Source organism: Microcoleus harperi Pol14_C6 (assembly GCF_036701295.1).
GTDB lineage: Bacteria > Cyanobacteriota > Cyanobacteriia > Cyanobacteriales > Microcoleaceae > Microcoleus.
The window spans coordinates 115343-173013 of the sequence record NZ_JAUBQN010000002.1; the positions used below are offsets into that span (position 1 = coordinate 115343).

At 46.4% G+C, this 57671-nt stretch carries 57 protein-coding genes (2 of these 57 running past the window's edge); 33 read left to right on the plus strand and 24 right to left on the minus strand.

From position 1 onward, the window contains the following. Both QUA27_RS02140 and QUA27_RS02145 read left to right on the plus strand, forming a co-directional pair. Positions 1-308: the 3' portion of a hypothetical protein gene (locus tag QUA27_RS02140; protein WP_333066059.1), read on the plus strand. 142 nt of this gene lie to the left of the window's left edge; the window shows 308 of its 450 coding nt (coding positions 143-450); its start codon lies off the left edge, out of view; its stop codon occupies positions 306-308. 35 nt (positions 309-343) lie between these two features. Continuing rightward, positions 344-634: a P-loop NTPase family protein gene (locus QUA27_RS02145; RefSeq protein ID WP_333066060.1), complete on the plus strand. Its 291-nt coding sequence runs from the start codon at positions 344-346 to the stop codon at positions 632-634. Here QUA27_RS02145 and QUA27_RS02150 read toward each other — a convergent pair whose 3' ends face one another. Beyond that, a complete protein-coding gene (locus QUA27_RS02150) occupies positions 635-1279 on the minus strand; it encodes a peptidase M15 (RefSeq protein ID WP_333066061.1) in 645 nt (214 codons plus the stop codon). 276 nt (positions 1280-1555) lie between these two features. Between QUA27_RS02150 and QUA27_RS02155 the strand changes: the two genes are divergently transcribed. The 6 genes from QUA27_RS02155 to QUA27_RS02180 all read left to right on the plus strand — a co-directional run bounded on the left by QUA27_RS02155 (position 1556) and on the right by QUA27_RS02180 (position 5943). Further along, complete coding sequence (locus tag QUA27_RS02155) at positions 1556-1987, plus strand: hypothetical protein (RefSeq protein WP_333066062.1); 432 nt, start codon at positions 1556-1558, stop codon at positions 1985-1987. Between the two features lie 219 nt (positions 1988-2206). Beyond that, on the plus strand, positions 2207-2491 hold the full coding sequence (locus QUA27_RS02160) for a peptidase (protein ID WP_333066063.1): 285 nt from the start codon (positions 2207-2209) through the stop codon (positions 2489-2491). Positions 2492-2707: 216 nt separating this feature from the next. Further along, the gene (locus QUA27_RS02165) at positions 2708-3025 is read left to right on the plus strand and encodes a hypothetical protein (protein ID WP_333066065.1); all 318 of its coding nucleotides are present in this window, start codon (positions 2708-2710) and stop codon (positions 3023-3025) included. Positions 3026-3100: 75 nt separating this feature from the next. Then, a complete protein-coding gene (locus QUA27_RS02170; protein WP_333066066.1) occupies positions 3101-3232 on the plus strand; it encodes a hypothetical protein in 132 nt (43 codons plus the stop codon). A gap of 281 nt (positions 3233-3513) precedes the next feature. Beyond that, positions 3514-4659 (plus strand): iron-containing alcohol dehydrogenase family protein, encoded by a 1146-nt coding sequence (locus tag QUA27_RS02175; protein ID WP_333066067.1) that lies wholly within the window; start codon positions 3514-3516, stop codon positions 4657-4659. A 99-nt stretch (positions 4660-4758) separates the two neighbouring features. Further along, entirely contained in the window at positions 4759-5943 is a 1185-nt protein-coding gene (locus QUA27_RS02180; RefSeq protein ID WP_333066069.1) for an aspartate aminotransferase, read from the plus strand. 212 nt (positions 5944-6155) lie between these two features. Here the strand turns inward: QUA27_RS02180 and QUA27_RS02185 are convergent, their stop codons facing one another. Both QUA27_RS02185 and dapF read right to left on the minus strand, forming a co-directional pair. Continuing rightward, positions 6156-7298 (minus strand): hypothetical protein, encoded by a 1143-nt coding sequence (locus QUA27_RS02185; RefSeq protein ID WP_333066070.1) that lies wholly within the window; start codon positions 7296-7298, stop codon positions 6156-6158. A 222-nt stretch (positions 7299-7520) separates the two neighbouring features. Further along, positions 7521-8363: a diaminopimelate epimerase gene (dapF, locus tag QUA27_RS02190; RefSeq protein WP_333066071.1), complete on the minus strand. Its 843-nt coding sequence runs from the start codon at positions 8361-8363 to the stop codon at positions 7521-7523. Between the two features lie 312 nt (positions 8364-8675). Here dapF and QUA27_RS02195 point away from each other — a divergent pair, with 312 nt between their 5' ends. Beyond that, positions 8676-8888, plus strand: coding sequence for an Hfq-related RNA-binding protein (locus QUA27_RS02195; protein ID WP_333057289.1), 213 nt, complete (start codon positions 8676-8678; stop codon positions 8886-8888). Between the two features lie 145 nt (positions 8889-9033). Here the strand turns inward: QUA27_RS02195 and QUA27_RS02200 are convergent, their stop codons facing one another. Beyond that, positions 9034-11349, minus strand: coding sequence for a cation:proton antiporter domain-containing protein (locus QUA27_RS02200; RefSeq protein ID WP_333066072.1), 2316 nt, complete (start codon positions 11347-11349; stop codon positions 9034-9036). Between the two features lie 118 nt (positions 11350-11467). On the opposite strand from QUA27_RS02200, the gene QUA27_RS02205 reads away from it, so the two are divergent. The 9 genes from QUA27_RS02205 to QUA27_RS02245 all read left to right on the plus strand — a co-directional run bounded on the left by QUA27_RS02205 (position 11468) and on the right by QUA27_RS02245 (position 19972). Next, positions 11468-12562 (plus strand): acyltransferase family protein, encoded by a 1095-nt coding sequence (locus tag QUA27_RS02205; protein WP_333066073.1) that lies wholly within the window; start codon positions 11468-11470, stop codon positions 12560-12562. Positions 12563-12852: 290 nt separating this feature from the next. Continuing rightward, positions 12853-13089 carry a glutathione S-transferase family protein gene (locus QUA27_RS02210; RefSeq protein WP_333066075.1) on the plus strand — a complete coding sequence of 79 codons (237 nt, stop codon included), beginning with the start codon at positions 12853-12855 and terminating at the stop codon, positions 13087-13089. A 36-nt stretch (positions 13090-13125) separates the two neighbouring features. Continuing rightward, positions 13126-14187, plus strand: coding sequence for an NADH:flavin oxidoreductase/NADH oxidase (locus tag QUA27_RS02215; RefSeq protein WP_333066076.1), 1062 nt, complete (start codon positions 13126-13128; stop codon positions 14185-14187). Positions 14188-14356: 169 nt separating this feature from the next. Next, positions 14357-14572 carry a hypothetical protein gene (locus tag QUA27_RS02220; RefSeq protein ID WP_333066077.1) on the plus strand — a complete coding sequence of 72 codons (216 nt, stop codon included), beginning with the start codon at positions 14357-14359 and terminating at the stop codon, positions 14570-14572. 106 nt (positions 14573-14678) lie between these two features. Then, positions 14679-15584: a D-hexose-6-phosphate mutarotase gene (locus tag QUA27_RS02225; RefSeq protein WP_333066078.1), complete on the plus strand. Its 906-nt coding sequence runs from the start codon at positions 14679-14681 to the stop codon at positions 15582-15584. 331 nt (positions 15585-15915) lie between these two features. After that, a complete protein-coding gene (locus tag QUA27_RS02230) occupies positions 15916-17442 on the plus strand; it encodes a phosphomannomutase/phosphoglucomutase (protein WP_333066080.1) in 1527 nt (508 codons plus the stop codon). Positions 17443-17494: 52 nt separating this feature from the next. Beyond that, positions 17495-17722, plus strand: a complete 228-nt coding sequence (locus QUA27_RS02235; RefSeq protein ID WP_333066081.1) for a hypothetical protein — start codon at positions 17495-17497, stop codon at positions 17720-17722. Positions 17723-18284: 562 nt separating this feature from the next. Continuing rightward, positions 18285-19226: a M23 family metallopeptidase gene (locus QUA27_RS02240; protein WP_333066082.1), complete on the plus strand. Its 942-nt coding sequence runs from the start codon at positions 18285-18287 to the stop codon at positions 19224-19226. 209 nt (positions 19227-19435) lie between these two features. Beyond that, on the plus strand, positions 19436-19972 hold the full coding sequence (locus QUA27_RS02245) for a late competence development ComFB family protein (protein WP_006631395.1): 537 nt from the start codon (positions 19436-19438) through the stop codon (positions 19970-19972). A gap of 233 nt (positions 19973-20205) precedes the next feature. Here QUA27_RS02245 and psb29 read toward each other — a convergent pair whose 3' ends face one another. Further along, positions 20206-20919: a photosystem II biogenesis protein Psp29 gene (psb29, locus tag QUA27_RS02250; protein WP_333066083.1), complete on the minus strand. Its 714-nt coding sequence runs from the start codon at positions 20917-20919 to the stop codon at positions 20206-20208. A gap of 341 nt (positions 20920-21260) precedes the next feature. Here psb29 and QUA27_RS02255 point away from each other — a divergent pair, with 341 nt between their 5' ends. Then, positions 21261-21881: a chromophore lyase CpcT/CpeT gene (locus QUA27_RS02255; protein ID WP_333066084.1), complete on the plus strand. Its 621-nt coding sequence runs from the start codon at positions 21261-21263 to the stop codon at positions 21879-21881. A gap of 245 nt (positions 21882-22126) precedes the next feature. Here the strand turns inward: QUA27_RS02255 and QUA27_RS02260 are convergent, their stop codons facing one another. After that, complete coding sequence (locus tag QUA27_RS02260) at positions 22127-22489, minus strand: STAS domain-containing protein (protein WP_006631392.1); 363 nt, start codon at positions 22487-22489, stop codon at positions 22127-22129. 57 nt (positions 22490-22546) lie between these two features. Continuing rightward, complete coding sequence (gene hemF, locus QUA27_RS02265; RefSeq protein WP_333066085.1) at positions 22547-23590, minus strand: oxygen-dependent coproporphyrinogen oxidase; 1044 nt, start codon at positions 23588-23590, stop codon at positions 22547-22549. A 190-nt stretch (positions 23591-23780) separates the two neighbouring features. On the opposite strand from hemF, the gene QUA27_RS02270 reads away from it, so the two are divergent. The 4 genes from QUA27_RS02270 to QUA27_RS02285 all read left to right on the plus strand — a co-directional run bounded on the left by QUA27_RS02270 (position 23781) and on the right by QUA27_RS02285 (position 26548). Beyond that, positions 23781-24851, plus strand: coding sequence for an Mrp/NBP35 family ATP-binding protein (locus QUA27_RS02270; protein ID WP_333066086.1), 1071 nt, complete (start codon positions 23781-23783; stop codon positions 24849-24851). 251 nt (positions 24852-25102) lie between these two features. Continuing rightward, entirely contained in the window at positions 25103-25294 is a 192-nt protein-coding gene (locus QUA27_RS02275; RefSeq protein ID WP_293145052.1) for an NAD(P)H dehydrogenase subunit NdhS, read from the plus strand. 139 nt (positions 25295-25433) lie between these two features. Continuing rightward, entirely contained in the window at positions 25434-26102 is a 669-nt protein-coding gene (locus tag QUA27_RS02280; RefSeq protein ID WP_333066088.1) for an HAS-barrel domain-containing protein, read from the plus strand. Positions 26103-26245: 143 nt separating this feature from the next. Next, positions 26246-26548 (plus strand): Rieske (2Fe-2S) protein, encoded by a 303-nt coding sequence (locus tag QUA27_RS02285; protein ID WP_333066090.1) that lies wholly within the window; start codon positions 26246-26248, stop codon positions 26546-26548. A gap of 205 nt (positions 26549-26753) precedes the next feature. Here QUA27_RS02285 and QUA27_RS02290 read toward each other — a convergent pair whose 3' ends face one another. Further along, entirely contained in the window at positions 26754-29654 is a 2901-nt protein-coding gene (locus tag QUA27_RS02290) for a TIGR02921 family PEP-CTERM protein (protein WP_333066091.1), read from the minus strand. After that, on the minus strand, positions 29632-31218 hold the full coding sequence (gene xrtO, locus QUA27_RS02295; protein ID WP_333066092.1) for an exosortase O: 1587 nt from the start codon (positions 31216-31218) through the stop codon (positions 29632-29634). The genes QUA27_RS02290 and xrtO overlap by 23 nt, the downstream gene beginning before the upstream one ends. 127 nt (positions 31219-31345) lie before the next feature. Here xrtO and smpB point away from each other — a divergent pair, with 127 nt between their 5' ends. From smpB to QUA27_RS02310, 3 genes are all read left to right on the plus strand, one after another. Then, positions 31346-31813, plus strand: a complete 468-nt coding sequence (gene smpB / locus QUA27_RS02300; protein WP_006631384.1) for an SsrA-binding protein SmpB — start codon at positions 31346-31348, stop codon at positions 31811-31813. 709 nt (positions 31814-32522) lie between these two features. Then, positions 32523-33248: a tetratricopeptide repeat protein gene (locus QUA27_RS02305; RefSeq protein ID WP_333066093.1), complete on the plus strand. Its 726-nt coding sequence runs from the start codon at positions 32523-32525 to the stop codon at positions 33246-33248. Beyond that, the gene (locus QUA27_RS02310; protein ID WP_333066095.1) at positions 33245-33475 is read left to right on the plus strand and encodes an Osc7112_2153 family protein; all 231 of its coding nucleotides are present in this window, start codon (positions 33245-33247) and stop codon (positions 33473-33475) included. Before QUA27_RS02305 ends, QUA27_RS02310 begins: the two co-directional genes overlap by 4 nt. Positions 33476-33754: 279 nt before the next feature. Here the strand turns inward: QUA27_RS02310 and QUA27_RS02315 are convergent, their stop codons facing one another. The 9 genes from QUA27_RS02315 to QUA27_RS02355 all read right to left on the minus strand — a co-directional run bounded on the left by QUA27_RS02315 (position 33755) and on the right by QUA27_RS02355 (position 42236). Further along, the gene (locus QUA27_RS02315) at positions 33755-35203 is read right to left on the minus strand and encodes an IctB family putative bicarbonate transporter (protein WP_333066096.1); all 1449 of its coding nucleotides are present in this window, start codon (positions 35201-35203) and stop codon (positions 33755-33757) included. Between the two features lie 289 nt (positions 35204-35492). Continuing rightward, entirely contained in the window at positions 35493-36380 is an 888-nt protein-coding gene (locus QUA27_RS02320; RefSeq protein WP_333066097.1) for a sensor histidine kinase, read from the minus strand. Positions 36381-36537: 157 nt separating this feature from the next. Then, positions 36538-37980: a 1-acyl-sn-glycerol-3-phosphate acyltransferase gene (locus tag QUA27_RS02325; RefSeq protein WP_333066098.1), complete on the minus strand. Its 1443-nt coding sequence runs from the start codon at positions 37978-37980 to the stop codon at positions 36538-36540. 439 nt (positions 37981-38419) lie between these two features. After that, on the minus strand, positions 38420-40426 hold the full coding sequence (locus QUA27_RS02330) for a ribonuclease catalytic domain-containing protein (RefSeq protein ID WP_333066100.1): 2007 nt from the start codon (positions 40424-40426) through the stop codon (positions 38420-38422). A 118-nt stretch (positions 40427-40544) separates the two neighbouring features. Beyond that, positions 40545-40733, minus strand: coding sequence for a hypothetical protein (locus QUA27_RS02335; protein WP_333066101.1), 189 nt, complete (start codon positions 40731-40733; stop codon positions 40545-40547). 6 nt (positions 40734-40739) lie between these two features. Continuing rightward, the gene (gene rpsR / locus QUA27_RS02340; protein WP_006631377.1) at positions 40740-40955 is read right to left on the minus strand and encodes a 30S ribosomal protein S18; all 216 of its coding nucleotides are present in this window, start codon (positions 40953-40955) and stop codon (positions 40740-40742) included. 168 nt (positions 40956-41123) lie between these two features. Continuing rightward, positions 41124-41312, minus strand: coding sequence for a 50S ribosomal protein L33 (gene rpmG, locus QUA27_RS02345; protein ID WP_190658616.1), 189 nt, complete (start codon positions 41310-41312; stop codon positions 41124-41126). Between the two features lie 38 nt (positions 41313-41350). Next, entirely contained in the window at positions 41351-41884 is a 534-nt protein-coding gene (locus QUA27_RS02350) for an RDD family protein (protein WP_333066102.1), read from the minus strand. A gap of 109 nt (positions 41885-41993) precedes the next feature. Then, positions 41994-42236: a DUF7219 family protein gene (locus QUA27_RS02355; protein WP_333061297.1), complete on the minus strand. Its 243-nt coding sequence runs from the start codon at positions 42234-42236 to the stop codon at positions 41994-41996. 534 nt (positions 42237-42770) lie between these two features. Between QUA27_RS02355 and QUA27_RS02360 the strand changes: the two genes are divergently transcribed. Then, a complete protein-coding gene (locus QUA27_RS02360) occupies positions 42771-43274 on the plus strand; it encodes an anthrone oxygenase family protein (protein WP_333066103.1) in 504 nt (167 codons plus the stop codon). A 149-nt stretch (positions 43275-43423) separates the two neighbouring features. On the opposite strand, the gene QUA27_RS02365 is transcribed toward QUA27_RS02360, so the two are convergent. From QUA27_RS02365 to QUA27_RS02375, 3 genes are all read right to left on the minus strand, one after another. Continuing rightward, positions 43424-43918 (minus strand): hypothetical protein, encoded by a 495-nt coding sequence (locus QUA27_RS02365; RefSeq protein WP_333066105.1) that lies wholly within the window; start codon positions 43916-43918, stop codon positions 43424-43426. A gap of 145 nt (positions 43919-44063) precedes the next feature. Continuing rightward, positions 44064-44408 (minus strand): DUF4087 domain-containing protein, encoded by a 345-nt coding sequence (locus QUA27_RS02370; protein WP_333066106.1) that lies wholly within the window; start codon positions 44406-44408, stop codon positions 44064-44066. Positions 44409-44442: 34 nt separating this feature from the next. Further along, on the minus strand, positions 44443-44862 hold the full coding sequence (locus tag QUA27_RS02375) for a hypothetical protein (protein WP_333066107.1): 420 nt from the start codon (positions 44860-44862) through the stop codon (positions 44443-44445). 284 nt (positions 44863-45146) lie between these two features. On the opposite strand from QUA27_RS02375, the gene QUA27_RS02380 reads away from it, so the two are divergent. Both QUA27_RS02380 and QUA27_RS02385 read left to right on the plus strand, forming a co-directional pair. Then, positions 45147-45854, plus strand: a complete 708-nt coding sequence (locus QUA27_RS02380) for a hypothetical protein (protein WP_333066108.1) — start codon at positions 45147-45149, stop codon at positions 45852-45854. A gap of 222 nt (positions 45855-46076) precedes the next feature. Further along, positions 46077-46955: an SGNH/GDSL hydrolase family protein gene (locus QUA27_RS02385; RefSeq protein WP_333066109.1), complete on the plus strand. Its 879-nt coding sequence runs from the start codon at positions 46077-46079 to the stop codon at positions 46953-46955. A gap of 105 nt (positions 46956-47060) precedes the next feature. On the opposite strand, the gene QUA27_RS02390 is transcribed toward QUA27_RS02385, so the two are convergent. The 3 genes from QUA27_RS02390 to QUA27_RS02400 all read right to left on the minus strand — a co-directional run bounded on the left by QUA27_RS02390 (position 47061) and on the right by QUA27_RS02400 (position 51261). Then, complete coding sequence (locus tag QUA27_RS02390; RefSeq protein WP_333066110.1) at positions 47061-47957, minus strand: DUF8686 domain-containing protein; 897 nt, start codon at positions 47955-47957, stop codon at positions 47061-47063. 232 nt (positions 47958-48189) lie between these two features. Continuing rightward, on the minus strand, positions 48190-49686 hold the full coding sequence (locus QUA27_RS02395; protein ID WP_333066111.1) for a carotenoid oxygenase family protein: 1497 nt from the start codon (positions 49684-49686) through the stop codon (positions 48190-48192). A 120-nt stretch (positions 49687-49806) separates the two neighbouring features. Further along, on the minus strand, positions 49807-51261 hold the full coding sequence (locus QUA27_RS02400) for a folate/biopterin family MFS transporter (RefSeq protein ID WP_333066112.1): 1455 nt from the start codon (positions 51259-51261) through the stop codon (positions 49807-49809). A 234-nt stretch (positions 51262-51495) separates the two neighbouring features. Here QUA27_RS02400 and QUA27_RS02405 point away from each other — a divergent pair, with 234 nt between their 5' ends. From QUA27_RS02405 to QUA27_RS02420, 4 genes are all read left to right on the plus strand, one after another. Beyond that, positions 51496-51957: a cupin domain-containing protein gene (locus QUA27_RS02405; RefSeq protein WP_333066113.1), complete on the plus strand. Its 462-nt coding sequence runs from the start codon at positions 51496-51498 to the stop codon at positions 51955-51957. Between the two features lie 6 nt (positions 51958-51963). After that, the gene (locus tag QUA27_RS02410; protein ID WP_333066114.1) at positions 51964-52629 is read left to right on the plus strand and encodes a class I SAM-dependent methyltransferase; all 666 of its coding nucleotides are present in this window, start codon (positions 51964-51966) and stop codon (positions 52627-52629) included. Between the two features lie 361 nt (positions 52630-52990). Continuing rightward, positions 52991-56350 (plus strand): Calx-beta domain-containing protein, encoded by a 3360-nt coding sequence (locus QUA27_RS02415; protein WP_333066116.1) that lies wholly within the window; start codon positions 52991-52993, stop codon positions 56348-56350. Between the two features lie 517 nt (positions 56351-56867). After that, positions 56868-57671, plus strand: partial view of a choice-of-anchor Q domain-containing protein gene (locus QUA27_RS02420; protein ID WP_333066118.1) — the beginning only. Its footprint extends 2184 nt past the window's final position; 804 of the gene's 2988 nt are visible here — the first part of the coding sequence; the start codon lies at positions 56868-56870; its stop codon lies beyond the right edge, outside the window.

Below are 57671 nucleotides of genomic sequence, written 5' to 3' on the forward strand. Positions count from 1 at the left end.
TAATGAGTCAGCGCCAGCAGGAGATTCAGTTTAAGCGGGGTGCTAGTTCAGCGGAAGTAAAAGGAGGAGTAGCGCGCGGCGAAGTCATGATTTATCTGATTAACGCCAAAGAAGGTCAAACCATGAATGTTGAGATCCAATCAGTTGAGGGAAATGCTGTTTTTAAGGTAATCGATCCCAATACAAACGCCGTAGCTGAAGGACAAAAAAGCTGGTCTGGAGAATTGCCCCAGACGGGTAAATATCAGATAGTTGTCGGTACGGAACGAGGAGGAGCCAGTTACACTCTGTCAGTTTCGATCGACTAATTGTATGGTGCGTCGCCACGAGATATTGAAGCTGCTTGGAGATTGTTGGTAGCGACGCACTCTACGTTCTGTCTCGCGCGGGCAATTTTGCCGTCGATTTACCCGATGCCGATGTGTTGATTCAAGTATCGGGAAAGTATGGTTCTCGCCAAGAAGAAGCGCAGCGCCTCGGACGAATTCTCCGCCCCAAATCCGACGGACATACTGTGAGTTTTTATACATTAGTATCGCTACAAATTTGCGAGGAAGATTTTGCCCGACACCGCCAAGTCTTCCTCACCGAACAGGGCTACAACTATCGCATAGAAGTTCAAAAAGATGTTTAGTTAGCGAGCGATAAATTCTTGGTAAAACTGCTCATGCAAACCTAAGAAATTATCCATACCCTCCTTTGTCAGATACCCGCTATTCTTACCAGTGTGCGGGTTTCTTACGTAGCTAGAAATGGTTTTTGAAACATTAGGATTCTCGCTCCACCTAATGTTGAATGCTGCATAGTTTGGAAAAAAGGTCATTTCTGCATAAGCATCAATGTGGTCATGTATCCACCATGCCAATGCTGTCCAATCTTGAGTGCGTTCATAGTAAGGGATGAATGATGTAACCACAATACATACTGTTGCTCCCATATACCCCTCTGAATCTTTTACGTCCCAGATATGTTGTGCATAGTTAGACTCATTACTGGCACAGTTGTACTGATTTTTATTCTCTGCTCCTTTAGCGTTCACCGCACAAGAACGATACGCTGAGCGGATACTAATCCGACCAAGCGCATCTTGAATTGGTTCAAGCACCCTCTCACACAAATTCTTTCCTGCTTCGATCGCCAAGTCAGGATCGCTAGGAATGTTAGGGATACCTTCAATTTGAGAGATTTCTGAATAAAGAAACTCACGCATGAAAAAACTTTTAGAGAGTTGAACCCGTCCTAGCTCTTCCAAAGCTTTAACAGTTTGTGGCTTTCTCATAGACTGAACTACAACAATTAGAGGTGAATAGCTTAATGTTAAACACTGACAGATAATTTAGTCAATAGGTTGGGTTGCAATGTATTCAGATCAACAGTGGCAAACCATTATCTAGTGGCGTTTCCTCCCTCTACCCAAACCTACCAAACCTACCAAACTATCAGCCGACTTCCAGCTTCAAAATTTACTATCCCGCAGGATGTTGATTTATTCCCACAGATCCGATTTTTTTTATGACACAATAGATTCTAGTATCGATCTATGTGAGGATTGTTCATGGCTCGTTTTAATCAAATCCTTGTCCTTAGCGCCATCAGCCTTCTAGCTTTGGCTGGTTGCGACAGCGCTAAAGAAGCTTCCACTCCCCCAACTTCACCCGCCCCGGTTCCTGCTGCTACTGCTGTAAAAACTGAGAAAGCAGCATCCCAGGGAAACTATGCAGAATTGAGTGGTGTGGTTTCCAGTACCAAAGCAGCAGTTCAGGCTGGAAACTTTGCCAAAGCCAAAACCGAATTTGACAAATTTGAGAATGCCTGGAAGAAAGTAGAAGACGGTATCAAAGCTAAATCTCCTAAAAGCTACGATGCAGTTGAGGATACCACTGAAAAAGTGATGACTGAGCTCAAAAAATCTCAGCCAAGTAAAGACCAAGTGCTGACTCAATTGCAGTCGCTGGAAAAGACGATCGGTAGTATTCCTAAGTCCTAAATTTCAGTGGTGAGTGCTTGATTCTAGAGTCTGAGACGCAGAAACCGAGTTTTTTAACTCCGGTAATTGGTTCAAACCTTGAATAAAAGTTAAAAAATCCGGTTTCTGTGCGTCGGAGTGCGTAAGTCCTGTGAGAGTTATGCGATCGCACTTACTCAGAAACAAGCACTCAACGCTCGCTCCTTATATAACCTCAGTATTCCCAAACTTTCAACCACTATGAAGAGAGCATTTCGCAAATACCACCGCATTCTAGGCCTTATTGTTGCTTTGCCGATCGCGCTGACTGTCTTGACTGGAATGGTGATCACAATTGTCCGAGAGTGGCCGCTGGGTATAGAAATTTCATCGAGATTCTTGTTGAAAATTCATACAGGCGAAATCTTTCACCTGCAAGCCATTTATCCGATTTTGAACGGATTGGGAATGATAGGCTTGTTAGTGACTGGTTTAAGTATGTCTGGTTTGTTTGGCCGGAAAAAGCAGCCCACCTCCAACGATTAAAACCAAAGAGGTGAGGAACTTCGAGCGGTTATATTTTTGAACTGGCTAGAATCAGGAAAGCTCTCACCTTTGAGAGTCTTTATAAAATAGGTAGGTAATGCAGGAATATAACAAAGATGAACGGAAAAAATCTATGAAAAAAGCCCTAAGTATCGAAAAAAAATACAAAACTTGCGACTTCTTCCGCCCAAAAAACAACAAAAAATTCTCAATTTTGTGGACTTTTTATTACAGCGCTCACAACAAGTAAAGCTGTTACAAAATGCTTTTTTTGATGCTAGTTTTTCGCCAGCCGAAGCTATACCTCCCAAGCGAGGGTTGAGAGATTTTTTGACGAGAATATTAGAAGCTCCTAAAATATTAGAACTGTTTAGGGAGAGCGCCACCCAACAAGATTTAACCGCTGCCCAATTAACCGAGTTTTTTGGACTAGACGGCGAAGACTATTTAATTGACCCAGCTACTACTCGCAGCCACGACGATTTTTTGAAAGGTTACGCACCCGAAGACGAAGGACTTTATGACGACTATTGAACCAGGTGATTTTTTGGTGGCAAATATTCCCTTTACAAATGGCACAGACTATAAAAAACGCCCCATACTTTTGCTGTGGTTGGATGGCAGGATGTGGTAGCAGTCGCCGTCACCTCTGCAAGACCCCGCAGCCAAACTGATGTATTTCTTAATGATTGGTCTGTCAGCGGTTTGCTCGTTGCTTCAACAGTACGCTTGTCTAGATGAGATTGTCTGGAAAAGTCTTTGTTCCTACCGAAAATCGGGCAAATTTCTCAACCGGATGCAGCAGAAGTGAAACGAGTCTGGGATTTGTACGTTAAGCCTCAATTGTAATGATAGTTCGATCGCCCGCCCCTCAACTCCCCCCTCCCATCCCCCAACCCGGCACAATACTTAATAAAAACTTTACAAAACTTACCCGATCGCCCAACATGGGTTAGAGTTATCCTATAAAATCCAGCAATCCTGCAAAGCGTCAACCTTCTCGTCACTTATCCAGTGGTTCGATGACTCAAACCCAAAGCACTAAAACCGCCACCCCAACAGCAATTTATTCCTTGACAATTGCTCCCGCCTGTGTATTGCGAGGTCGATCGGCCATCGCACAAGCCGGAGATGCGATCGCCCGTTTCGGAAAGCGGCCGCTAATCGTCGGCGGCAGCCACTCCCTCGCCGCCGCCGAACCCTACCTGCAACCAATCCTCGAACAGCAGCAGTTACAATCTGCCGAAACAGCATACGGCAAGGATTGCAGCGAAACCAGCCTCGAAACCCTCCGCGCAGCAGCCCAAACCCATGAAGCCGATTTCATCATCGGTGTCGGCGGCGGCAAAGCCTTAGACGCAGCCAAACTCGTCGCTTATCAGTGCAAACTCCCGATCGTCACCATACCCACATCAGCAGCCACCTGTGCCGCTTGGACAGCCCTTTCTAACATTTATTCAGAACAAGGTGCATTCCAATACGATGTCACCTTAGCCAGATGTCCCGACTTATTAATACTCGACTACGGCTTAATTCAAACCGCACCGCAGCGGACATTAGTAGCAGGAATTGGAGATGCGATCGCCAAATGGTACGAAGCATCAGTAAGCAGCGGACACTCCGAACAAACCCTGATTATTTCGGCCGTTCAACAAGCTAGAATACTGCGCGATATATTATTCCAAAAATCAGCCGCCGCCCTTAAAGAACCCGGTAGCGAAACCTGGCAAGAAGTCACAGATGCAGCCGTATTGCTAGCAGGAGTAATCGGCGGAATTGGCGGCGCCCAATGTCGCACCGTCGCCGCACACGCCGTCCACAACGGCCTAACTCATCTATTAGCAAGTCACGGCACATTGCACGGCGAAAAAGTTGCCTACGGCATTTTAGTACAACTGCGACTAGAAGAAATGCTGCAAAACAATCAACTTGCCGCTAGCGCCAGACAGCAACTGCTAAAATTCTACGTCGAGATTGGATTACCCCAAACTTTAGACAACCTCGGACTCGGAGACATTACCATAGCAGAATTGCAGCGCGCCGCCGATATCGCCTGCAATCCTAATTCCGACATCCACAGACTGCCTTTTAAAGTCGTTCCCCAACAATTAATGGCAGCGATGGTTTCTACCACCGCACCTGTGGGAGAATTAAAGATTAAGAATTAAAACAGTTTGTAGTAAGGACTAAAGTCCTGAAAAGGCTGTGCTAGCAAGGACAAAAGTCCTTACTACAAACCAGGAAAACTGACAACTGACAAAAAATAAATGACCTTGGATTGGATTAGCCCTGCTGACAGGTTGCAAAAACTACCGCCCTACGTATTTGCCCGTCTCGACGAACTCAAAGCCCGCGCCCGCGAACAAGGACTCGATTTAATAGACTTAGGAATGGGAAACCCCGACGGTGCCACTCCTCAACCAGTAGTAGAAGCCGCCGTCGCAGCCATCCAAAATACTGCCAATCACGGCTATCCACCCTTTGAAGGAACTGCCAGTTTTCGCCGTACTATTACTAAATGGTACAGCCGCCGCTACAATGTTGAACTCGATCCAGAAAGCGAAGCATTGCCTTTGTTGGGTTCTAAAGAAGGTTTAGCACATTTTGCGATCGCCTATATCAATCCAGGGGACTTAATATTAGTACCCAGTCCTGCTTATCCCGTATTATTTCGCGGGCCAATCATCGCGGGTGCAAAAGTTCACAACATCATCCTCAAACCAGAAAATGACTGGGTAATTGACTTAGCCGACATTCCCGACAGCGTAGCCGAACAAGCCAAAATACTTTATTTCAATTATCCCAGCAATCCGACTGGAGCAACTGCACCCCGCGAATTTTACAAAGATATTGTGGCTTTTGCACACAAACATCAAATTTTGCTGGTTCACGACTTGTGTTATGCGGAATTAGCCTTTGACGGCTATCAACCGACAAGTTTATTAGAAATTCCCGGCGGTAAAGAAATCGGCGTCGAATTTCACACCATGTCCAAAACCTACAATATGGCTGGCTGGCGCGTCGGTTTTGTAGTAGGAAATAGCAAAATTATCCAAGGTTTGCGGACCTTAAAAACTAACCTAGATTACGGTATATTTTCCGCTTTGCAAACAGCAGCAGAAACAGCACTGCAATTGCCCGATAGTTACTTGGACGAAGTGCAAAATCGTTACAGGACTCGCCGGGATTTCATGGTGGAAGGATTGGCAGAATTAGGGTGGAATATTCCTAAACCTCTGGCTGCAATGTATCTTTGGGTTCCCTGCACTCCGGGCATGAGTTCGACGGATTTTGCCCTGAATGTTTTGCAGCAAACCGGTGTTGTGGTGACTCCTGGCAATGCTTTTGGGCCGGGCGGCGAAGGATATGTGAGAATTAGTTTGATTGCAGATTGCGATCGACTGGGAGAAGCATTGCGGCGTTTGAAACAAGCAAACATTCGCTATCAATAGTCATGATTATTAGTCATTAGTCATTGGTCATTAGTTAGTAGTTAACAACTAATAACTAATAACTATGTAATCAAGATTGAGGACAAATGAAATCAGCTAATAAGGGTAAAGTGCTAAAACCAGGGGCTTCCCGATCGTTCTTCGGTGATATTCGGCGCACCCTAAAAATAGGGGTAAGTTGCGCCAAATATCACCCTACAAATGACTGATAACTATAACGTTTTAATTTGCTCAATCACCCAATCAAAAGTTTGCATAACTTGCTTGAGGGCAGATTCGTCTTGCAAAGTAAACAAAGCCAGACTCGGCGACCTTCTCTCACCAGGTTCTATAGGCAGCGACAGACCTATCGAACTCAGCTTACTTCTCAATTCCAGCCAATTTTGTTCCGCATTAAAAGGCGGCTGGGAACCATAATTATCAGCAGAAATCTCCATTCTGCCAGCAATATCTACAGTGAATAACTGATAGGGTTTTCTTCCCTTTTGAGGCAATTGAGCGCCGAAACCGCCGTAGGCATCCCCCGTTCCCCAGTGGATTTGAACATCGGGTTCTTGACTTTTTGCCCACAAGTAAATTGCTTTTGCCATTTGCGCCTCGTCTGCGCCTCGTCTAGCTTTGATTTCTGCAAAAAATGAAGATTCATCCCAGCGCCTTCTTTCGCGCGTTGCGCTGGATTTTTTCTGCTGTGCTTCCGCTGTCTGACCGATCACTCTGGGAACCAGCGTTTTTAAACCGTCTTCACTTACATACTGCTTAATTTCCAGGGCCAAAACTTCAACCGGGTCCATTTGTTCGTTGAGAAATTCCACCACTCGACGCATTTCAGCGGAAATCTCGTCAGCTACAAACACTAAGCGAACTTTACCCGCTTGCAAATTAGTTTTAACCTTCTGCCAAAATAGGTCTTCATTAGCATCCGCACCGAGAAACTCTTCAAAAATATGTTCGGGATCGCGACCCCGATCGCGACAATTAGCTTCAAACAGAGCAATAATTGAATCGATGGGCCAGTAAAACAACGCATTAGCAGCATAGTCGATCGACTGACCCAAAACTTTTTGCCGCAGTTCGGCATTCGGAGTTCGCCGCACATCCACCAAAGTAGGAACGGCATTTTGGTCGAGAAACAAATGATCCAGCGACCACTGTACGGCTGTTTCCTCATCGCTGGGTGCAGCTTCCCGCGAAATTAACAGCCACCTGCGCGCCGTAGCCCGATCGATTTGGTCTCCCGCGATCAAATTGGGATAAGTTACTAGCAAGTCTTGTAACTGGTCTTCCGAGTCGTAGGGCTGTTCCATCATTTCTACCAGCCTGTCGTCGTCCTGAATCAGATAAATACCTCCAGCCATGCAAGCCCACCTACTTAATTTTAGATTTTAGATTTTAGATTTTAGATTTTAGATTTCAGGCTTAGTTATTAATCATCAGTCTTCAGTCTGCAGTCAATAATTTGTGAAGGCCGAAGGCATTGGTCAGAATTCAATAAAAATTTTGAGTTCAATAATTTTTATTGTTTGTGAATTCCACCAAAAAAACCTTCTGACTGATGACTGATGACTGATGACTAATCACTAATCACTCATAGAACCAGTAAATACTCGCTGTGCCGGCCCGGTCATGTAAATCCGCCCAGAAACTTCTGCCCATTCGATTTCCAAAACGCCGCCGGGGAGTTCAACCGCAGTTACCCGATCGCACTTCCCTACCAACACCCCAGCTACCACAGCAGCACAAGCACCAGTCCCACAAGCTAGAGTAACACCCGCGCCTCTTTCCCACACCCGCATTTTTACGTAGTCTGAACGTATCACTTGAATAAACTCCGTATTGGTACGCTGCGGGAATGCTTTGTTGTGCTCGAATTGAGGCCCGACAGTTTCTAAAGCAACAGTCGCAACATCCTCTACAAAAGTAATGCAGTGAGGATTACCCATGCTGACACACGTAACAGACCAAGATTTATCAGCAACTTCGAGCGGCACATCTATAGCTTTGGCATCCGCTGCAGCCAAAGTTGTTGGAATTTCCGCAGCCAGCAGTCGGGGAATCCCCATATCCACCTTCACCTGACCGTCCGATCGCAATTCCGGGGTAATCACACCAGCCAGAGTGTGGATGCGGTACTGAGTTTTCGCCTCTGACCCTTCCAAATCGGCGATAAACTTAGCCAAACAGCGAATCCCGTTGCCACACATTTCCGGTTCCGAACCGTCGGAGTTAAAAATCCGCATCGTATAGTCAGTGTCGTTTTGACCCGGAAGAGCAAATATCACGCCGTCTGCGCCAATCCCGAAATGTCGATCGCACAAATCCACAGCTTGTTCTGGCGCGATCACCGGTTCTGACGACTGGCGGTTGTCAATCAGAATAAAATCATTTCCCAGCCCGTGATACTTCGCAAACTCGATCGGCATAAAAACAAACCTCTTTTGGTTAAAACTGATTAGATAATTTGATGACCAAATTACCCATTTCCCAGTATTATAAAACTTTATGCAATTTATAGTTCTTTCTAGTCAAATATCAACAAATATAATTTTTATAAGTCCATAGGGATATCTAATTAATGCTGATGTCAATGGCTCAATGAATATCGGTCGAAAAGCAACCGCCAAGGAGTTTCTCTCTCATCGGGTACAGGCACTTGTAATTGTGGCAATAAGGGTTAAACGGTATAAACAGAAGAATATGGTTTAAGGTAATATTTGACTATATTTTTCTGAACTATGTCTGAATTTGAAACCGGATTGCCCAGCGTTCGCTTAATACAAAGCTACATCAAAGACAAACAACAGGTGGAGATCAAACTCCTGACCGGCGACTTAGTAGCTGGCAGAATTTTTTGGCAGGATAATAGCTGCATTTGCCTCCTCGATCCCTCAGAAACACAAATTCTGATCTCGCGGCCAGCAATTGCTTATCTCAAACCCAACGGCTGAGGAGACGGGGAGAGTGGGAGAGTGGGAGAGTGGGAGAGTGGGAAAGTGGGGGAGGGGGAGAGAGGGAGAGGGAGAGGGAGACAGTGGAACAAATATTTCCTCTTCCCTCTTCCCTCTTCCTTCTTCCCTCTTCCTTCTTCCTTCCCTAATCGCTAAACAGCTTTTCGATGACTTGGGCCTTGACCAAAGGCAGCTTTAAAGCAGGTTGTGGCACCCGCGGTGAGGCCGTCCGCTGCATCAAGCCGAGTTCGTAGAAGCCGCCGCACAGCAGCAAACGATCGCCTTCTTGCAAATTGCTAGTTCCGTCCGGCCAGCGAGTAAATTTCCCTTCCCGGCGGATCGCCCGCACCTGCACCCCGTACTGGGTCAGCAAATCTACCTCTGACAGTTTTTTGCCCACCCAAGGGCTGTTTGCTGGCAACCTCAGCCACTGGCAAGAACTGTCGCCCTGCGGCACAGCAACTTCGCCCTTCGCCAGCAACTCAAAACTGATGAGTTCTTCCGGTTCTCCCACCACAAAAAGTCGATCGCCCGACTGCAAAGCTGTCTTCCCGTTGGGATAATCAATTTCCTCGCCATTTTCGCGGACGATCGCCATCACGCTGACGCCTGTCAACTGGCGCAAGTTAGTTTCTTCCAGAGTCATGCTGGCAATGGGAGAACCCGACGGCAAGCTGTACCACTCGCTGTTCATATCTCGAACCGCCACTTTCAAATCCCGCGAAATCGCCAACGGTTCGCGCGGTGGCCGCAATTCCAGATAGCGGCTGCTGCGAATTTGCTGCACTTCCCGCCCGATCGCCATTGCCGAGATCCCAATACTAGCCAACAAGTGGGCAGACAGTTCTAAACTCGCCTCAAACTCCGGCTGCACGACTTCCCAGGCCCCCAGTTGGTAAAGCAGTTCGATGTCTTTATCTTGGTTGGCCCGCACCACAATATCCAAATCCGGGACTAATTCTAAAGCCCGCTTCAGACACAAGCGAGTGCTCATGGGATCGGGAAGGGCGATCGCCATGGCTTTTGCCCGTTCCACCCGGGCGGCTTCCAATACGTGCAAGCTGGCAGCATTCCCGTAAATGTAAGGAATTCCTTGGACTCTGCACTCTTGAATTCTACTTTCTGACTCGTCGATCACCACAACTGAACAGTTGCGACTTTGCAGCATTTTGACTAAAATTCTGCCGACTCGCCCGTAGCCGCAAACCACAACATAATTTTGTTCCGGCAAAGTTTCAGCTATAGCCACAGGTTGAGATGTTTCGTCAAAATAGCCCTGCAAAGGTCCGAAATTTTCCGCCCATTTCAATAACTGTGGCACGCTTCTCAACACAAACGGGGTTAGCACTAGGGTGACGGCTGTCGTTCCTAAAATTAACAGGTAAACGTTCCGCGAAACCAGCCCCATCGCTTGGCCGGCACTAGCGAGTACAAAGGAGAATTCTCCTATTTGAGCTAAGCCCAAACCTACGATCAATGCTGTTTTTAGCGGATAGCCAAATAGTCGGACGATCGGCGCGACGATCAAGAATTTGCCGACAAATACTAGAAATACCAGTCCCAGAATTAATTCTAGATGGTTCCACAGAAACACCGGGTCGATTAACATTCCGATGGTGACAAAAAATAAGGATGCAAAAATATCTCGCAAAGGCTCGACATAAGTGAGAGTTTGGTCGGCATATTCAACTTCTGAAATCATCAAACCCGCCACAAATGCGCCCATCTCGATCGAAAAACCCAAATATTCTGTCAGCAGCGCAATCCCTAAAGCCAAAACCACAACTCCCAGCAAAAACAGTTCCCGACTTTCTGTTTTCGCCAGGTAGCGCAGCAACTGCGGTACGATCCAAATGCCCGCGACTACAGCACCGATAGCAAATAACCCGATCCGCACTAGGGCCCACGCTACCGTCATGCCGATCTCTTCTGCTGGCTGATTGAGTGCCGGCAAAACTGCTAGCATTAACCCCAATGCTAAATCTTGAACTACTAATATTCCCAGCATGACTTGACCGTGGGAAGTACCGGATTCATTGCGCTCCATCAAGCACTTGAGTACAACTGCTGTCGAAGAAAGCGACAGAATCGCTCCTAAAAACACGCCTTGAGCGGGCGATTCTACCCAGCCTACAGCCAAGGAAATTGCAGTAGTAATGGCGATCGTCAGCACAATTTGCAAGCCCCCCCCGCCCAAACTAATGGCTTTTACTTTCTGGAGTTCGGCGAAAGAAAATTCCACTCCCAAGGCAAATAACAGAAAAGCAACCCCGAATTCAGCCAGGGTGTCTACCTGAATTAATTCTTTAATCAGCCCCAAACCTGCCGGCCCAACTACGATCCCTCCCAGGAGATACCCGAGAATTACCGGCTGTCGCAACAGCGATGCAAAGAGTCCTCCTGCTGCGGCAGCAGCGAGAACTAGAACTAAGTCAACGATCAGTCGGAAGTCTTCTTGCACAACTTTATGAAAAAAGTATAAAGTTATATTATAGTATCTAATGTGTTGACTATATTTGGCGCGTTGACTATAGTTGATAAACCAGCACAACGGCCACCCTTGACCCAGGTATTTTCTCATGGCACAGAGTTCAACTCCTCACAAAAAGCTTAACCTCTTGCAAGTTTATCGAGGGATTGCGGCTGTATTAGTGGTAATGTTTCACCTCAACGAGATGAGCGGGGAGAGATTAAATCAAGTTACTTTTTTTAATTTATTTCAGGCTGGGTGGAGCGGTGTTGATTACTTTTTTGTATTGAGCGGTTTTATTATGGTGTATGTTCACCGATCGGCGATCGGTAAAAAAGACCAGTTAAAATCGTTTTTAGTCAAACGTGGCGTGCGAATTTACCCCATATACTGGATAATTACTCTAACAGTTTTGTGTTTTTTTCTAGTAATTCCAGGTTTTGCTAACAATAAAGATTTAAGTGTGGGACAGGTAATTGTATCGCTGCTCTTGATTCCTCAAAAGGACAAGCCCATTCTGGATGTAGGTTGGACTTTAACTTACGAAATATATTTTTATGTATTGTTCAGCATAGCTATTTGGCTGAAGCCCAAGCATTCTGCGCCTATACTTTCGGCTTGGCTATTGGTAACGATTTTAAATTCTTGTAAACTTATAAACTTTCCCAAATCTTTTTTCTTGCTAAGTCAAGTATTTGGCAATATGAATCTAGAATTTGTTTTGGGCTGCTTGGCTGCCTATATTGTGATTAAATATAATAATAAGATTGGCAAGTACAGGTGGATATTATTTGGAATAGCAAATTTAGGATATGTTATTTTAGGAATTCTCGTCGCATGGGGAAACATAGAGTTTGAGCGCGTCATTACTTTTGCAGTGCTAGCAGCTCTGTTAATCATTGCTGCGACCTCGATAGACCTCAAGGATTCCCCGAAAATTCCTTATATTTTAATTTTTTTGGGAGATGCCTCATACTCGATATTCTTGACCCACGGACCTCTGATTTCAGCAAGTACAAAAATTCTCCAAAAGGCGAAATTAGAAAAATATTTTGACGGTTTCTTTGCTCCGGCTATACTGGCAGTGTTCGCTGTAGTTTTCGGGTGCATATTCTACTCTTTGATAGAAAAACCATTGACAGTTTTTCTGCGGAAAAATATTGTTGAAAAAATGTTTCCTCCCAACGCAGAGAGCCGAATTTAAAAAATCCGAAGGTTCGCCACTGTGGGAAGTTAAGAATCACGATACTGTCTGCTGTGAAATTAATCTCTTTCTAACGGCTTATTGTTACTTTCGGACTCCCAAGCCTAAACTGTGATTTTATTCCTCAAAAACGCACTCAGTCGAGATATTTGAGCTGTATACTGACAAGCCCTCGGAGACTCCAGATTATGGGGATTATGGACAGCCATCTCTATGCACTCGCGATCGAGTCAATTGCCATTGAAGGTCTGATTGTGTCTAGCCAGGGGAGTCAAAGTGACGAGGATTAGGTGAAAGCTGCAGTAGCACCTGTAAAGACTGCGCCAGAGCCGATCGAGTCCCTAACTGCAGGACACCTGTATGAGCTCGGTCACAAACTGAGCATTGCCGATTTCTACCTCATTCCCGTCTTCACCTACCTATCGCAAACCCCAGAGTACGAAGCAAAGATCGCTCAAACTCCGAAACTGCGGATTTGGTGGAATGAAGTAAGTCAACTTCCCAGTGTGAAGAAAGTCTGTACTTGACATCTGTGCATTTATATAACTCACGGGTTTACAACTATGTCGCATTTATTTGAACCATTGGATCAACGTGGCGTTACCTTCCGAAATCGCATTGCAGTTTCTCCCATGTGTCAATATTCAAGCGTTGATGGATTCGCGAATGATTGGCATCTGGTTCATCTCGTCAGTCGAGCCGTAGGAGGGGCAGGGCTGGTGATGACTGAAGCAGCAGCAGTCGAGCCTGAAGGACGAATTACACCGCAAGATTTGGGAATGTGGCAAGATCCTCACATTGAAATGTGGGCGCGAATCGTCGAGTTAATTCACCGCCACGGTGCGGTTGCGGGAATTCAACTTGCTCATGCAGGTCGAAAAGCCAGTACAGCACTTCCGTGGGATGGCGGCGATGTGCTTTCGGAATCTCAAGGAGGATGGACTTCGCTCGCCCCTAGCGCCATTCCATTTGAACCCGATAGCCCCGCCCCGATCGCTCTTAGTATCGAAGACATTCAGAAGCAGACGACACTCTTCGTGAATGCAGCCCAACGCGCCCTAGAAGCCGGATTTGACGTAATAGAGATTCATGCGGCTCACGGGTACCTATTGCATGAATTTCTGTCTCCCTTGAGCAATCAACGGACAGATGACTATGGTGGCAGTTTTGAGCACCGCATCCGGTTTTTATGTGAAGTCGTACAAGCGGTGCGAAATGTTTTACCCGATCGAACACCGCTTTGGGTTCGCATCTCTGCAACCGATTGGGTTCCAAATGGTTGGGACATTGAACAAAGTATTGCACTCAGCGATAAATTAAAGTCACTGGGCGTTGATTTAATCGATTGTTCTTCAGGCGCAATTGTACCGGGTGAAAAGATTCCGACGGGTGCAGGTTATCAAACTATTTTTGCCGATCGCATTCGACGCGAAGCCCACATCGCCACCGGAGCAGTTGGTATGATTACTGCACCCGCCCAGGCTGACCAAATCATCCGTACAGGTCAAGCAGATATGGTATTACTTGCCAGAGAAATGCTGCGCGATCCTTATTGGCCTATGCGGGCTGCGAAGCAACTACGTCAGTCGGTGCCTGCTCCAATTCAATACGCTCGCGCTTGGTAATTAAGCGGCTTTGCGATCGCCCGGCCGATCGCCTATGCCATTGGGCAATCCGGTGATGTGGATGTCAACGAAATGCTCGTCCGTCCGACTCGTCAGCATTTGTAAAGTGGGGTGCATGAAAGTCGATCGACTCAACGGAATTTAACCCAATGGCTCAACCTGAGACCGAATGGCTGGTGAAATGCACTACATTCGAGGTTACACAGGTAAGCCGTTAGTGCTGATTCGCGGTTTTGCGCAAAGCTGGCGATCGGGGCATCCCATCCTCAACGAGCTCGCTGCTAAACAGGATCGGCTTGCTTACGGAGAAATCAGCAAAGTTTGTCGGTGGGTTCGATCGCACATCGCCTCGCGATCGGTTGGCACTCCCAATCCGTTCCTCTGAGTGCATCGTTGTGTCGATCGTACCTTCCCCCGTCCCACCCAACAATCTAATCAATCTCGCAACCATAATATCGGATAATTGTAAAGCAATTCACCAAGCCAACAGCATGAGTATTGACCAATTAAACACAGACTACGGCATTGCCGACCACCTCACCTTCGCTACGGGAAACGGTGGTTTCCCGATGATTCACATCGACAACGGTCAAGCCAAAGCCTTAATTTCTGTGTATTCCGGTCAAGTGCTCTCCTTTCAACCAGCCACCGAAACCACAGACTTGATGTTTGTCAGCGAAAAAGCCTACTACGCCGAAGGGAAAGCCATCAAAGGCGGTATACCCATCTGTTGGCCCTGGTTTGGCCCCGATCCCGAAGCCTTGGGGCGTCCGAGTCATGGGTTTGTGCGGAATCGCCTCTGGAATGTCCTAGAAACCGCCACAAACCCAGACGGCGCAACCAAAGTCACTCTCGGACTCAAGGATACCGATGAAACTAGAGCAATTTGGCCCCAAGCCTTTGAACTGGCGATCGTGATTACGATCGGCACCAGCCTCACTGTAGAATTAATCACCCGCAATTTAGGCGACAAAGCATTTCCCCTCACCCAAGCTTTGCACACCTATTTCCAAGTCGGCGATATCAACCGCGTGCAGGTTTTAGGTTTAGAAAATAGCCAGTATCTTGATAAAGCGGATGGTGGTGTCGAAAAAACTCAAGTGGGTGCAGTGGTAGTAACAGGTGAAGTCGATCGCATTTATCTCGATGTCAGCAATGAATTAGTCATTGACGATAGCGCCCTCAATCGCCGTATTCACATTAAATCCTCTGGTAGTAAATCTGTCGTAGTCTGGAATCCTTGGGTGACAATTTCTGCAAATATGGCCGACCTTGATGATGCAGATTATCAGCGTTTACTCTGTGTAGAAACGACCAATGCAGCTACAGATATTGTGGAAGTTCCCGCTCATGGTGAGTTCCGCTTGCAGGCAATTTACAGCGTTGAACGCGACTAAGGAATTAGAGCTTAATCTTAGCGGTGATGGGGCCAAAATTCCCAGTAAGCGGTTCAACATTTCAATTGGATATTTTGGGCGTTGCTAAAATCCCACCCACAAGACTGGGATTGTTTCTTTAAATACAACTTAAATGCCGATTATCTGATTAATTGAAAAACTCTGTCACCCTAATGACTAATAATACCCAATCCAAAAGTTCTCCCCTGTTTATTTCTTAGTCCGCGAAAGACGTTCGGCGAATCTGAGTCGAACCGTATAGCAGCAGACGAAAGTTTGTACGAGCGGTTTCAACCGCCGACTCAGATATTTTTACTTACCATAAATTATTATGCAAAACTTCAACTGGACAAAACTTCAAAATGGATCGGACATTCGCGGTATCGCCCTCGAAGGCGTTCCCAATGAAAAAGTCAACCTCACCCCCGAAATTGCCACAATCTTAGGTAAATCCTTTGTCAGTTGGCTGGTGCAAAAAGTCAACAAACCCACCGCAGAATTAACGATCGCGATCGGTCGTGACAGTCGCCTATCAGGCCCAACCTTAATGCAAGCAGTCATGGAGGGAATCGCCTCAGTTGGTGCAACCGTGTACGACTTTGAAATGGCCTCAACCCCCGCCATGTTTATGAGTACCATTACCCCTGGTTTTGATTGCGACGGCGCGATTATGCTCACTGCTAGCCATTTGCCCTTTAATCGAAACGGCTTAAAGTTTTTCACCGCCAAAGGTGGGTTACAAAAACAGGATATTACAAATATCTTAGCAGTAGCCCAAGGGAATAACTTTCAGCCAGCCACGTCGCCAGGTAACATTACAAAGCATGATTTCATCTCTGTTTATGCTAACCAATTTGTCACAAAAATTCGGGAAGCAGTCAATCATCCCGATAATTTTGAGCAGCCGCTGACAGGATTAAAAATTGTTGTAGATGCAGGAAATGGTGCTGGCGGTTTTTATGTTGATAAAGTCTTAAAACCTTTAGGTGCAGACACCACGGGCAGTCAGTTTTTAGAACCCGATGGTACTTTCCCCAATCATGTGCCAAATCCCGAAGATAAACAGGCAATGCAGTCAATTTGTCAAGCGGTAATTGAACATCAAGCTGATTTTGGGATTATTTTTGATACCGATGTCGATCGCAGTGCGGCCGTCGATCAAGTTGGCAAGGAACTCAATCGCAATCGCTTAATTGCGTTGATTTCTGCGATCGTATTAAAAGAACACCCTGGCTCTACCATTGTCACCGATTCTATCACTTCCGATGGCTTGACACAATTCATCGAACAGGATCTAAAAGGGATTCACCACCGCTTTAAACGCGGCTACAAAAATGTGATTGACGAGTCGATACGGATCAATGAAGCCGGACAGGAATCATGGCTGGCGATTGAAACATCGGGACATGGAGCTTTGAAAGAAAATTACTTTTTGGATGATGGCGCTTATTTGGTCAGCAAATTATTGATTGAATTGGCTAAGTCAAAGCTAGCAAATCAATCTTTGCCAGATTTAATTGCGAATTTAAAAGAGCCAGAAGAAAGTGCAGAATTTCGGATTAAACTTGGGGTAGATGATTTCAAGGCTCACGGCGAGTTCGTTATTGAACAACTGAAAGAATTTGTCTCAACGCAACAAGACTGGAAAATAGTTCCCAATAACTACGAAGGTCTGCGAATTTCCTGCACGTCAGCTAGCGAATCCGGCTGGTTTCTGTTACGCTTATCACTCCACGATCCGGTGATGCCTTTGAATGTGGAGTCTAATGTTAAGGGTGGTGTTGCTCACATAGTCGATCGGCTTTTAGCTTTTTTCCAAACCACCGAGTCCCTTGATTTTTCGGCACTATCGATCTAAGTTTTATTGGTGTCAGACTATTACTAAACCCAACCCAAGGAGGAATTTAATCATGTGGCTTTTAATCATAAAATGTTCTGCTGAAAGCTGGGAGACCCATTCCAAAGCTTTCAAAGCCATCGCTGCCAAATATCCGGCCACGCCTTCCTCTTCCAAAAAGATGAAAAACGACGGTCAACGCATCATGGAATATCAGCTTGAGAATGTCAATGATGTAGAGGAATTTATGGAAGAATGCTTGACATTAGATGGTTTCACTGCTACCTTTGAATCCCTATAATTCTAGGTGCTAATATTTATTATAGCAAGTCTCAATTTTTATCTCATACCATTTTAGAGGTGAGATTTTAAAATTGGGAATTAATACTATTTTGCCAAAAACAGGCTAGAATAACTAGAGAGTTTGAGGAAGGTTGTCGGAAACTAAACGGCAAAGAAAGAATTGATTTAACAGATATTGAGTTAAAAATAATTCTATAGCGCCGTGAACTTATAACTAATACCAATTGTTAAAAATTATGTAATAGTACCTAGGACTGATAAAATATAATCATCCGGTTAGAGATGAAGAGTGTTTCTGTTGAAACTTGGGTTCTCGTATATTTGTAATGGTAACTGTAGTGTGAGCGTCTGCCTCAAGCGGGCTTTCCTCCCCGCGCTACGAGAATTTTTATTATTCTTATCACCTCAAGTTAAGTATTTATTTAAGTTAGTCTCTAATCTCCAAATCTGTGGCCAAGCTTTTTACCTAAGGCTTTTTCTCTCGACTTATTGCGGATTGCTATAGTTAGTCTAGATAGTTAAAAATATATCAGCGAGACAAAGATTAAGGACACCTAGTGATGATAATGACTGTGAGTCGAGGCAACGGCGGGCTAAGTGCGGAAATAGTTACGGGTCGGATTTTGCGGTGGCGGCAGTTTAAAGCAAACAAGCTAACCGCCGCTTCGATCGGGGGAATTGTTGCTGGCCTTCTAAGTTTTGCCCTGCCGGTGCAAGCTTTGCAGGTAGTTGTGACGCCGACAAATCCAGAACTGGGAGATACGCTGTCAGTAATGATTCAGGTTGACGGTAACGGCGGGGAAACTCCAAAAGTTTCTCTACAGCAAAAAAACTACCCCGCGTTTCCCATCGGCAACGGCCGCTTTCGGGCCTTGCTGCCGACGACGCCGGTAGAGAAAGCCGGTACCCGCCAAATCCAAGTCACAGGTGACGGACAAGTGCAGAAGTTGAGCGTGCAAGTGCGCGATCGAGATTTTCCCACTCAATCCATCTGGCTACCTCCCGGGAAAGACGAGGAAGGTACAGATGCTGAATTCGATCGCGTAGACGCATTTAAAGCACTGGTGACACCCGAAAAATTTTGGGACGGCAAATTGTTGCGCCCTAACTCCGGCGAAATTACTACTATTTACGGGGTGCGACGTTATTATAATGGGGTATTTGCTCAAGACTACTACCACCGCGGCGTTGATTACGCAGGTGCTTACGGTTCCCCTGTCGTGGCACCGGCAGCAGGTCGCGTGTCTTTAGTGGGACGCGAATCGCAAGGCTTCAAAATCCACGGGAACGTGGTTGGTATCGACCACGGTCAGGGGGTAGCAAGTATTTTGATGCACCTCAGCCGGATTGATGTCAAGGAAGGCGATGTCGTGAAAGCCGGTCAAGTAATCGGTGCTCTGGGGTCAACGGGGGCTGCTACAGGTCCTCACCTGCACTGGGGATTGTACGTGCACGGGCAGTCCGTCGATCCTGTACCTTGGCGGCTTCAGGGAGTTGAGTAGGAATTTTTACAGGTTTTGACGGATTTATCAGTCAATTATGGGGTAAGTTTGTGGCTGGGGTGTGCAGATAACTGTTATGGGTTATCTGTAATTGAGTTAGGATTTGTATAAAATTTCTCAACTCAACCCTCACAACTCAAATCTCAAGACGCTAACCATCGCGTCTTCACAAAACTTTATTAATGATGCCGTTGAGCGGGGACGCATATATGAGTATTGAAAAAATTGTTGAACAGGCTTTGCAGGATGGTTATTTAACGCCGTCTATGGAAGCTGAGGTGGGACGGATCTGCAATACGGCTTCGGAATTGTCGATCGAAGAGTACATGGCTCTCGATCGTCTGATGGGATCTTTGTTGACTGGGGAAGTAGTGGTTCTGCCACGCAAACAGTTCATCAACGTTATGGAAGAGTTGGTACTCAGCGATGCGATCGCTAGGGTGGCAGAAATTGAGGCGACGAGCGACCTGAGTCTCGATGTGGGAGATATTGCAGCTTATGCTTTAAATAGGCTGCCACCTCTGTACGCTACGACGGAAGAGGGCGCTCATTTTCAAAGGGCTAGGGCTAAAGAGCAACTTCACGATTTGATTTCCAAAGAAGTCAACGCGGCGATCGCCCGCAACTTGGACAGACCCGACACCCCAAACCCCACAGCTTTGGGCAAGTCTTCTGGAAACGAGGTTCTTTCACAGCTAAGCACTTGGCTGCAAGCTAACGCGACTAATTTTGAGCCGCAGCCTTAGTACCAACCCAACAGCTCTATTTCAGTTAAGTCGATCCCGCTCAATTCAGAAAGCGGGATTTTTAGTTTCTGAGTCAGCAAGATTCATCTGAAGACCGAAGCCAGAAGGCACAAGACCGAAGCCAGAATTCAAGAAAAAAAATTAAAATTTAAGAGTTTTCTTTATTTGTTACATCAAATAAAAAATTTCCTCTTCCTTCTTCCCTCTTCCTTCTTCCTTCTTCCCTCAAACGATTAATTGTTGCTGTCAGAAGAGTCTGCCGAGGGGCCAGCGGTAACTTTTGTTTCTCGCTTTTCGCGTTTTTTCCGTTCCGCTTGGATGACATCTTGAAGCACTATTCGCGCTTGAGCCATTTTTTCCAAATTGCTGCGGTACAAATCTAAATCTTTGCTAACCTTCTCTTCTGGCAGGTGCAAGGCCGCACTGACTTTAGCGATCGCGTCGTTTCGCGTTTCTTGGTCTTTTACTAAGTTAGGGTCAGCTTTTTCTAACAGCGAGAACAAACCGATAGCGAACAAGCGGCTGTACTTAAATTGGGGGTTGCTGGCGATCGCCCCTAAAGACGCTTGCAAATCCGCTGTATCTTCAAAGCTGGTCGAGCGATCGAGCCACGAGAGCAACTCTTGCCCGGAAAGTCTATCCGCCAAGCTTTCCAATCGCTGAGCGTCTTGCTTGTAGCGCTCTGGATCGTCTTCTAGGGACTTGCACAAAGCGTTAAAAATCGAAACTCTGTCTGCTTCTGGGGCGTACCCAAGCATGAATCGATCGAAAGCTGTCACTACACCCAAAGCATAAATCGGGTCGTATTGAAAATCGGCATTCGCCGAAAGCAAGTGCATTTCTACCATCAACTCTTCCACCACTCGACGGTAAATTGAGTTGATCGGTCGAGTGTGAATCGTATAGAAACTTCGCTTAGTATCTGAAACAGTACGGTTATTGTTCACCTGAGTCTTATAGATAAATAATTTTGCCGTAGCGGGCGTGCCAGCGCGGCGTGAGTAAAGTCGGGGGAGTCAATTCTGCGATCGATCTAACAAAAATTGCCAGTTTTTTAAGCGTTGCCGCCTCCTTGCGAGAAAATATTTTTTATCAAAAATATTTGACGCGCGATCGGCAGCAACAATTAATATGTCGCAATAGGAGGGAAAAACCCCAGTATCTTTACAATCATAGCTTAGCTGGGATCGCTCATAAATCTAATCTTCTGACTTGCCCAGCCTAGATATGACCTATTATCACAATAACTTTTTCTTGTCAACCCCTCATCGTGAAAAATCAAACAAACATGACAATTTCTCCTGAATTAATAGCTTTAGCCCAGTACATGGCGGGCGAATTTGACAACCGGGAACAAGCGCTAGCAGACCCGGCGTGGTACGTCCACCTTCGTATGTGGCAAAGACCACTACCCGTTCCTTTATTTTCTGAACCCAGCATTGCCCTATTTGCCGAACAAGCCAACATTCTGGAATTAGACAAGCCATACCGCCCCCGCATCGTGCAACTGAGGCACTCACAGATAGTGCCGGGACTGATTGAAGCTCAGTATTATATGTTCAAGGATATCGCAGCCGTCAAAGGAGCCGGTTGCAACCCCGACTTGCTTGGAAAGCTAACGAAGGAGCAAATCCAACTCCTTCCCGGCTGCACCCTCTCGGTTGCGGTGCAAAATTTAGCCTCAAACGGCTATCGCTTTCGCGCATCTTTGCCGGAGGGCACTCGCTGCGGCTTTGCCTACGGGGGGCAAAATTACCAAGTAGACTTGGGATTTGAAGCCGCAGGCGAGGAATTTCTCAGCTACGACAAAGGAATAAACCCCACGACAGGCAAGGCTATCTGGGGAGCTTTAATGGGCCCTTTTAGATTTGTCAAGCGTCAGGATTTTGCTGCTGAGATATTGGTTTGAAGCAAGAAGCAACAAGAAACAAGGAAGAAAGATTTAGCTATCTAGGATAGAAGGCAAGACTTTACCTTGACCTATTCTTCTACTTTAGTGTTTTGGTGAACCTCTCAACCTCTCAAGAAAGGAAGAAAGCATAAGGAAGCTGGCAAGAATTTACCTGCTTCCTGTTCTTGTGCAGGGTTCCGGCGCATTTTGACAGCCTCAAGCTTAAATTGCGCTTACACCGCAACCGATGCAAGCGGGAATGGTCAACTTGCGCGTGGCACCCCCTCTAGAGCTTCTTCTTCCGTTTCAAAGATTTCAAACACAGAATCCATCATGGTGACTTCAAACACCAGTTTGGCTTCGGGATGAACATTGCAAATGCGGAAACTTCCCTTAACTTTATCCGCATCCCGCATACCTGCTACAAGTGAGGTCAGGCCAGAGCTATCGATAAAGTTAACCTGACCAAGATTCACTACAACATGGCGGCTAAGTTTGGAAATACACTCTTGCAACTTGAGGCGGAATTGCCAAGCTGTAGTGATGTCCAACCGTCCTGTCGGTGCTAAGACGATAACTGTTGTACCGTCTTGAAGCGTGTGGGTTTTTTGATCAATATGAATCACTGACCCTTCCCTCAAATTTATTATCTATCGCGGTGGTTACTGTCCCAGTAGTTTAACTCAGGTCGGTGACTGCTGAGGCATCCAATTCGCCCAATCTTGCGGTTTTAAGAACTTGGAGTAGAGTTCGGCTTCGGGAGAGTTGGGTTCTGGCTCGTAACAGTATTCCCAGCGTACCAAAGGTGGCAGGGACATGAGAATCGATTCGGTGCGTCCGTTGGTCTGCAAGCCAAAGGTCGTGCCTCGATCGTACACCAAGTTAAATTCAACGTAACGGCCGCGGCGGTAAAGTTGGAAATTACGCTCGCGCTCGCCGTATTCTTTCGATCGGTGCTTTTCAATAATAGGGGTGTAAGCCGGCAAAAATGCCCGGCCGCAATCCTGTACGAAGGCGAACAGCGACTCCCAAGTTCTAGGTTCCGGCACGCCGATGTTGTTGCTGCACTCAGCGGCTTTGCCTTTGACATGATGGTCGCGGTAAAGCGCGCCTTGAGCGCTTTGGTAGTCAAAAAACAGGCCGCCCACGCCGCGGGTTTCTTGGCGGTGGGGGAGGTAGAAATATTCGTCGCACCAGAGTTTAAATGTCGGATAATATCCGGGATGGTGGCGATCGCAAGCTGCTTTCAGAGTTTTGTGAAAATGAGCTGCATCCTCAGCCAACGGGTAATAAGGAGTCAAATCCACACCGCCGCCAAACCACCAAATCGGCCCGGCCTCAAAATAGCGGTAATTCAGGTGAACTGTGGGCAAGTAGGGATTGCGGGGGTGCAGCACCATCGAAGTACCCGTTGCATAGAAATCGTGACCTGCTGCTTCTGGGTGCTTTGCCAGAATCAAAGCCGGCAAACTTTCGCCCCACACTTGGGAAAAATTGACTCCCCCTTGTTCAAACACGTCGCCTTCGCGCATGACGCGAGAACGTCCGCCGCCGCCTTCGGACCTTTCCCAAGAGTCCTCCTTAAATTTGCCAAGACCATCGAGCTGTTCGAGGGATTGACAAATTTCGTCTTGTAGGCTTTTCATAAATTGGCTGACTCTAGCTCTAGAGTCAGCGGGCGGCAAAAAGGGGGAAGTGGCTGTTTTAAGTGTTGTAGAAACTGTCATAAAATTTTCTGTTGTCAGATTTGAGTCTTAGATGGGCGATGAATCCCAAATCCAGTCGTCATGTAATTATGCCACCGCAGGTCTGCAAATGATCGCTATGAAGTTACATTAAAAAATAGCAATAAAAATATACTTAAACCTGCGATCGAAAATTCGCTAACCCAATTGCAGAGCTATGGTGGAGAACACAATGCCCAATACACTCGATGTTAGTTCAGTCTTAGAAATCCTGCGACCCGTGCAAGACCCCGAACTGCAAAAGAGTTTGGTGGAATTGAACATGATTCGTAACATAAAAATTGACGGCGGTGTCGTCAGTTTTACTTTAGTGCTGACAACGCCTGCTTGCCCGCTGCGAGAATTTATTGTCGAAGATTGCCAAAAAGCGGTCAAACAGTTGCCAGGAGTCGAAAAAGTGGCGGTGGAGGTGACAGCCGAGACGCCCCAGCAAAAGGGAGTGGTCGATCGCCAAGGCATTGAAGGCGTTAAAAATATTATCGCAATTTCCAGCGGCAAAGGCGGCGTCGGCAAAAGCACGGTGGCCGTAAATGTGGCAGTAGCGCTGGCGCAAACCGGCGCTAAGGTGGGTTTGCTGGATGCGGATATCTATGGACCCAACGACCCAAATATGTTGGGTTTAGGGGACGCGAAAGTCATGGTTAGGGACGGAAAAAGCGGAGAAACCCTCGAACCCGCTTTCAACTACGGCGTCAAATTGGTGTCGATGGCGTTTTTAATTGACAAAGACCAGCCCGTGATTTGGCGCGGCCCGATGTTGAACGGCATCATCCGGCAGTTCCTCTACCAGGCGAATTGGGGCGATTTAGACTATCTGATTGTCGATATGCCTCCGGGTACTGGAGACGCGCAGTTGACAATGGCGCAAGCTGTGCCGATGGCTGGTGTGGTGATCGTGACGACGCCGCAGACTGTGGCTTTGTTGGACTCTCGCAAGGGTTTAAAAATGTTCCAGCAGTTGGGAGTGTCGGTATTGGGAATTGTGGAAAACATGAGCTATTTTGTGCCGCCGGATATGCCCGACAAGCAATACGATATTTTCGGTTCCGGTGGCGGGGAAAAGACTGCTGCTGAGTTGGGAGTGCCGCTGTTAGGCTGCATTCCGCTGGAAATTCCGTTGCGGGAAGGTGGCGATTCGGGGGTGCCGATCGTGGTGGGGCAACCGGGTTCTGCTTCCGCTAGGGAGTTGCGGGCGATCGCGGGCCGCATTGCCGGTAAAGTTTCCGTAGCAGCCTTAGCCTAACTCACATCTTGCATTGTTAATCAGCTTTTGATGGGCGGGCGGGACGCCCACCCCAGAAGAAACCTGTTTAGTTTGTGGAACAGGCATCTTGCCTGTTTAGTTTGTGGAACAGGCATCTTGCCTGTTTAGTTTGTGGAACAGACATCTTGCCTGTTTAGTTTGTGGAACAGGCATCTTGCCTGTTTTAGCATCAAGTCTTGATCGCCAAGAAAAGGTAAACTATAAACAGCAAACATAACATTGAAACAATTATGATTTTTCCAGGTTCGGCAGTTCGAGTTAAAGATAAGGGTGAGATTTACTACGCCTTTCAAGGACAAGTCCAGCGAGTTACCGACGGAAAGGTCGCGGTACTGTTTGAAGGCGGGAATTGGGACAAGCTGATTACGTTCCGCCTGTCGCAGTTGGAACTTGTCGATGCTACGGCTGGCCGCGCGAAATAGTCAGCGGTTATTAGTCATTGGTAATGGGTAATCTGTAATTTGTAATTGGTAAAGTACCCAAGACCAGGCTACTAAATGAAAACCCTTGACTAATGACTAATGACTGATAACTGATGACTAATGACTAATCACTAAAACTATGCGTTTACCTTTACCCCAATTTGCTATAAAAGAGCGCCATCCCGATCGCATTGCTGAGGTAATCGAGACCGCAACTTCGGAGTTTTTGGCTCAATGTTTGGAACCGGAAGACTTAAGCTTTCCCGTGATGCCGCCTTTTGGGAGTTGGGTGAAGGCCGAGGATGAAGAGTCGAAAAATCAAATTTACGGTGTGGTTTATTACGCTACGACTAGCCCGATCGACTCGGTACACAGAGCTCGCGCTTTGGGTTTGTCGCTGGAAGAGTTGCGGGAAGAACAACCGCAGATTTTTGCGATGCTCAAAACCGAGTTTCGAGTGGCGATTGTGGGGTTTGAGGCTGCGCCGGAAAGGTTCAACGGTCACGGCCCATCGAGGGGTAAAATTTATCAGTATTTGCCGCCGCGCCCGCCACAAATTCACCAGGCGGTTTATCGCTGCGAACCCGATGAGGTGATTGATTTTACCGTGCAGTTGGATTTTTTGAGGACGCTGCTGGGAGTGGCTAATGCGCCGGTGGATGCGCTGACGGCGGCGGCGATTCGGGAGATTTATCTGTTGCGGATGCGCGATCGATCTTGGTTGGTGGAAGCGGGGAGGAGTTTGAGTGTTTTGTTGAAGGATGATTATGACAGGTTGCGGGTAATTTTGAGTCAGATTCATCCCTAGGAGGAAGCTGGAATAAGATAATCTGGACTTACGCAAAAAGTGGTTTGACGTGCTACTTATAGCAGTAAGGTGCGCATTGCGCACCCTACATAATTAGGTTCTGCGTAAGTCCAGGTCAGGTTTTTTTGGAGAAAAAATATTTTATGTGGGTAGAGATAACAGCAGTAAATCAAGTTCCCGAATGGGGTGTGTTGAAGGTAAAAGTTGACGAAACTTCAGTGATTTTGAATCGTCAAGGCATGAATGTCACTTGTTACCGAAATGCTTGCACTCATTTAGAATATCCGATCGACATGGGTAAGGTAAGCAGCGGTATCATTACCTGTCCGTTTCATAAGTATCAGTACAAATTAGATACTGGTAAATGTTTGAATGCACCCAGCGATGCCCTGGAATCTTATCCGGTAAAAATTGAGGGCGATCGAGTTTTTGTAGAAATAGATTAGTTATTCGTTATTCGTTAAGTCCGACAGGGGTTTAAACCCCTGTCTCATAGCTAAAGTCGTCTCAAGACGACTGTAGATTAATACTTGATATCAAGTCCGGCTTAAATACTCCCTCACTCTCTTTGTCTGCGGAGGCAGACTTTGTTTGACAAGGAGCGGTTTCAACCGCCGAACCATGGAGGGAGTAGCCAACCCGGATTTACTTTCAACCTACCGTTTTCGCGCGCCGCTGACGGAAGAAAATCGCCAAAAGCCCGATCGCACCTACCGCCAACAGCAGCCATTCTTCCGGTTCAGGAACCCCCGAAACATTCAGAGGGTTATTCGGCTTAGTTAACTCCTCCTTACCCGATTCTACCTCGCGATCAAATCGATCGTTCTTAGCTTCTGCTGCTTTTAGCTGCTCCCTTTGCGCGTCATTAACTAACACAATCATCGAAGAATAAGGCGTCACCACTTTGAAATTTTTAGCTACGGCGTGCATCGCATCCAGTTGCGTCAATTGATTGGAACTTTTCTGCTTGCTAAGTGCAGTTATCAACTGCCGCGCAGCTATCGGTTTAAAGCCTTCATTTCCGGCATTTTTTGACTCTGCAACTGCCGCCGATTTTGCGGTTTTTTTCGATGGCGGGGTTTTGGCATAACTCCAAACATAGCCGTCAACAACACTAACTGTAGATTTAGCCGAAGCTGCTGTCGTTGCTACTCGCTGTATCGCCTCTTTCATATCCGTAGCAACTCCGCCACCGCTATCTTGAATCACCTTTAAAGTTGCGTCGTCGTAGCCGGGAGGCAAGCCTCCCAAATGCACTGTCCATAGGGGTGCAGAGATGGAAAGTTTAGGTTGGCGATCGTCCGATAATTCGTAACTGTGGCGATCGCTCACCAAAAATACAGTATCGTAACTTTTATCGCCCCGCAACTGTGCAAACTGTTGCAGCATATCTTTGAGCTGGATCGTACCGTAAAATGTCACCTTTGCTGCATCGAAATTGCGTACATCTTCCACAAACTTAGGTGGCATTCCCGCAGCGCTGGCGACATACAAATCAACAGCATTTTTGCCGGCTCCATTCGCTTTCAACCATTCAAAAGTCTGTTTTACTTCCTTCTTTTGGGCCGTCATGCTGCGGGAAGTATCGAGAATAACTGCAAGTTTTTTGCCTTGCGGTAGCGAGTAATTTGCCTCAGCCAGCGAGTTAGCAGAAATGATATTTCCTCCCGGTAGAACCGCCTGCTGCGCTGTTAGAGGTTGCTGTGCGACTGCGGGCAAAAAGGGTGGCAGCCAAGTTTCTCTTGCTTCTTTCCCGCTGTATTTTACCTCTTTTCCGGCGATCGTGCGGCGAGTATTTTGGTTCCAGAAAATGTTGCGTTTCTCAGCCAAAACAGGCATCGCCCAACCCTGCGGCTGGCGCATGACTTTGTAAGTCAGCCACAGGTGCATTTCCGTTGGCCCGTCAGTTTGGGTGAATTCTCTTTTAGCCGGGATTGGAAAAGCCCGCAAGCGGTATTGTTTGGGGCCAATTTGTTCTAGCAAAGCAGGATCGACTCTTTCTCTCACCTGTTGATTGTAGACTTGCTGGGCCGCACCTCTAGGCGATACCGTAAATACAAAACGCTTTTTCAAATCGCCAGTATCTCCCAGCCAAATTCCTGTAACTGCGGCGCTTTCCGGCAAGGAAAAGTAATAGAATACTTCTTGCAAGTTCGGTGTTTGATTTTTGTAAACTTCGTAGAGTTGAACGTCAGACCAGTCGCCGTTTTCTTTTACTGTCACTTCTTGCGACTGCAACCATACTTTTTCTTGATTGACATTCAGCAAACCAGCTTTTGCTTCTTCCCGGTTTGAGGTTGACTGTACCGCGTGTTTTACTGCTTCTGTGTCACCTTGTTGCAGTTCCGTATCGAAGAATTCGCCGTAGAGTTTTTCGGCTTTTTCCACATCAGCACTAGAGCCTTGATATAAAAACGGCGACATTAAAAAATTATAGCTGTTCTGCACCGTTTGAGCTGCTCCATCAGGCAAATTCAAAGTATTTTTGTATATCTCATAAATGTGGTTGTTTTCTCCTACAGTGCTGAGGTAGCGGTAAGGGGACAAATAAGCGTTAACTAAGCCGGATCGAATCATATCAGATTTGGCTAATAAAGTTTCGCGGCTGCTCTCGTTTGCGGGCGGAGTCGCCAGCATTTTCAGTGCTTCAACTTGTGGCTGCTGCTGCAAAGCGGCGAAAATAGCCAGCCAAGCTGCTATGACTCCCAAACTTCCTATTATCGCTTTATTTTTCCCGTATTGTGCAGCAAAGCTCTGCCATATTTTCCGCCCGGAATGAATGTAAAGAAAGCCGTACAGCGAAGGCATGACAACGAACAAGCTACAGGTTAAACCAAACAATATAAACGATAGCGGTATCCAAATTAAACCCCATATCCACTCCCCGTATCTAAAGATATCCCAAAATGCTGATACCCATGTAAACTTGAAAAATTCAATGACTACATTGAAGAATCCATAAAGTGTAAACAAGGCTACAGGTACAGCGTAATACATCAGCAATGTTGCCGCCCAAATGCCAACTACTAGCATTAAACTATGGCATCCTAATTGCAACCAGGCACTTTGCTTTTCTCCGATCAAGCTGAAAGAACCAGGCTGTTTTTTATGGGAAGTTGGAGAATCTGAGACATTTTGAACATTTTCTTTTTTACCCAGATATCCGTACAGCATTTCTACTAAAAATGCTGCAATGCACAAAGCAATAGTAGCGATAATTTGATAACTAGCTGGGGTGAGTTCTCGCAGCAGGAACAAGCGGAGCAAACACAGCAAAAATAGCGGTGCTTCTACGCCGTAAAACCAACGCATTAGCTGTAGGGGTTGCTTGCTAAAACGCCTAGCTCCTATTAATGTACATACCGTGGGTACTGCGATCGTAGCTGCCATCGTCAAAGAAAACTCTACCGGGATAATGCCATCGATTGTCGCCATAATTAATGGCAATCCTATAATCGGCAAAATTCCCAAGTAAACAATCGATAAGAAAGTCAAATTCCATACCCAAAAAATTGTTTGAAAAACTCCATTAAATACCTGTTTGATTTTCATTCATTTCTCCTGATAAGCTTTGTTTAACGGTATCGTATACATTCCTAGCAAACTCTTTTAATTCATGATTTTCTGCTTGTACTGAACTGTTAAATAAAATGGAAATTAGCACCCAAGTATGGTTTTTGTGAGTGATATCGCTGCCGATGCGCGACAAGAAGTTATCGGTAGTTTGCTGTGCAGATTGCAGCCAGTATGTAGCGGATAGTTGGTTGTCTTTGAGAGACAGCCAGCGCGCCGTTACAGCAGGAGTTAGCTGTTTTATTTCTATTCGATTGACGGGAATGCCGCTGGCTACAAAACACAGCTCCGGTGCGTGATAAGTCTGCCAAGATGTGCTGGCTACTGTGAGCAGGGAACCGTGCAAGTTGCCTGATACAAATCTCTTTTTTTCTGTTTGGGTGCCGGGGTAATTGCCAAAGAATTTTTGTTCGCTGGGATTCAGCGGGATTGATTCGGACACAATCGGTTCGGGAAATTTCAGGGGGGCGATCGCTAATTTTTCACTTTCTACATGATACAATTGAGAAATTGCACCCAAAACCGCCACCGCCACAATTAGTCCAGGTTTAGCCAAAGGCTGATTTTTGACTATTTCTAAATCCCGTTGCGAGTTAAAATTAATTTCTTTTGTTTCTTGAAATGTCGGAACTTTTTGCAGCATTAACCAACTTAAGAAGCAAGCGCCGATTAAACCCACAATTCCTAGGGGTACGTGCAGCATTGCTGCATAATTTGGCTGTTGTAAAACTTGGGCAACCAGCACTAGCACGGCAACCCGCAAAGCGTTAGCAGACACTAACATTAATAAGTTAGCAGCGCATACTGCCAGCCATTTTAAACTCAATTTGCGGCATTCTAGCCAGGTAGCAGCAAGCAAAAATAGCGTTCCCACTAAGAGGGTTTTAATGCCACTACAAGGCACATCAACGTGAGCGATGCCGTTTTCCAAAACGATAATATCGTAAGAAGAAATAGCCCCAATGTGCAGCAGAGAGAGCAACTGTTCTACTACCTGAGCAGTCAGCACTCGCGCCGGCAAACCTAAGCCACTATTCAACTGACTGTTAAATGGTAAAATACAAGCCAGCAAGCCTGCAACGGGTAAGTTTTTTCGCCAAAAGTGCGGCTCCACCAATAAGCCGCACAGCCCGTAAGTTCCGAGGATAAATAACAGGACAGTAACTTGTTTGATATCAATTATGCACTGAAGGGCGATCGAGCAAATACCCGTACCCAACATCAACAGCAGCGGATATCGCCTCAAAACGAAATGGGGTGAAAATCCGGGGGGGCGATCCTCTTCGAGGGCTGCGGTAACGGAGTTCCCGCTCGATCGCACTACTAATGCTACAATCAAAAAACCAATTACTATCTTGTACAGTGTGGGTATCTCAACAAACGAGGATAACAGCCACTTAACTGCCGAGATATTGGCCCAAAACCAAGCAAGGGCTAACAAACAAGGAGCCAGCCAAACCAAATTAACCCCAGAATTGGGACTGACAGCATCTGGAACGTCAGAATTGGGAAGATTGGTGCGCTGCATGATACCGCTTGACATTCACGTTGGTGACATCTTAGCTCAGCAAAATTAGTAATGTCTAGACCGGTTATTTAAGTTTTGTCAAGCTTCGATTTTCTCTACAGAGAAGCTAGCGTTATAATAATTAATTTTAGCGGAGGTAAAAATGAGCGAAAAAAGCCCAGGATACAAAATTGTTAGCGATAACCGACAAGCGCGCCACCTCTATGAAATTATAGAGACATACCAAGTGGGCATCGAGTTGAAGGGAACCGAAGTCAAATCAATTCGGGAAGGAAAAGCCAATTTGCGGGACGGATATGGTTTAGTTCGGAACGGGGAACTGTGGCTCATCAACGTTCATATTTCGCCTTGGAGAAGTGCTAGCAACTATTTTAATCACGAACCCCGCCGCACCCGTAAATTGCTGATGCACAAGCAGGAAATTCGCAAATTAATCGGCAAAGTGGAAGAAAAGGGCTTGACTTTAGTGCCGTTAAAAATGTATCTGAAAGGTGGCTGGGTAAAACTCGATATCGGTTTGGGTAAAGGGAAAAAACTGTACGACAAGCGCGAAGATTTGAAGAAACGCGAAGACAAGCGAGATATGGAAAGAGCGATGAAGCAATTTTAGTCATCCGTCATTAGACATCTCCGAAAAAGAAACTGAAACCTTTGCTACTCAAAGGGTGAAATTTAATTTCGGAAGATGTTTATTAGTCAGGAGTAATTAGTAATTAGTGATTAGTGATTGTCCCTAGGGATAGATTATTTTAGCTCGCGTTTGGTTAATTACTTATCATAATATTTCTCAATATCTTCCCTTTAGGATTTTGAGGGCTTCCATCGTCACTACAAACTTAATTAGAGTTATTTCACCGGAGTCCATCCCATCGGCTCTCCTGGGGTTGTGCTGGAAACGGTAGTGTGAGCGTCTCCCTCACCCAGGTTTTCGGACTTTTACCACAAGAAGTTTTATTTTTATTATCGCCTAAAACTCAGGCGAGCCATCTTATCTCCTAATAAAGTCGCATATGGGCGATGCTCGTCGCCCAACTAAGTATTATTACTTATCAATAGCCAACAGTCGTGCCTGGTTTCGGGCTTCGGCTTCCCGGTTCTTTTTTTCTGAAAATATCCGGATGGCTTGTGGAGTCCCATGAATGATTAACCTATGCTCGAATACATCTGGGTAGTGGGGCTTTACCCAACCATTCGGCTGTGGACTGACAAACTCTTATGAGAAATAAGCTCAAACCTGAGTCATTTCGTAAGATTATGACGCCATTAGGGTGGCAATTAAATCTGGCAAACAAAATATCGCCCAACTCTCAAGTTAAAAAATGCTAAAAATCACACCATTAGCTAACATTTTCAATGCCATGAAAGAGCCAGCAAAAAAGCATCATAACTCCAAGTGGGGAGCCTTATTGCTGATGCTAGCAGTAGGCTTTGGCGGCTGGCAAATAGGGTTGCCGGAACTGGCATCATTTTTTAATAATATGGCGTTTGAAAACTACAAAGCCAATCGATTGGCTGATACTCAACAAGCATATGAGTTAGCACTTTCTGTCGATCCGAAAAGCCGAACAGCTCTTTACAATTTAGGATGGCTTTGCGAAGAGGTGCAAGATTTACAATGCGCCCGTGGAAAATATCTGCAAGCTGCCAAACTCGGTCTGCCTGCTGCTTACAGCAATCTGGCTCGATTATATATAGTTGATCAAAAGAACTATCCGGCTGCGGTTCACTTCCTGTGGCAAGGTTTGAAATTAGCTGAGGATGATCGAGTCAAATATTCTTTACTCAAAAACTTGGGATGGGCTCGCCTGGAACAGGGTCGATATTCAGAGGCATTGCAACATCTGGATGAAGCCATTAAACTTGATAGTGAAGGACCAGCAACTTACTGCTTAAAAGCGCAAGTCCTAGAAAAGATGAAAAATACTAAGGCAGCGCTACCGCAGTGGAAAATTTGTCTAAAGTATGCGGATTCTCAAGAATTCGATGAGGATATATGGATAGGGATGGCACGTCAACGAGTAAACGAGGAAAAAACAAATAAATGAAACGCACAGTTTTGTTTTCATCAACCATACTGGCAATTATAACGGTACTGGAGCTAAGTCAAGCCTCAACAGCACTGCCAACTCCTTCGACTGTTAAAATTACAGTTAATGAATCAGTCGAAACGCCGTTCCACTCCAATCAATCGACGTGGCGGCGGTGCAGAGATAGAGATGGTGGAAAATATCCATGTCCCAGATTCATCATGACTCCGGAGAGCGAAAAATAAGAGTTATTTTCAATAAATTTTGTAGAGTGTACCATCACCACTTTACACAAACAGGTATGTAGTATGTAGTAGTATGCAGGGTGCGCCGTCCGCACCTTATAGCATTTGAGATGTGAGATTAATAATTGAAGAATTGGAAATAACTTATGGCTATAATGGTTTGCAGCTTGCATAAAGCTGCATTCTTTTTTTGCACTGATATAACTCTTTATCATTGCGGTATCGCCTATTGCTGGAATCCGCACCGGGCGGGGAGAAAATCCCCGCCAGCAATTCTATCTACTCGCCCTCGCTCAAAGCTGAATCTGGCTGCTGCTGATGCGAGTTGCTGTAAAAACTAGCAATAATCGCCACCATCAACCACCACAGCATATTAACTTCTGGCCGGTACCAAACTGTATCGACAAAACCGTGGGCCATCATGCCGGCTAAAGTTGCGATCGCCCCAATCAACCAAAACCCCTGATTCGATTTGAGATTTTGGATTTGAGCTTCTTTCTCTAAACTAGAGATTTTAAATTGTGAATCCCGCAGATGTTTGATCTGCAACAAACCTTGATTGACGGTGACAGTCATCAGCCAAAGGAAACACATTAAACCGATAAAACCGGTTTCCACCGCAATTTCCAGCAGCACGGAATAAGCGCTCAAAGCAGTGAATTTGGGCCTCATATAAAGCGGATAAACTTTATTAAAAGCAGTGTTTCCCGGCCCAATGCCGAGAATTGGTCGATCGCGAATCATGTCAACTACCGCCGTCCAAACATTAATCCGAAAATTGTTACTGCTGTCATCTCGGCCGATAAACATACTCGAAACTCGATCGCGCAGCGGCTCCACTAAAGCCACTCCCAAAATTAAGGCTCCCACCAAACCTCCTAACCCTAACGGCAGGGCCCAAGTTCGCCAGAACCGAGGCATCAAAGGGCTGTACCAGTACCACAGCAGCACTAAAAATACCACCAGTAGAGCCACAAAACCGATCCAAGCACCCCGGCTGTCCGTGTAGCGCAAACACGCGCAATTCACCACCAGCATCGTCAGCGCTAAAACTTTTGTTCCCCATCCTTTCCACACAAAAAGTGCGGCGGCGCTCAATGCAATGGCCGGCAGCAAATAGGAACCAAGCAAGTTAGGATTCCCCAAAAAACTGTAAACTCGCGTGACATTGGCTTGAGTAGAAGTCGGATCGTTCCAAGTAGCTAATGGTGGCACTTTATCAATCCACTGCCGCACGCCATAGAAACTGACAATTAAAGAGACGTTCAAAAATACGGCAATTAACCACGATCGCCAACGGGGCGATCGCAATATCCGAGCCATCAGCGCAAAAAACAGCAAATACAGCGTTAGCTTGCTCCAACCAGTAGCAGCGGCGACTTTCACCGGCGACATCGCCGTTGCGACAGTGGCTATGCCCCAGTAAAGCAGAACCAGCAAATGAATCGGCGTGAAGGGGATCTCGCGATCGTCCGAAACAGTCAGCAGCACCCAAAATGCAGCGCTAGCCGCCATCAACACCCCCACCAAGGCATTGTTTACAAACGGCGCCAAACCGAAAGTCAAGGCCAGTAAAACAAAACCCAAGGGTTCGGCCCACTGCATCAGCCAGCTACTCTGCCGCCAACTGCGTAAAGAGCCGATCGCCAAATTGAATAAATAACTTCTACTTTGCCACTGAGAGAGCGGTAAATTTGTCAGAGTTAACTGTTGCCAAACTGAATTCATTTTTAGATTGATTATTGGTAATTGGGAATTTGGAAGTGGGAATTGACTCTGAAAGCATCGAAAAGTGTTAGTAAATCACATGGGGTATCATTCTCCTTTAAGGCTTTGCTGGTCGGCTCCACAAAGAATAAATTTCTTGTGGGGGGCACGGGAACTCGCGCATAAAAGCCTTATTGATAATGGTGCAACATCTCAGTATTAATTAACAAATGACTTGTTTCTTCTTCCTTCTTCTTTCCATCCGTTACATCCGTGAGAAAATCCGTTGCCAAACTTCCTTCTTCCTTCTTTAGCCTTCCAACAATTCCGTAGCATTTGTGCAGGGCAGCCAGAGCACGTAGCGATATCCAGATTCCGGGGCGCCTTGAATTGAGAGTTCACCACCTTGAATTTCCACCAACTGGCAGCAAAGCAGCAGCCCCAAGCGTTCCCTGGCCCCATAACCAGCTAACACCGGTGCGGTATCCTCGGCATTCTGGGCCACCAAATCCGCCAACTCAGAAAACGCCAGCGTTAATCGCTGCGAACCCTGTGTCGGGAGTGGCGCTTCGACTCCGGGGGAGTCGGTTTCGGAGTGCGATGGCGAACCGCTACCAGATCCGGCCTTCAACAAGTAGTCGGTGTAGAGTTTAGCATGGGGCAAACTTTCCCCTAACCAAGGATGAAAAACCCAAACTCCAATGTTGATACCGTCTTCTTTCCGAGAAACGTGGACTCGAATCACGCTGCCTGCCCCAGCAGATTGAATAATGCTAAAAATTAAGTGGTGCAGCATTTGCTGAACCTTATCTTTATCCACCAACCAGATGCGCGACCCGGGCCCCATCGACAAATTAATTTCTTGCTCTCGTCTACTTGCCACCGATGACAGGATTGTCACAACCTGCTGGCACAAAGTTTCTATATCGACTGCGGTTCGCTTCAAGGTGAAAGCGGAATCGTCTAGTTCTGACAGTTCCAAAATTTCTTCAACTAGCGATCGCAAAGAGCGGCTGCTGTCTTGGATCACGTCAATATATTCTTTTTGCTTGCTCGTTAAGGGGCCATAAATTTCTTGTTTCAACACGCTTGCCATGCCGAGGACAGAAGTGAGCGGTGTGAGCAATTCCTGCGCTAAATTATTGAGCAGTTTTACTTTAATTGAGTTAGTAGACAAATCGATAGGTTTGTTAGTCATCGCTAATTTTTATTGGTTCATTGTCGAGCGAGGGTTTGCGGTTCATTAGACCTATTCCAAAAGTTTATAACAATCTGTTTATAATTCACCAGAAAAAAACGTAGTGAAGAAAAATATATATTCCTTCCTCCCTAGAAGCTCTTCCTTATCTGAGTAGTTAACATTTAATCATTGCTTCTAAAGCTGATTGCAAGTCTTGAGTGAGTTCGGCAACTGCTAACCTGCGGCTGGTTTGATATCGATCCCAACGATCGCTCACTGATATGGGTTCGCCCACGGTCATTTGTACCTGCTGTTTGCCCAACTTCGGTCGGCCGAAAGGATTTCCCCCTTTGATGCGAGCTAGTACGTCCCACAGCAGTAAAGTTGTCTCTGCCAAACGTTCTGCTGTCAGTTGTTCTGCGACGTACCTGCCCGTGACGGACACGAAACTTTCTACAAGTCTCATGTGCCACATCCGAAGACCTGCTTCTTCAGCGAGGCGATCGGCTAATCCTCTTTCTAAGGGAGAAAGTGCTGCAATATCTTTGATATCTTCTCGATAAATATAGTCCCAGCCTGCTTGTTCCACACGGCGGCAGCGGTCTATTAAACTGCCTTTGGGCTTTAAGTTAAAATATTCTTCTGCTACTTGCAAACCCACGTCTAACAGGGCTTTCAGTCGAGCCATCATTACTTCATTGCCCGAATCATTTCCCGTTTTTTCGGGTAGCGATAATGATGTTAAAATAGATGTTTCAGGCTGTAAATTTTTATGATAAAAACGGCTGTAAAACTCTTCCATTACTGCTAGCAAATGGCTGCCCAGTCGAATCAGGCGCAGATATTGGAATTTGTGATTGTGGTTTTCGGTATCGGGATTGGCAGTCTCTAAATTAGCGATCTCGGTGCGTTCTAAGGGTGGCAGTCCGCAATCAATTTCTAATTGAGTTAAAAGTTTTTCTAGGGGTTGCCAAGGTGGGTTGACATAGCGGTATTGAATGCCGATCGGCACAATTAAAACTTTTTCAGTGCGTCCGGCTTTGAGCAAATCTTCAACGCACCAGAAACCCATTTGAGAAATTCCCGGTTCGAGGGGACTGACTATTTCATTGTGACCGTTGGTAGCGCCTTCTGGGGCGGCGGCGATCGGGAATTGGCTGTTGGCAAATAAATTGCGGGCAGATCGCAATCCGACGCGATCGATCTTCCCGCGAACAATCGGAGTGCCACCGAGTTGGGAATACAACCAGCCGACGCCCGCACCGGCCCACAGGGGAATGCCGCGATCGTAGATAAAGTGGGAATGTACCGGGAATTGCAGGGGAATGCCTTTGGCGCGCGCTGCCTGGGGAACGAGTTTCCAAATTAGTTGTCCCAAACAGTAGGGATCGTCTGAGTTGGGGTGGCGGAAGGCTAGCAAGAAGCGAACTTTCTGATTTTGAAATTGGTGGAATAGTTCGGCGAGGGTTTCGACGTTTTCGGCTTGAACGTGGCTGATACTCGTCCGAAATCGCAGCCACCAGGGGAATATTTGCTTACAACCTTGCATCACTAGAGGGTTGTAGGCTGGGGGTATGAATTCCAGCGGCGGCTGAACTTGGCTAATTGAATTGGGCATTTTGCGATTTTAAATTTTAGATTGTAGATTACTAGGTTGGGGTAAAAACTGCCAATTTTTAGAATGCTGAAGTTTTTTTATTAACCGCAGAGGACACAGAGGACACGGAGTAAAAGAGGAGATAGCAAAGCGTGTCAATTTAACGTCAAAAGTATTGCCCGTCTGGAATCGGATATGATGTCGAGTCGATCGACCTCAATATTTTGGTCGGGGCGGATTTACGGGATGCCTGGCTTATATTACAGATCGGGGGTGAACTAGCCCTGACAAGAATTACGATTATTTTACAGGACTAGATATGAAACCATCATATTTTTTACCCCCCTGTCCTTGACAAGGGGGATGCGAGGGGGTCAGAAACTCGATTAAAAACGAGATTTATCCTCAGTTTCCGCCTTCAACACAAATTTTTGCCATCCAAAATCTAAAATCTAAAATCCTATTGTGCGGCTTCAAATATCATTTCTTGGAAGTTAATGACATCCGATCGCGGATCGCAGTGGGTGACTTTGACTTCTAGCCGATCGCCTATTTCCACCGATCGACCAAATCGCATTGCCAATTCTAAACCCAACTCTTCCAATAAAATCAATCCGAGATTGCTGTCTTCCCTCAACCAGCGCAGCATTAAAGCTTCCCAAACTTCATCTGGGTTGCGCCGCAAATATTCCAATCCCCAATAGCGGTTAGTTTGGCGTTCGACGGTGGATGCTTCTTTAACTGCGGTGCCGAGACACATTACAATGTCCTGTATTTCTTCAGCGGAAAAAGGCAGTGGTTCGCCGCGCAGGTGGGCTTTGATTTGGAAGTGAGTCAGCAAATCGGTATAGCGGCGGATCGGGGAAGTAACTTGAGTGTATAATTCCAAACCCAAGCCTGCGTGGCGTCCGGGGGTCAGCCCCATTTCGCTGCGGGGCATACACCGGCGCACGGCGCAAGCGCGGGCGGGGCCAGCAGGTACGGCCAGCAGTTCTTCATCGGGAGGGAGTTCGGGCTGTGGCTGATAGCGGTAGGGTATGGGCAGGCTATGAGCTTGACCGTAGCGGGCGGCTAGTTCGCCTGCTAAAATCATCATTTCGGCTACTAGCATCCGGGCTGTGGAGTCGTCGATGACGTGGATTTTGATGTCGTCGCCGTTGACTTTGATGACGGATTCTGGCATAAAAATGCTGATTGCGCCTTGGGCTTCCCGCCATTTTTGGCGCAGTTTTGCTGCTGAGGCGATCGCTGCTATTTCCGGTTCTGCTTCGATTCCCAACTCCAGCATTTCGTCTACGTCATCGTAGGTCAAGCGGTAGGTGGGTTTTATGGTGCTGATGTGGATGCTGTAATCTTGAGCCGCGCCGAGTTCGTCTAAGGTGACACTGAAGCTGAGGGCGCTGCATTCTTTGCCTTGAATTAAACTCATCGGCCCGGTTGCCAAAGCTGGGGGAAACATGGGAATCATTCCGGTGGGCAGATAAACCGTAGTGGTGCGCTTTCTGGCTTCGAGGTCGAGTTCGTCTCCGGGGGAAAGCAAGCGGGTGGGATCGGCGATGTGTATCCACAGGCGCTGCTGGCCGTTTTCGAGGAATTCTAAGCTGAGGCCGTCGTCGATTTCGGTGGTGCTTTCGTCGTCGATCGTGTAAACCTTGAGGTGAGTTAAATCGAGACGATTTGTGTCGGAGTCGGTTGGGGGATTTTCTAGGCAGCGTTGGGCCACTTCTAATACCTTTGCGGAGAATTGTAGGGGAATTTGGCTGCGCCGCAAAAACAGGTTTTCGTGGGTACTCCACAGGCCGAGATCGACTAGGAGGCCAAATGCTGCTTCGGGGTTTTCGGATCGTTGCAAGCTGGCTAAAGTTTCTAAGGCTGGGGTGCGGTGCGTTGCTTCTTCTCCGAGGAGGGCAAAGCGTTCTAGGGCGTCGAGGCGAGTTCGATCGCTGTGTTCCCAATCTACATTTTCCCCTGCCAGCCGCTGTTTGACTCGATCCCAAAATCCTTGGGATTCTTGGTGTCGCTGCTGTTCTACTTCTTGCTGGTGTTTGATTTCGGCTACTTGGGCTGCCGGTCGCGGTTCGTAGCGATCGCCCTTTTGTTTGAAATACAGTTTGTCTGTTGATAGCAAACAGTAAGCCGCGTAACACTGGGCCGGACTGCGTTCCGAAAATAGCAGCATTGCCAGGGCTTCGGGATCTGTCGTTTCTCCGTCGCCGACTAAAAGTTCCCAAGCTACTTCCAAACTCGACGGATCTGAGTATGCTTCTACTTCTTTGAGAAATTTGGGAATATCGGAGGGTTTGTAAGTTTCTCCGACTACTTCGTAGGTGATTTGTTTGGGCGGTATGCTGTGCGGTTGACCGTTTTCGTCTACCACGACCCAGTTTTTCTTGCCGTCGGGGCGATCGGCAACTGCCAGACGGCGGTCGCCGTGCACTCTAAATTCTACTAACGTTCCCTTCTCCACTTGCCAGCTTTATATTTGAGATTTTGGATTTTTACAGTAGCCACTTATCGAGTTTCGAGCTTGCGATTTTAGATTTTGGATATTGGCAATTTTTCTGGTCTCTTGTGAAAGTTAAAATCTAAAAAGTTGTTTTTTCTTCTTGCTTTTTTTTTAACTTCTGACTTGTGATTAAGACTTGCGCTGCCGCTACTCTTAACCCTTTTTCGCGATTATTTCGCTGCATTCTTGCTGCACTATTAATGACAGAAAGACGTTCTTTTTGCGCAAGTCTTATTCCCAGTCCAAAATCTAAAACCCAAAATCCCAAATCCTGTTAACCTTCTTGGTTTACGAAGGGCATCAAAGCTACAATTCTTGCTCTTTTGATGCTTCGGGTCAGGTCTCGCTGCTGTTTTGCAGTCAAACCGGTAATCCGGCGGGGCAAAATTTTACCGCGTTCTGTGACGTATTTTTTGAGCAAATCAACATCTTTGTAGTCGATCGGGTCTCCTGGTTTGATGGGCGAAACGCGCCGGCGAAAATAAGTCATGGTTTGTTGTTTTTTGACTGTTGTTTGTTGACTGTTGATTGTGAGTTTTTAGTTATTAGCCGTTAGTTGCTAGCCGTCAGGAAAGCATTGGTTAGTTATTTGCTTTTCGCGGCTCAATATCAATTGCCAACAACTGATGACTGATGACTAAGGACTAATGACTAATCACTACTTGATCTCTTTGTGGGCCGTGTGCTGGTTGCAGTGGGGGCAGAACTTTTTGAGTTCCAGCCGCGCCGTCGTGTTGCGACGGTTCTTGGTGGTGGTGTACCGAGACACGCCTTTGGAGCGTTTGCTTACGTTTGTACGGCACTCAGTACACTCTAGAGTAATTATGATGCGGACGCCTTTAGCCATAATTCTAAATAAATTTCGACTAATTTAAACACAATTTATTATCTTCTCACATTGCTCTGCACTTGGTCAAGCAATCTTCTAACTTTGATGTCGAGGGAGTAGCCGCGGCGGGTTCCGACGACCATCGTCCGGCCGATGCGATCGTGGAAAGCTTGGGGAAACCTTTCGCCGGAGTTGAGGGCAACGCTACAGTCGATCGCCAGGGGCAGCATCAGCAGCAAAACGGCGGCGTTGGTAGACGTGAGCCCAGTTATACCTGCGAAGGCTAAGGCGGCGCAAATGCCCAGCAATGCCTCGCGCTTGCACAGTTCTTGCACTCCGGGAGTCCGTAAGAATATGGTATCGGCAATTTTCATGTCCAAAGCCCAGCGCCCGAGACTTTGACCTTGGTTTTTCCTGACGATGGCTACGCGCATGATCAGCCACAGCAAAACAAAAAATATGGTTTGGACGATCGCATTATTGCCCAGAAGCAAACTGGGCAGCCAAACTGCGATTCCGTCGATGCAGAAGGCCGCTGCGCGGCGGCCGACGGATACTTTGGGAAGGAGGGGTACTAAATCGGAACTCATAGGCAAAAAGGTCGATCGCCACTAGCTACTTTTTCATCATCTTAAGCTGTGGATTAATCGATCGGCATCAATGGTGCCTAAATCAACGTCAAAGCCAACCGCTAATTATTCAAGCTGAAAATGGATTTTCGCCAATTCCCAACTGCTTTTTCGAGTTTTCCACCTCTTCCCAGAGTTTTTGTATTTGAGTAAATGCCTGTTCCACAGAGATTTTACCGTTAGATGTCAAAGAACTGATATAACCCACTCGCTGAGAAAACTCTTGTAAATTCGCATTAAATACCAAATTCTCTGGCTTTACTTCACCGTAATAGCGATTTTGAGGATATAAAAAATTTGAATTTGCTACCATTGCTTTAACCTCGCCTGAAAACTTGTTTCCTGAACTAATAAATATTATAAACCGCGACGACCTTCTCAAGTTGTGTTGTAAGTAGCAGAAGTCATGTGACATTTGGCGAACTTTTTTGTGATGGCTATTACACCGACAGAGCGGGACCACAAAAACCTCAGTAATTTCACTTGTACAATTTACGCAGGCGGGGTCAACAACTAAGTTTCTGCCTTAAGGCTTATAACTTCGGATTTGCCGTCCCAACCAGGTTTTTGTTAGTGCAGGACTGAGTTATTGAAATAAGTGACAAAAAAACCAAAAATGGATAATATTATTGCAGACATCAATAGTTAGATTTTTAGTAAAAAACTGCATAATGTCTGCAAATGCGCGTCATAAGAGCATGGTAGTGGTTGAAAACTTAACTTTTATTTGCGGTCTGCTTTCCACCCTGTCCACTTTACGTCAAGTTGCTCGGCTCAATATCAAGGTTGAAAATGCAATGACACAATGCACTAACAAGGCATTGGACAGTAATTCGCAGGAGGTTTTATGGCAATGGTTGACTACTCGCTTTTCACATTGAAGCTGTTCTCGGCACTAGGCTGCGGGCTGATGGCTGGAGTCTTCTTCGCCTTCTCGACGTTTGTGATGAAAGCCCTTGCCCGACTCCAACCAGCACAGGGTATTGCCGCCATGCAAGCCATCAATATAACCGCAATTAATCCGTTATTTATGACGGCGCTATTCGGCACGGCTGCAGCTTGCATCTTTCTGGCTATCTCCTCGCTGTTAAAGTGGCATCAACCCGGTGCCTCTTACTTACTCCTTGGCAGCCTGCTCTATCTTGTCGGTACTGTAGGAGTGACGATCGCGTTCAATGTGCCGCTAAATGATGCGCTGGCGACTGTCGATCCAAGCAGCACTGAGGGTGTGAGCCTATGGGCTAGATACCTGAGCGACTGGACGTTCTGGAATCATGTTCGGACGGCTGCGGCGCTTGCGGCATCGGCTTCACTTACCATTGCGCTTTGTTATCGATCGGTACAATTTTAATTTTACATTTTTATTTTACATTTTTAATTTTGTTTGATCGCTCGCGCGATAGATGCGAGCGATCAAACAAAATTTATTGAGGAGGGTAATTATATGGTTGTGCTGATGGGGCGTCATATTGATGCTGATCATAGAGGTCTTTATTTGAATTAAAAGAAGCCAACCCCAAAAACATTATTATTATCACTGCTATGATACATCCACACCCTGACGAAGTATTTTCTTGAGAAGGAGCATCCTGTAATTGATTTGTGTTTTCGTTCGGTATTGTATTCAATGTTTTGAGTAAAATTTTCGGTATTGTATTCAATATTTTGAGTAAAATTTTGGGTATTATATTTAATATTTTGACCAGTTGTATAAACTTCCAAAATTTTTATTGCCGCCTTTGGATCGCTAAGATATTCAAGATATGCACAGGGCAGCTCAACAATTGCTATTGTATCTACACCTCTTCTACTTTTCCATACCCATGTTCCGTATTTACGTACATATTCATTAATTTTTTGTTTTCCTTCCTTAGATTTCCTAAAATTAGTAGGTGCTTTATTAGGAGGCTTCCCTATTGCACTGTAAAGATTAGTAAGAGAAACTTGTTTATTCTCAATTGTTATTTCAATTCCATTGTAAATTAAGTTGACCATAATTACACCAAGATTTTGAATTACTTAAATTTTGATCTTTGCTGCTCCATCATCAATCAACTGTTTTACATCTTTATCAACTGGATTATCTAGGGGTAGATAGCCACATAGGATGCAGAGATCGCACATAGTCATGGCTTTAATTTCATTCTTTTGGCAAATTTGGATCTTCGCGACAAGTCGAGAGTGGTAATGCTTCACCGCCTTGAATTGTGATAATCCTCATCCGATTGGTATCTGTTGCTGCTATATCTAAACAAGCACAACCATATCCATAATAACCATTGGTTCTGACATATTCCTTTTCGTCACTGGGAATATTATCCATTCCTTCGGCTTGATCTCCCCCTTGCCTGGAAATAACCCAAGTGCCATCTCTGTCTCTTAAATACCAATTTGCAGGTGTGGGATTGTGCAACCATCCACACCTAGTTTCTGTAGCCTTACCAGGCAAAGCTATGACAGAAATAAAGGAGATGATAGCCAGCATAAGCAAGCTTCTTTTCATAACTCTAATCATTTCATCACCTCTTTGGTAAAGTATCACTACAACCAGCTTCTTTAAATTGTTGAAGCAACCGATTTCTATCCGCTGCGGGAAGGGAACTCATTAATTTAGCTGGATCGACTAGGGGTTTAGGCCAAGCGTATTCGTAGATACCAGGTTGATTATTTCTAGTGTTAATAAAAGCGACTCCTAAATAGTTGCCTTGTTGAATGAAACTCGCGAAATTAGTGGTTTTGATGGAATTGCCCGAGATAGTTCCTTGAGCAAAACTTATCCCCATGTCATTTTCTGTGGGAATAAAAGTTTCTATAATACAAACTTTACCTTTAAGAGTTGAAGGGTAAATATTTTCAGTTTCTTCTAGTGCCGTCCATTGACCTATAAAAGGTGCTACATCCGGATTAACTGGCAACCAAGCTCTAACAAACGCTTTCAATTTCTGAGTCTCAGTTTCATTACGGCGGTCTCGAATATAAAAATCACGATTACCCGGGGACGGCGAAGCCACAAAATTGCGAAACCGATTCATTAATTGCTGCAATCATTCTCAGTTGGGTATCGTTTAGATTGTTGTGCAATAATTGGTAAACAAGAACCCAAAATAATTAAATTGACCATCAAGGTGACTACCCGGCATTTTCTCATAAATAATACTCTAAAATTCTGTTAACCCTTAATTTACCAGCAAATCAGCACATCTCTTCCTTGCTGATAAAACCTATGTATAAACCACCACTCCCACAACCCCAACTCGATCGCACGCCAATCACCTCCGAGCGCACTGTGCTAAGTAAAACATACGCGATCGCCAAAAAAGCAGAGCGTTACAATTTGGCAAAACTAATGACCTGTGCGATTATATTACTGCCTGCAAACCTAGCTTTTTCTGCTTCTACTTACTTAGGTAGCGAACCTAGTGCTGAGGCTGACAGCGCTAAATTTACTCAAAAGGTTAACATCATCCTGGCTCAAAATAGCACCCAGGTTCCGCTGAGAATTCGGTATGGTGGGACAGAAGCTAGGGGAGGCTTTGTCCTCATGCAACTTACTGCACCGAATCGAGATACAACTCAACCGGCTTACGGTGGCAAGCTTGGTCTCTACGATGTTCATCTTGCCAAAATGTTTGAAACTTCCCATTTTTTGTGCCAGCAGTTTAGAGGCGTTCCCGGTTATGAATGGGTTTATTCAGCAGGTAATGGAAGTATTCGCATGGGAAACTTTAGAATTCCCTGTAGTTTAGCTAGCGAAATGGCTTCAACCTACGGCTTAGGTAAGCCAGAACGCACAAGCATTGCCAAAGATACCGAGGGCGGCCCTCCTGAATCAGATGTCTATTCTATTCCGATTTTAGACATCACCGGTTCTAAGGTTCAGCGGTGGATGAATTTTGTGCAAAATTTTAAACCAACTAGCAGGGATATGTAGCCACCTGCGAGACTAAACGCTCAAACCTGCAATAAGCGTCATTTCTCAGCGTTCGACTGAGCACAACTCGACTGATCTGGCCAAATGTCTCACGCCGAAGTCCAGGATTGTTTGCAACTATAGTGGAATTGATGGCTCACTCTCAGAAGACTCAGGCTAAAATCTAGGATTAAGGTGAGGACACCCATCAAATAGGCTCTTTTTCATTCTTCCTTCTTCCTTATGTCTCTCAATGTGCGTCAAGCGAAGCTATCCCGAAGGAAATCGCCCCGTCCCAAACCCTGGCTTAGGCAAGTTTTAATTAGACTTGCCATCGCCATAATTGCTGCTATTATCGCCTTCAACCTTCCTCACTCTTTAATTCCAGTGTTTAAAGAATCCGTATCCCAAGCAACGCCTGCACCAGAAATTCAGAACTTGCTCGCCGGCAAGCGCAAAATTGTGATAGTGGGCGACAGCATCACCGAGGCAGGGAAATACCCCGGAGGTTACGTTTGGCTGCTGCAACGCTATCTAAATGCCCTTTATCCCGATCGCACAATCGAAATCGTCAATGCGGGGATCGGCGGTAACAAATCTACTGATATGCAAGCGCGCTTCCAAAAAGATGCGATCGACCAAAAGCCAGGTTTAGTGATGATTAATGTCGGAGTCAACGACGTTTGGAACGCTTTCTTCGACTTCCCAAACAATCAGTTTTATCCGGAAGGCAACTGGCCCGCGGGAGTGCCAGTGGCAGAATATCGAAAGAAAATAACTCAAATGGTGCTGGCGGCAAAAGCCGCAGGAATTCGAGTTGTACTGCTTTCTCCTACTCTGATAGGGGAAAGTATCGACGGCCCAGAAAATCGCAGGTTGCAACAGTATGTTGCCGCGATGCGAGAAATTGCGTTAGAGAATCAGTGCTTGTTTATTGATTTGAATACGCCTTTTCGGGAAGTTATCGGCACGTATCAAAAGCACGCAGGTAAAACTATGAATTTGTTGGCCGCAGATGGAGTACACCCCAATCCGTCGGGATATCGAATTATGGCTTTTACTATTTTGCGAGGTTTGGGAGTACCCGCAAATGATATTGAGAATTTAGAAGTCAAAAAGTGAATCTTTGAATTTAGTTGACTGTTGACTGTTAATTGAAAGTCTCCAGCGTAAAATCCCGCTGATTTATCTCTGGACTTAATCCTTCAAATCTAAAATCTCAAATCATTAAATTGGCGGATGATACCGCTTCAACCAACAACTACCGATAATCACCAACGCCACCACAACAATAATTTCAGTCCAAAAAAACGAAAGAAAATCGCTGGCAGTTCCCACCGGAGGCACCCCCGGCTGAGCATTGCGAATCGCGGGAAAAGCAAACAGCATGACAGCAGTCCAACTCAGCATTCCCACTTCCGGCAACTTGCCTGATTTCATCACTTTCAATGCTAGCAAAAAGGCCATAATTGACAACACCCACATGATCACAATAATCACTAAGGCAAAGAATTTGACCGGGAGCGATCGAGTTGCAGAAACATCAATATAAATAAAGATAGATGAATTCTCCTCCATCGGCTTATAACTGATGTCGAAACCTGGAACGTCGGCATTAAACTTAAATTCCAGTGGCACGGGATTCAGTTCAAATGGAGCAAACTTCTTACCAATCGAAGGCAGCGGGTCAATCGAAATAGCTACTTTAGCAATGTGCCTATCAAACGGGTAATTGTTAATTTTTCCTTTGACTAAGTTAAACTTCAATGCAGGGACAATCATCGGTTTGCCTTCTTTAAAGGTAATTTCCGAATCCTGTACATTTGCGCCGTTAACTGTCATTAACAAGTCTTGAGCCGGGTAAGTTGGCCCTTTTTTATAGATACCTTTGAGTTCAAACTGCAAGCGGGCTTCTAGTTCGTTTTTAATGGGATCAACGGCAATTAATGTCATTTTGACATCAACCAAGCCTTTGGACGCTACAGTGCTTTCTGGAGATGGATTGTAAGGCTCTTGAGCGTTAGCATTGTGAGAGTAAATAGATAAGATGATTGCGAAAATTGCGAGGAAAGTGCCAATTAAAATAAGTATTTTTTTGAAATTAAATGTATTGATGGTTTGCATTTATTATGATATTTTTCATCTTGAATAGTTGTTAGCACTTCCGGCAATCCGCCAGGGGTTTAAACCCCTGGCTCATAGCTAAAGTCGGTTGAAACCGACTAAAGAAACTCGATCGATAATAAATGTTGGTTTTAGTCCTATTTTAGAGGACTTTCGCTGTGAACCGGGGGTTTTTAACCCCCGGCGGGCTGTGGCGCTTATCGGCGCAAGAACCAGGCCAATCAACGGGCAACTACGAACCGATAGGAAGCAGTACATTTGGTGTGAAACTTCCGTGCAAACCGTAGGGAATGTGCTGTTTTAAATGCAAGCGCGCTAGGGGCCCTTTGGTGATGTCGCGAGCATCTAAAATTACTAAGGTCGATCGATGATGAGCTGCATCATACATTAAAAGCAGGAGCCAGCCGTCATCCTCAGCAACAGCATCGGGACGGAGAACAAACACTGGTTCCCCCGCAAAACCACGCGGTGCCGCACTCCAAATTTGCCTTTCACCAGTCACGAAATCCATTTTAAGGATAGCTTGCAAAGGGGCATTCCCAGTGGGAGCATCAGCAGCACCAATGTAAAGATATCGGTAAGGTTGTCCGACATTATTGGGATGCAAAGTTGGAAACTCGCAGCACCTAGTTTCAACCACTTGATGATGAACGGTTTGGTCTTGCAAATTTAACTTAAACCGCCACAATTCGCCCGCTGGAACGCTCTCAAAATCAACCTCGCGAAAATCGCCGTCCGCCTCTACAGTGGGAAATGATTCGTAACAAACTGAGTCAACAAAAACTTCGTCTCCTTCTTCCCATGCGTTGCAGTGGTGGAAGACAAAACAAGGTTCAGTTTCTAATATCTTTACCTCGTCAGTGCCGTTGCGGGGAATTAAAATTGCTTGCGTTGGCTTGTTTGGCGAAAATTGAATGCACTGGGAGGCACTCCGCAATCCTAACACGAATGGTAGAGGATTAAATGAGACGGGATTTTGGAAGAATATGCAGTAATTCGGGGTAATTACCATGTCGTGCAGGAAGGCAAAACCCGGTATTGCATGGGCGTGACGATCCAAAAGTTTGCCGCTTTCGTCGAGTTCGTAAATCGTGATGGTACTCGACAAACCGGGCTTGACAGAAAAGTTTACTAATCTGTCACCTTTGCCATTTTTCCCTTTTTCAATTCTGGGGTGGGCGGCGAAGGCTTCACCGGGTTCCAAGATGCCGTCTAGAGTATCTAAGCCGAGTGTTTCTAAAGTGCGGGGGTCGAGTCTGTAGGGCTGTGCTGCTTCCCAAAGTGCTAGCAGTTTGTCGCCCCAATAAATGATGTTGGTGTTGGCAATGTTTTTGATTTTGACATCAAAGATGTTGGCTAGCCAACCCCCTGGCTTCTGTGTGCCGAAAACGCCTCGGTGGAGGATTTTTCCGGCTTTTTGTTCGGCGACATAGCCTTCTGTGCGGACGAATCGGTTGCAGAAATGGGCGCGGCCTTCGGATATTGCGATCGCACAAACCATCCCGTCACCGTCAAACGGGTGGTGGATGCGTTGACCGTTGATATCCAATAATCCGGGCCCGTTGCGAAAGAATGTGCCTTGCAAGTCGGCGGGGATTTCGCCTTCTATGTCGTCAATCCAGTAGTCGGATTCGTTGGGTTGAGATTCGTAACCGCGCTGCCAGTCTGTGCGATCGTATGATGAGTTTGGGGCGGCTGTTTGAGGTTGGGAAAGCTGTAAGTTTTGCATTGGTGTTAGGGAAGCGAAATTTTTAACCGCAGAGGGCGCAGAGAGAAGGAAAATGGGAGAATTTGGAAACACAGTTAAATTCATCCGTGTATCCGTGTCAAAATCCGTGTGGACCTGCCTTTATTTGCTGTCTGCGGTGCGGCTTTTTGACCTTACTGTTGGTACTAAGTCGGGAAAGTATTCGGGCATAAAATGCTGTCCACCTGGCTTGGAACTGCCCATTTCTGGTTCTAATACGGGAAGAGACTTTTGATTGTTTTGATCGCCGCTTTCTGTAGTATCGGCGGGCAGCCAATTTAAGAACGGTAGGGGCAGAAGTGTGGACAGGTTGGTAATGACAATTAGCAGCCAGAGGTTATCGAAATTGCGATCGGTAATTCCTAGCAAGTGCGTCAAAAGTGCACCGCCTTCGTGGGACAAAAGTCCTGCTAAATTTGTGATTGACATTAGCAGCGCAAATAAAGTTGCTTCGACGCCTGGAGGACACAAGCGCGCGGAGAGTACCAGCACTGGCATATAAGCAATTTGTCCGATTACTGTGAGGATCAGGCTGTCTCCGATGCTGAACCATTGATCGTCAATTCCTAAAGCTCGGTTGGCATGAGTTACTAATAATAAAGTAGTCATGCCCAAAGCAGCCGCAAGGACTGTTGACCAGCCAAAAATTACTCGAAATGGAACTGTTTTGAGGAAGCGCTGAAACAGCCAGACCCCGGCTAGGGCTGCAATGCTGGTAACGAGGCGCACTCGGCCGAGAAATTCGGGTTGAAAGCCTAATTCGTTGGTGGTGAAAAAGAAGAAGGCAGAGTCTGAGCTTGGGGTAGCTTGCCAGAGGAAGAGAAAGGCGGTGGGCAGCCAAATTGTTTTTTGGGTAACAGCTTGCCTTAGTTGTTTTAGTTGGTCTTTGACAGTTTCAAAGTCGGTTATTTTGTTGGTTTTTTCTTCGGCAATTAAGAAAGCTGTTGCTGATACAATTAGCGGGAAAGATGCGGTGATTAAAAATATTGTGTGGGTGCTGAATTGTTGCAGCAAGGAACCGCTGAGGTAGGCGGTAATTAGTCCGCCGAGGGCTGAAGCGCCCCAAGACAAGGATTGCAGGGAACCGGCATCTGTAACGGATTCTTTTCTGGCTCTTTCGACTACCAGGGAGTCGGCGATTACGTCGCTGACGGCGAGGGAGAGGGAACTCAGGGCGATCGCGCCTGTAGCTGCCAGCGGTGTGTGTACAATTGTTGCGAGGCTCACCCATGCTAAGGTTCCCAGCAGCCCGGAGAGGACGATGTAAGGGCGTCTGCGGTAGCCGAATATCGGCAAGCCGTCGGACATGAAGCCGAACACGGGTTTGATAATCCAAGGCAGGGCTACGACGCCCAGCATGGCGGAGACTTCTGCCGGACTCATGCCGAGTTCGTCTTTGAGAAAGAAGCTGACGGCTAAGCGGGCTAGTCCGAGAATGCCTTGGACGAAGTAAATCAGTAAGATGGCTATGAGTTCGGGGGTTGGCTCATTCCCAAAGAATACTTTTTCTTTTAAAGATTCTTTGAGTTTGCTGACGCCGGAGGGGGAAACGAGCATTTGAGCAATATTTCTTAATGAATCTCAATATTTATAACACATTCTTAATGAGTTGGGGGAACTGTCGGAGGTAGGAGGCGAGAGTGGCGGGGATTTGGTAAGTGCTATAAGATTGTATTTATCTTGCAATTTAAGCGTGTTTTGTAATAATAAAAACAGAAAAACGCACCGCGCGCGAAGGATGCCAAGCAAGAGAAATAAGAGAAAACTCACAACTGCTATCAGCTCTGTTATATGATTATTGAGCCTAAAAATGTGCCGGAAATTACGGGTTCCAAGTACCCTCAGCAATTCCAATCTGCTGTTGCGGGGAGAGTTAAAAAACGCTTGGGCGATGCTGCCGGATTGCAGAATTTTGGGGTAAATTTGGTGAGACTTGCACCGGGAAGTTGTTCTGCTCTCAGGCACTGGCATACCCGTCAAGATGAGTTAATCTATGTTCTGGAAGGGGAAGTTACTCTGATTGCAAATGCGGGAGAGCAAGTGCTGAAACCTGGTATGGCGGCGGGTTTTCGGGCGGGGGATTCAGATGGGCATCATTTAGTTAACCGCTCGAGTGCAGATGTTGTTTATCTCGAAATTGGCGATCGCACTCCGGGAGATAGTGCCGAATATCCCGATGACGATCTAATTGCGAAAGCTAACGGGAATAGTTGGATTTTTACTCGCAAAAATGGCGAGGTTTATGAGAGTTGAAAATTTATGAGTCAAGTGAATCTTTGGACTTCAGCGGAACACGCTTTGTGGTATCTTGCTAAAGCTGATGGAATTCCTCATCGCACAGAAGGTGAAGCGGTTTTGTTGGAGGAAGTGCCAAAAAATGTTAAGCGAATTCTGGATGTGGGCACGGGAGATGGGCGGTTGTTGGGTCTGCTTAAGTGCGATCGACCAAATGTTGAATGTGTGGCGATAGACTTTTCGCCGACAATGCTGGAAAAAGCCAGAATTCGCTTTGCTGATGACCAGAATATCACGGTAATCGAGTACAATTTTGACGAATCGCTACCGGATTTGGGCACGTTTGATGCGGTTGTTTCTAGTTTTGCGATTCATCACGTAATAGACGATCGCAAACGTTCGCTTTACGCCGAGATTTTCGAGCTTTTGGAACCTGGAGGCATTTTTTGCAATTTGGAGCACGTAGCGTCACCAAGTCCGGCTTTGCATGAGAAATTTCGAGAAGCAATTGGTATTAGCGATTCGCCAGACGATCCGTCTAATAAATTGCTGGATGTAGAAACGCAATTGCGCTGGTTTCGAGAAATCGGTTTTACCGATGCAGACTGTTATTGGAAGTGGCGGGAGCTCGCTTTATTAGTTGGGGTGAAACCAGTCACCCCTGTCAAGGTGGTGCAGAAGGCTCCCTAACGCTTGAAATTTCGTTGCAGCCGCGAACTCGCTCTGATTTTTTTCAATCGCGCGAGACAAAAAATTTTGTTGATTATCGATCCCCAACCGATAGGATGAGGTAAGGTTGATGGATCGCACCTTGACGCAGCCTGGGTGATACCAGTTTAATCGCTTTAATCGCTAAAGAAAACAGTAGTAGATTGCAAAGCCTACGCACTTTTTTTGGGCAACCCAACTGCGAAACTTAATAAAATTGGCAGCGTCATAGATTCTCTGAAGCAATATCGCACTACGCGCGCGATGGAAATCGAGATCGCTTCGCCTAATCCCCGAGAGCCGCGCTAGAGCCAACTCTGCTCACTTAGCATATATAAAAAAAATGGCTACACTCGAAGGTACCCCCAACGACGATGTTTTAATTGGCTTTCCTGGAAGTAACTCGCTCTTTGGCAAACAAGGCGATGATACCCTGTTTGGCGCCGAAGGAGAAGATAAAATCTTTGGCAACCAAGGTAAGGACTACATCTTGGGCAACCAAGCCAATGATACCCTCTACGGCGGCAAAGACAGTGACCTAATTCAAGGCGGCGAAAACGAGGATTGGGTGTTTGGGGATAATGGTAATGATACCCTCGAAGGAGGGCAGGGCAACGATGTTGTGCGCGGCGGCAAAGAAAATGATTTGCTATCTGGAAATGAAGGCAATGATGTCCTATTTGGAGATAGCGGTGCCGATACCTTAAGCGGTGGCGATGGTGACGACCTTTTTGTCATCGGCCGAGTACAAAATAATTCTGTCAATACCGGCAGTTCTACTCTTGCCAATGCTGACTTGATTGCCGACTTTAGCCTGGGTACAGACTTAATAGGACTCGATGGAGGCTTGGAATTTCAAGACTTGAATATCTCTCAAGGAACAGGCGATTTTGCCAGAGATACGATCGTTCGAGATAACGTGACAGGCGAATATCTCGCTATTTTAAAAGATATTACCAGCAGCAGTATCCGAGCCGCCAATTTCACCACCTCACTCACTCCACTTACCTCAACCTCAACCCCCAGTATCTTAGAATTCAGCACCTCTAGCTACAGCGCCTACGAGGGCAAGAGTGGCACTTCCGAAATTGTCGCCACAGTTCAACGCACGGGCAGCAGCGAGGGGGCAGTCAGCGTTCAAGTGGAACTAGATACGTCTTCCACAGCTACTGTTAGCGAAGACTACATTAACAATCTGCCAGTTACTATCAACTTTGCCAGCGGCGAATCCTCCAAAACAGTATCAATTCCCATTGTGGGAGATACGATTGTCGAACCAGACGAACAGATTAAAGTGAAATTGGTTAATCCTGTAGGTAGGGTAACTTTAGGGAGTCAGCAAAATGCCACCTTAACTATTATTAACGATGACATATCAATCCCCAGTCTCTTAGCATTCAGCACCTCTAGCTACAGTGCCAACGAGGGCAACAGGGGCAGTCCCAATCAAGTTGTCGCCACAGTTCAACGCACTGGCAGCACCGAGGGTGCAGTTACCATCCAAGTGGAACTAGATACCTCTTCCACAGCTACTGTTAGCGAAGACTACATTAACAATCTGCCAGTTACTATCAACTTTGCCAGCGGCGAAGAATCTAAAACTGTATCAATTCCTCTTGTGGGAGATACCATATTTGAACCAGACGAACAGATTAATTTGAAATTAGTTAATCCTGTAGGCAGGGGAATTTTAGGAAGTCAGCCTACTGCTACCTTCACTATTATTAACGATGACATCGCGCCAAGGGTCAGCATCGCTGCTATAGATGAGGCAGCAGCAGAAACAGGCAACAATCCAGCCACTTTTCGCATCAGTCGCACTGGTGATGGTAGCGGCAACTTAACAGTCAACCTAGGAATAGACGGTAGTAGCAACAATCCAACTAAACCTAGCGACTACACCCTCAGCGGTGGCGGCGTTTCTGTCAACAATTCAAATGTCAGCGTCACCATCCCGGATGGACAAAATTTTGTAGATGTCAGCCTCACCGCTGTCGATGATATCCAAGCTGAGGCACAGGAGTTGCTGAACCTGAAACTAGCAGATGGGAATTACCAAGTTGATGCTAACCAAAACAATACTACTGTCGCGATCGCAGACAGTGATACCGCAGTTGTCAATAGCAATGACAGCCTGACAGACTACAGTCTGGCAGAAGGTTCGTTTCGACAAGCACTGCTGAATGCTAATGCTTTTGCTGGGAATGATACTATTACTTTCAATCTGCCAGCCGGGGCGCAGACAATCAATCTCACAGGAGTATTGCCTGAGATTAGCAGCGATGTCACTATTACTAATAGCACTGGTTCTAGCAACCTGACAGTGCGGCGGGATACGGACGGATATTACCGGATTTTCAAGGTAAACAGTGGAGTCAGTGCGACTTTTGACGGATTCACCATTGCCAATGGTTTTATAAGTAAGGACGAGGACGGCGGCGGCGGTATCTATAACGACGGTGGCACAGTCAATCTGAGTAACGGATTAACGATCACAAATTGTCTTGCATCTAGCCTGGGCGCCGGTATCTACAACAATGGCGGCACAGTAAATGCGACCAACAGCACTTTCTCAGGCAACGGTTTTGGCCGTTACTATATCTTCCCCAATGAGCCCATCCCCAGTGGTGGTGGCATCCACAATGAGGGCGGCACAGTAAATGTGACTAACAGCATTTTCTCAGACAACTATGGCTACTCAGGTTTCGCAACAACCAGAGGCGGTGCCATCTCAAACAATAGCGGCACAGTAAACGTGACGAACGGCACTTTCTCAGGCAACAGCGCTCAAGAAGGCGGTGGCATCTCTAACAATGGCCCAGGCACATTCAAAGTAGCAAACAGCACTTTCTCAGACAACTTTGGAATCCGTTATACCCTAGCAATGTCGCCATCAGTAGATGGTGGTGCCATCTTTAACCAAGGCGGTACTGTGGAGGTGACAAACAGCACTGTTTCTGGCAACAAAGCGGGCGGTGGCCGTGGTGGCGGCATTCATAACCGTGAGGGTGGCACAGTCAAAGTGACGAACAGCACTCTTTCTGGTAACACAGCGACTGGTCCCCGTAGTGGTTTTGGGTATGGTGCGTTTGGCGGTGGCATTTATAACGATAACGGCACAGTAGAGGTGACCAACAGCACTCTCTCTGGAAACCAAGTAACCAAACCAAGTAGCAGCGGTGCTGGCATCTATAACCAAGCTGGCACGGTAACGCTGACCAACAGCACTCTCTCGGGCAACATAGCAAACCCCTCCACCACCGAATTTGACATCATTGTGCCCCCTGGAAGTGGTGGTGGTATATGGAACGGCGGCACGGTGAATGTCAAAAATACGATCGTCGCTCAGAACATTGCCGCCACTGGCCCTGACGTTTTCGGCAGCTTTGCCAGCGGTGGCTACAACTTAATTGGCGACGGTACTGGCAGCACTGGTTTTACTGGTGTCGGCGATCGAGTTGGCACTGCAGCAGCACCTATTGACCCCCTACTAAACCCCCTGGCAGATAACGGCGGTTCGACTCAGACTGTGGCACTGCAACCGGGTAGTCCCGCTATTAATGGTGGCGACCCAGCTTTTGTTTTAACGTCTGGACCTTTTATCGGTCCTCCCTTCTACGACCAGCGGGGTATCTCTCCTTTTAATCGCGTTAGCGGGGGAATTATTGACATCGGCGCTTTCGAGTCTCCTCTTGTCCCTTAAGGCCTGTAGGATGCGTGGCAATGCCGAGAGATGTCAACTTAAGAGTGACGGCATAACTCAGGCACCGAAAGCCACTCTGTGCGCTTTGGGGGCGATCGAGAATTAAGATTTAGTAGGGTGGGGTGAAACCAGTGGGCCCTGTCAACGCGGTGCAGAAGGCTGCCTAAGGCTTGAAATTTCCTTGCAGTCGCCAGCTCGCTCTGATTTTTTTTAACAGCGCGAGACAAAAAATTTTGTTGATTATCGATCGGCAACCGATAGGATGAGGTAAAGTCGAGCGATCGCACCAGCTACGAGGGCCGGGCGAAACCATTTTAATCGCTAAACAAAACAGTAGTTAATTGCAAAGCCTAGGCCTTTCATTTAGCCAGCTCAACTGCGAAACTTAATAAAGTTGGCAGCGTCATAGATTCTCTGAAGCAATATCGCACTACGCGCGATGAAAATCGCGATTGCTGCGCCTAACCCGCGAGATCCGCGCTAGAGCCACAACCATCACTTAGCATCTCTCAAAAAAATGGCTACACTCGAAGGTACCCCCAACAACGATGTTTTAATTGGCTTTGCTGGAAGTAACTCGCTCTCGGGCAAACAAGGCGATGATACCCTGTTTGGCGCCGAAGGGGACGATCAAATCTTTGGCAACCAAGGTAAGGACTACATCTTGGGCAACCAAGCCAATGATACCCTCTACGGCGGCAAAGACAGTGACCTAATTCAAGGCGGCGAAAACGAGGATTGGGTGTTTGGGGATAACGGTAATGATACCCTCGAAGGAGGGCAGGGCAACGATGTTGTGCGCGGCGGCAAAGAAAATGATTTGCTATCTGGAAATGAAGGCAATGATGTCCTATTTGGAGATAGCGGTGCCGATATTTTAAGCGGTGGCGATGGTGACGACCTTTTTGTCATCGGCCGAGTACAAAATAATTCTGTCAATACCGGCAGTTCTACTCTTGCCAATGCTGACTTGATTGCCGACTTTAGCCTGGGTACAGACTTAATAGGACTCGATGGAGGCTTGGAATTTCAAGACTTGAATATCTCTCAAGGAACAGACGATTTTGCCAGAGATACGATCGTTCGAGATAACGTGACAGGCGAATATCTCGCTATTTTAAAAGATATTACCAGCAGCAGTATCCGAGCCGCCAATTTCACCACCTCACTCACTCCACTTACCTCAACCTCAACCCCCAGTATCTTAGAATTCAGCACCTCTAGCTACAGCGCCTACGAGGGCAAGAGTGGCAGTTCCGAAATTGTCGCCACAGTTCAACGCACGGGCAGCAGCGAGGGGGCAGTCAGCGTTCAAGTGGAA

What these genes read in the sequence shown, in the direction of transcription:
- QUA27_RS02235 (WP_333066081.1), top strand. Translation starts at nt 17,495, where the DNA reads ATGTGGCTTTTAATCATAAAATGTTCTGCTGAAAGCTGGGAGACCCAT.
- QUA27_RS02390 (WP_333066110.1), bottom strand. Translation starts at nt 47,957, where the DNA reads ATGCAAACCATCAATACATTTAATTTCAAAAAAATACTTATTTTAATT.
- dapF (WP_333066071.1), bottom strand. Translation starts at nt 8,363, where the DNA reads ATGCCGATCGAGTTTGCGAAGTATCACGGGCTGGGAAATGATTTTATT.
- QUA27_RS02160 (WP_333066063.1), top strand. Translation starts at nt 2,207, where the DNA reads ATGAAGAGAGCATTTCGCAAATACCACCGCATTCTAGGCCTTATTGTT.
- QUA27_RS02310 (WP_333066095.1), top strand. Translation starts at nt 33,245, where the DNA reads ATGAAACGCACAGTTTTGTTTTCATCAACCATACTGGCAATTATAACG.
- QUA27_RS02255 (WP_333066084.1), top strand. Translation starts at nt 21,261, where the DNA reads ATGACAATTTCTCCTGAATTAATAGCTTTAGCCCAGTACATGGCGGGC.
- QUA27_RS02215 (WP_333066076.1), top strand. Translation starts at nt 13,126, where the DNA reads ATGTCGCATTTATTTGAACCATTGGATCAACGTGGCGTTACCTTCCGA.
- QUA27_RS02195 (WP_333057289.1), top strand. Translation starts at nt 8,676, where the DNA reads ATGTCTGAATTTGAAACCGGATTGCCCAGCGTTCGCTTAATACAAAGC.
- xrtO (WP_333066092.1), bottom strand. Translation starts at nt 31,218, where the DNA reads ATGTCAAGCGGTATCATGCAGCGCACCAATCTTCCCAATTCTGACGTT.
- QUA27_RS02290 (WP_333066091.1), bottom strand. Translation starts at nt 29,654, where the DNA reads ATGAAAATCAAACAGGTATTTAATGGAGTTTTTCAAACAATTTTTTGG.
- QUA27_RS02285 (WP_333066090.1), top strand. Translation starts at nt 26,246, where the DNA reads ATGTGGGTAGAGATAACAGCAGTAAATCAAGTTCCCGAATGGGGTGTG.
- QUA27_RS02225 (WP_333066078.1), top strand. Translation starts at nt 14,679, where the DNA reads ATGAGTATTGACCAATTAAACACAGACTACGGCATTGCCGACCACCTC.
- QUA27_RS02230 (WP_333066080.1), top strand. Translation starts at nt 15,916, where the DNA reads ATGCAAAACTTCAACTGGACAAAACTTCAAAATGGATCGGACATTCGC.
- QUA27_RS02415 (WP_333066116.1), top strand. Translation starts at nt 52,991, where the DNA reads ATGGCTACACTCGAAGGTACCCCCAACGACGATGTTTTAATTGGCTTT.
- QUA27_RS02240 (WP_333066082.1), top strand. Translation starts at nt 18,285, where the DNA reads ATGATAATGACTGTGAGTCGAGGCAACGGCGGGCTAAGTGCGGAAATA.
- QUA27_RS02275 (WP_293145052.1), top strand. Translation starts at nt 25,103, where the DNA reads ATGATTTTTCCAGGTTCGGCAGTTCGAGTTAAAGATAAGGGTGAGATT.
- QUA27_RS02370 (WP_333066106.1), bottom strand. Translation starts at nt 44,408, where the DNA reads ATGCTGGCTATCATCTCCTTTATTTCTGTCATAGCTTTGCCTGGTAAG.
- QUA27_RS02405 (WP_333066113.1), top strand. Translation starts at nt 51,496, where the DNA reads ATGATTATTGAGCCTAAAAATGTGCCGGAAATTACGGGTTCCAAGTAC.
- QUA27_RS02350 (WP_333066102.1), bottom strand. Translation starts at nt 41,884, where the DNA reads ATGAGTTCCGATTTAGTACCCCTCCTTCCCAAAGTATCCGTCGGCCGC.
- QUA27_RS02355 (WP_333061297.1), bottom strand. Translation starts at nt 42,236, where the DNA reads ATGGTAGCAAATTCAAATTTTTTATATCCTCAAAATCGCTATTACGGT.
- rpmG (WP_190658616.1), bottom strand. Translation starts at nt 41,312, where the DNA reads ATGGCTAAAGGCGTCCGCATCATAATTACTCTAGAGTGTACTGAGTGC.
- hemF (WP_333066085.1), bottom strand. Translation starts at nt 23,590, where the DNA reads ATGACAGTTTCTACAACACTTAAAACAGCCACTTCCCCCTTTTTGCCG.
- QUA27_RS02175 (WP_333066067.1), top strand. Translation starts at nt 3,514, where the DNA reads ATGACTCAAACCCAAAGCACTAAAACCGCCACCCCAACAGCAATTTAT.
- QUA27_RS02305 (WP_333066093.1), top strand. Translation starts at nt 32,523, where the DNA reads ATGCTAAAAATCACACCATTAGCTAACATTTTCAATGCCATGAAAGAG.
- QUA27_RS02150 (WP_333066061.1), bottom strand. Translation starts at nt 1,279, where the DNA reads ATGAGAAAGCCACAAACTGTTAAAGCTTTGGAAGAGCTAGGACGGGTT.
- QUA27_RS02180 (WP_333066069.1), top strand. Translation starts at nt 4,759, where the DNA reads ATGACCTTGGATTGGATTAGCCCTGCTGACAGGTTGCAAAAACTACCG.
- QUA27_RS02365 (WP_333066105.1), bottom strand. Translation starts at nt 43,918, where the DNA reads ATGGTCAACTTAATTTACAATGGAATTGAAATAACAATTGAGAATAAA.
- QUA27_RS02315 (WP_333066096.1), bottom strand. Translation starts at nt 35,203, where the DNA reads ATGAATTCAGTTTGGCAACAGTTAACTCTGACAAATTTACCGCTCTCT.
- QUA27_RS02220 (WP_333066077.1), top strand. Translation starts at nt 14,357, where the DNA reads ATGGCTGGTGAAATGCACTACATTCGAGGTTACACAGGTAAGCCGTTA.
- QUA27_RS02360 (WP_333066103.1), top strand. Translation starts at nt 42,771, where the DNA reads ATGGCAATGGTTGACTACTCGCTTTTCACATTGAAGCTGTTCTCGGCA.
- QUA27_RS02395 (WP_333066111.1), bottom strand. Translation starts at nt 49,686, where the DNA reads ATGCAAAACTTACAGCTTTCCCAACCTCAAACAGCCGCCCCAAACTCA.
- smpB (WP_006631384.1), top strand. Translation starts at nt 31,346, where the DNA reads ATGAGCGAAAAAAGCCCAGGATACAAAATTGTTAGCGATAACCGACAA.
- QUA27_RS02320 (WP_333066097.1), bottom strand. Translation starts at nt 36,380, where the DNA reads ATGACTAACAAACCTATCGATTTGTCTACTAACTCAATTAAAGTAAAA.
- QUA27_RS02410 (WP_333066114.1), top strand. Translation starts at nt 51,964, where the DNA reads ATGAGTCAAGTGAATCTTTGGACTTCAGCGGAACACGCTTTGTGGTAT.
- QUA27_RS02245 (WP_006631395.1), top strand. Translation starts at nt 19,436, where the DNA reads ATGAGTATTGAAAAAATTGTTGAACAGGCTTTGCAGGATGGTTATTTA.
- QUA27_RS02400 (WP_333066112.1), bottom strand. Translation starts at nt 51,261, where the DNA reads ATGCTCGTTTCCCCCTCCGGCGTCAGCAAACTCAAAGAATCTTTAAAA.
- QUA27_RS02205 (WP_333066073.1), top strand. Translation starts at nt 11,468, where the DNA reads ATGGCACAGAGTTCAACTCCTCACAAAAAGCTTAACCTCTTGCAAGTT.
- QUA27_RS02325 (WP_333066098.1), bottom strand. Translation starts at nt 37,980, where the DNA reads ATGCCCAATTCAATTAGCCAAGTTCAGCCGCCGCTGGAATTCATACCC.
- QUA27_RS02185 (WP_333066070.1), bottom strand. Translation starts at nt 7,298, where the DNA reads ATGGCTGGAGGTATTTATCTGATTCAGGACGACGACAGGCTGGTAGAA.
- QUA27_RS02155 (WP_333066062.1), top strand. Translation starts at nt 1,556, where the DNA reads ATGGCTCGTTTTAATCAAATCCTTGTCCTTAGCGCCATCAGCCTTCTA.
- rpsR (WP_006631377.1), bottom strand. Translation starts at nt 40,955, where the DNA reads ATGACTTATTTTCGCCGGCGCGTTTCGCCCATCAAACCAGGAGACCCG.
- QUA27_RS02380 (WP_333066108.1), top strand. Translation starts at nt 45,147, where the DNA reads ATGTATAAACCACCACTCCCACAACCCCAACTCGATCGCACGCCAATC.
- QUA27_RS02385 (WP_333066109.1), top strand. Translation starts at nt 46,077, where the DNA reads ATGTCTCTCAATGTGCGTCAAGCGAAGCTATCCCGAAGGAAATCGCCC.
- QUA27_RS02280 (WP_333066088.1), top strand. Translation starts at nt 25,434, where the DNA reads ATGCGTTTACCTTTACCCCAATTTGCTATAAAAGAGCGCCATCCCGAT.
- QUA27_RS02270 (WP_333066086.1), top strand. Translation starts at nt 23,781, where the DNA reads ATGCCCAATACACTCGATGTTAGTTCAGTCTTAGAAATCCTGCGACCC.